Source organism: Candidatus Eisenbacteria bacterium (genome assembly GCA_020847735.1).
Taxonomy (GTDB): Bacteria; Eisenbacteria; RBG-16-71-46; order RBG-16-71-46; family RBG-16-71-46; genus CAIXRL01.
Genome location: JADLBL010000024.1, coordinates 1 through 56,738, shown reverse-complemented (window position 1 = coordinate 56,738; position 56,738 = coordinate 1). Strand labels below are relative to the sequence as shown.

At 70.2% G+C, this 56,738-nt stretch carries 52 protein-coding genes, 1 tRNA gene and 2 rRNA genes (1 of these 55 running past the window's edge); 17 read left to right on the top strand and 38 right to left on the bottom strand.

The annotated features are described in order from the left end of the window. From IT347_13430 to IT347_13395, 8 genes are all read right to left on the bottom strand, one after another. Window positions 1-321, bottom strand: partial view of an ABC transporter permease subunit gene (locus IT347_13430; protein MCC6350582.1) — the beginning only. The gene continues 525 nt to the left of window position 1, outside the view; the window shows 321 of its 846 coding nt (coding positions 1-321); it begins with the start codon at window positions 319-321; the stop codon falls past the left edge of the window. Beyond that, a complete protein-coding gene (locus IT347_13425; protein ID MCC6350581.1) occupies window positions 321-734 on the bottom strand; it encodes a hypothetical protein in 414 nt (137 codons plus the stop codon). Before IT347_13425 ends, IT347_13430 begins: the two co-directional genes overlap by 1 nt. Next, the gene (locus tag IT347_13420; protein MCC6350580.1) at window positions 731-1,654 is read right to left on the bottom strand and encodes an ABC transporter ATP-binding protein; all 924 of its coding nucleotides are present in this window, start codon (window positions 1,652-1,654) and stop codon (window positions 731-733) included. The genes IT347_13425 and IT347_13420 overlap by 4 nt, the downstream gene beginning before the upstream one ends. Next, window positions 1,642-3,030, bottom strand: coding sequence for a nitrous oxide reductase family maturation protein NosD (gene nosD, locus IT347_13415; GenBank protein MCC6350579.1), 1,389 nt, complete (start codon window positions 3,028-3,030; stop codon window positions 1,642-1,644). Before nosD ends, IT347_13420 begins: the two co-directional genes overlap by 13 nt. Next, the gene (locus tag IT347_13410; protein ID MCC6350578.1) at window positions 3,027-3,644 is read right to left on the bottom strand and encodes a hypothetical protein; all 618 of its coding nucleotides are present in this window, start codon (window positions 3,642-3,644) and stop codon (window positions 3,027-3,029) included. The genes nosD and IT347_13410 overlap by 4 nt, the downstream gene beginning before the upstream one ends. Window positions 3,645-3,709: 65 nt before the next feature. Next, complete coding sequence (gene nosZ, locus IT347_13405; protein MCC6350577.1) at window positions 3,710-5,614, bottom strand: Sec-dependent nitrous-oxide reductase; 1,905 nt, start codon at window positions 5,612-5,614, stop codon at window positions 3,710-3,712. A gap of 73 nt (window positions 5,615-5,687) precedes the next feature. Further along, window positions 5,688-6,158, bottom strand: a complete 471-nt coding sequence (locus tag IT347_13400; GenBank protein ID MCC6350576.1) for a cytochrome c — start codon at window positions 6,156-6,158, stop codon at window positions 5,688-5,690. A 13-nt stretch (window positions 6,159-6,171) separates the two neighbouring features. Further along, window positions 6,172-6,693, bottom strand: coding sequence for a hemerythrin domain-containing protein (locus IT347_13395; protein ID MCC6350575.1), 522 nt, complete (start codon window positions 6,691-6,693; stop codon window positions 6,172-6,174). Between the two features lie 309 nt (window positions 6,694-7,002). On the opposite strand from IT347_13395, the gene IT347_13390 reads away from it, so the two are divergent. Then, a complete protein-coding gene (locus IT347_13390) occupies window positions 7,003-7,713 on the top strand; it encodes a Crp/Fnr family transcriptional regulator (GenBank protein ID MCC6350574.1) in 711 nt (236 codons plus the stop codon). A gap of 52 nt (window positions 7,714-7,765) precedes the next feature. Here the strand turns inward: IT347_13390 and IT347_13385 are convergent, their stop codons facing one another. Both IT347_13385 and IT347_13380 read right to left on the bottom strand, forming a co-directional pair. Further along, complete coding sequence (locus IT347_13385) at window positions 7,766-9,040, bottom strand: adenylosuccinate synthase (GenBank protein MCC6350573.1); 1,275 nt, start codon at window positions 9,038-9,040, stop codon at window positions 7,766-7,768. A gap of 76 nt (window positions 9,041-9,116) precedes the next feature. Further along, entirely contained in the window at window positions 9,117-10,349 is a 1,233-nt protein-coding gene (locus IT347_13380; protein ID MCC6350572.1) for a glycosyltransferase family 2 protein, read from the bottom strand. Between the two features lie 163 nt (window positions 10,350-10,512). On the opposite strand from IT347_13380, the gene rfbF reads away from it, so the two are divergent. Genes rfbF through IT347_13365 form a run of 3 tightly spaced genes read left to right on the top strand, consistent with a single transcriptional unit; the run spans window position 10,513 to window position 13,239 of the window. Further along, a complete protein-coding gene (rfbF, locus tag IT347_13375) occupies window positions 10,513-11,283 on the top strand; it encodes a glucose-1-phosphate cytidylyltransferase (GenBank protein MCC6350571.1) in 771 nt (256 codons plus the stop codon). Continuing rightward, entirely contained in the window at window positions 11,280-12,275 is a 996-nt protein-coding gene (locus IT347_13370) for an NAD-dependent epimerase/dehydratase family protein (GenBank protein ID MCC6350570.1), read from the top strand. Before rfbF ends, IT347_13370 begins: the two co-directional genes overlap by 4 nt. Before the next feature lie 4 nt (window positions 12,276-12,279). After that, window positions 12,280-13,239, top strand: a complete 960-nt coding sequence (locus tag IT347_13365; GenBank protein ID MCC6350569.1) for an NAD-dependent epimerase/dehydratase family protein — start codon at window positions 12,280-12,282, stop codon at window positions 13,237-13,239. A gap of 25 nt (window positions 13,240-13,264) precedes the next feature. On the opposite strand, the gene IT347_13360 is transcribed toward IT347_13365, so the two are convergent. From IT347_13360 to IT347_13320, 9 genes are all read right to left on the bottom strand, one after another. Beyond that, window positions 13,265-14,185, bottom strand: a complete 921-nt coding sequence (locus IT347_13360; GenBank protein ID MCC6350568.1) for a hydroxyacid dehydrogenase — start codon at window positions 14,183-14,185, stop codon at window positions 13,265-13,267. Next, window positions 14,182-15,348: an alanine--glyoxylate aminotransferase family protein gene (locus IT347_13355; protein MCC6350567.1), complete on the bottom strand. Its 1,167-nt coding sequence runs from the start codon at window positions 15,346-15,348 to the stop codon at window positions 14,182-14,184. The genes IT347_13360 and IT347_13355 overlap by 4 nt, the downstream gene beginning before the upstream one ends. Before the next feature lie 20 nt (window positions 15,349-15,368). After that, window positions 15,369-17,681, bottom strand: coding sequence for an endopeptidase La (lon, locus tag IT347_13350; GenBank protein MCC6350566.1), 2,313 nt, complete (start codon window positions 17,679-17,681; stop codon window positions 15,369-15,371). A gap of 274 nt (window positions 17,682-17,955) precedes the next feature. Next, entirely contained in the window at window positions 17,956-19,215 is a 1,260-nt protein-coding gene (clpX, locus tag IT347_13345) for an ATP-dependent Clp protease ATP-binding subunit ClpX (GenBank protein ID MCC6350565.1), read from the bottom strand. Between the two features lie 70 nt (window positions 19,216-19,285). After that, window positions 19,286-19,870: an ATP-dependent Clp protease proteolytic subunit gene (locus tag IT347_13340; GenBank protein MCC6350564.1), complete on the bottom strand. Its 585-nt coding sequence runs from the start codon at window positions 19,868-19,870 to the stop codon at window positions 19,286-19,288. 74 nt (window positions 19,871-19,944) lie between these two features. After that, window positions 19,945-21,237, bottom strand: a complete 1,293-nt coding sequence (gene tig, locus IT347_13335; protein ID MCC6350563.1) for a trigger factor — start codon at window positions 21,235-21,237, stop codon at window positions 19,945-19,947. Window positions 21,238-21,297: 60 nt separating this feature from the next. Then, window positions 21,298-21,379 (bottom strand) — tRNA-Leu (locus IT347_13330). Between the two features lie 173 nt (window positions 21,380-21,552). Further along, entirely contained in the window at window positions 21,553-22,773 is a 1,221-nt protein-coding gene (locus IT347_13325) for a 2,3-bisphosphoglycerate-independent phosphoglycerate mutase (GenBank protein MCC6350562.1), read from the bottom strand. A 62-nt stretch (window positions 22,774-22,835) separates the two neighbouring features. Next, entirely contained in the window at window positions 22,836-23,573 is a 738-nt protein-coding gene (locus IT347_13320) for a hypothetical protein (protein ID MCC6350561.1), read from the bottom strand. 192 nt (window positions 23,574-23,765) lie between these two features. On the opposite strand from IT347_13320, the gene IT347_13315 reads away from it, so the two are divergent. The 3 genes from IT347_13315 to IT347_13305 are packed head-to-tail and all read left to right on the top strand — an operon-like array spanning window position 23,766 to window position 25,718. Continuing rightward, window positions 23,766-24,632: a 3-hydroxybutyryl-CoA dehydrogenase gene (locus IT347_13315; GenBank protein MCC6350560.1), complete on the top strand. Its 867-nt coding sequence runs from the start codon at window positions 23,766-23,768 to the stop codon at window positions 24,630-24,632. A 19-nt stretch (window positions 24,633-24,651) separates the two neighbouring features. Beyond that, on the top strand, window positions 24,652-25,161 hold the full coding sequence (locus IT347_13310; GenBank protein MCC6350559.1) for a hypothetical protein: 510 nt from the start codon (window positions 24,652-24,654) through the stop codon (window positions 25,159-25,161). Continuing rightward, a complete protein-coding gene (locus tag IT347_13305; GenBank protein ID MCC6350558.1) occupies window positions 25,158-25,718 on the top strand; it encodes a hypothetical protein in 561 nt (186 codons plus the stop codon). Before IT347_13310 ends, IT347_13305 begins: the two co-directional genes overlap by 4 nt. An 81-nt stretch (window positions 25,719-25,799) precedes the next feature. Here IT347_13305 and IT347_13300 read toward each other — a convergent pair whose 3' ends face one another. From IT347_13300 to IT347_13290, 3 genes are all read right to left on the bottom strand, one after another. Then, the gene (locus IT347_13300) at window positions 25,800-28,514 is read right to left on the bottom strand and encodes a hypothetical protein (GenBank protein MCC6350557.1); all 2,715 of its coding nucleotides are present in this window, start codon (window positions 28,512-28,514) and stop codon (window positions 25,800-25,802) included. Window positions 28,515-28,687: 173 nt separating this feature from the next. Then, window positions 28,688-29,182: a GNAT family N-acetyltransferase gene (locus tag IT347_13295; protein ID MCC6350556.1), complete on the bottom strand. Its 495-nt coding sequence runs from the start codon at window positions 29,180-29,182 to the stop codon at window positions 28,688-28,690. Beyond that, on the bottom strand, window positions 29,179-29,598 hold the full coding sequence (locus tag IT347_13290) for a YjbQ family protein (GenBank protein ID MCC6350555.1): 420 nt from the start codon (window positions 29,596-29,598) through the stop codon (window positions 29,179-29,181). Before IT347_13290 ends, IT347_13295 begins: the two co-directional genes overlap by 4 nt. Before the next feature lie 212 nt (window positions 29,599-29,810). Here IT347_13290 and IT347_13285 point away from each other — a divergent pair, with 212 nt between their 5' ends. From IT347_13285 to IT347_13260, 6 genes are all read left to right on the top strand, one after another. Further along, window positions 29,811-31,028: an acetyl-CoA C-acyltransferase gene (locus IT347_13285; GenBank protein MCC6350554.1), complete on the top strand. Its 1,218-nt coding sequence runs from the start codon at window positions 29,811-29,813 to the stop codon at window positions 31,026-31,028. A gap of 18 nt (window positions 31,029-31,046) precedes the next feature. Then, window positions 31,047-32,423 carry an MFS transporter gene (locus tag IT347_13280; GenBank protein ID MCC6350553.1) on the top strand — a complete coding sequence of 459 codons (1,377 nt, stop codon included), beginning with the start codon at window positions 31,047-31,049 and terminating at the stop codon, window positions 32,421-32,423. A gap of 137 nt (window positions 32,424-32,560) precedes the next feature. After that, a complete protein-coding gene (locus IT347_13275; protein MCC6350552.1) occupies window positions 32,561-33,802 on the top strand; it encodes a 2-isopropylmalate synthase in 1,242 nt (413 codons plus the stop codon). Continuing rightward, complete coding sequence (locus IT347_13270) at window positions 33,799-35,001, top strand: hypothetical protein (GenBank protein ID MCC6350551.1); 1,203 nt, start codon at window positions 33,799-33,801, stop codon at window positions 34,999-35,001. The genes IT347_13275 and IT347_13270 overlap by 4 nt, the downstream gene beginning before the upstream one ends. Window positions 35,002-35,035: 34 nt before the next feature. Further along, complete coding sequence (locus IT347_13265) at window positions 35,036-36,109, top strand: 3-isopropylmalate dehydrogenase (GenBank protein MCC6350550.1); 1,074 nt, start codon at window positions 35,036-35,038, stop codon at window positions 36,107-36,109. A gap of 343 nt (window positions 36,110-36,452) precedes the next feature. Then, window positions 36,453-36,782 carry a hypothetical protein gene (locus tag IT347_13260; protein MCC6350549.1) on the top strand — a complete coding sequence of 110 codons (330 nt, stop codon included), beginning with the start codon at window positions 36,453-36,455 and terminating at the stop codon, window positions 36,780-36,782. A 33-nt stretch (window positions 36,783-36,815) separates the two neighbouring features. Here IT347_13260 and IT347_13255 read toward each other — a convergent pair whose 3' ends face one another. Continuing rightward, the gene (locus tag IT347_13255; GenBank protein MCC6350548.1) at window positions 36,816-37,259 is read right to left on the bottom strand and encodes an MgtC/SapB family protein; all 444 of its coding nucleotides are present in this window, start codon (window positions 37,257-37,259) and stop codon (window positions 36,816-36,818) included. Between the two features lie 84 nt (window positions 37,260-37,343). Next, window positions 37,344-38,141 (bottom strand): enoyl-CoA hydratase/isomerase family protein, encoded by a 798-nt coding sequence (locus IT347_13250; GenBank protein ID MCC6350547.1) that lies wholly within the window; start codon window positions 38,139-38,141, stop codon window positions 37,344-37,346. 144 nt (window positions 38,142-38,285) lie between these two features. Here IT347_13250 and IT347_13245 point away from each other — a divergent pair, with 144 nt between their 5' ends. Both IT347_13245 and mtgA read left to right on the top strand, forming a co-directional pair. Continuing rightward, the gene (locus IT347_13245; protein MCC6350546.1) at window positions 38,286-39,602 is read left to right on the top strand and encodes a SpoIIE family protein phosphatase; all 1,317 of its coding nucleotides are present in this window, start codon (window positions 38,286-38,288) and stop codon (window positions 39,600-39,602) included. A gap of 26 nt (window positions 39,603-39,628) precedes the next feature. After that, on the top strand, window positions 39,629-40,462 hold the full coding sequence (mtgA, locus tag IT347_13240; GenBank protein ID MCC6350545.1) for a monofunctional biosynthetic peptidoglycan transglycosylase: 834 nt from the start codon (window positions 39,629-39,631) through the stop codon (window positions 40,460-40,462). Between the two features lie 9 nt (window positions 40,463-40,471). On the opposite strand, the gene IT347_13235 is transcribed toward mtgA, so the two are convergent. From IT347_13235 to IT347_13225, 3 genes are all read right to left on the bottom strand, one after another. Next, on the bottom strand, window positions 40,472-40,942 hold the full coding sequence (locus IT347_13235) for a GatB/YqeY domain-containing protein (protein ID MCC6350544.1): 471 nt from the start codon (window positions 40,940-40,942) through the stop codon (window positions 40,472-40,474). Between the two features lie 111 nt (window positions 40,943-41,053). Then, the gene (locus tag IT347_13230; GenBank protein MCC6350543.1) at window positions 41,054-41,737 is read right to left on the bottom strand and encodes a hypothetical protein; all 684 of its coding nucleotides are present in this window, start codon (window positions 41,735-41,737) and stop codon (window positions 41,054-41,056) included. Beyond that, complete coding sequence (locus IT347_13225; GenBank protein ID MCC6350542.1) at window positions 41,734-42,978, bottom strand: glycosyltransferase family 2 protein; 1,245 nt, start codon at window positions 42,976-42,978, stop codon at window positions 41,734-41,736. Before IT347_13225 ends, IT347_13230 begins: the two co-directional genes overlap by 4 nt. Before the next feature lie 26 nt (window positions 42,979-43,004). Here IT347_13225 and IT347_13220 point away from each other — a divergent pair, with 26 nt between their 5' ends. Beyond that, the gene (locus IT347_13220) at window positions 43,005-44,627 is read left to right on the top strand and encodes an acyl-CoA carboxylase subunit beta (GenBank protein MCC6350541.1); all 1,623 of its coding nucleotides are present in this window, start codon (window positions 43,005-43,007) and stop codon (window positions 44,625-44,627) included. 192 nt (window positions 44,628-44,819) lie between these two features. On the opposite strand, the gene queA is transcribed toward IT347_13220, so the two are convergent. From queA to fusA, 6 genes are all read right to left on the bottom strand, one after another. Beyond that, window positions 44,820-45,854: a tRNA preQ1(34) S-adenosylmethionine ribosyltransferase-isomerase QueA gene (gene queA / locus IT347_13215; GenBank protein MCC6350540.1), complete on the bottom strand. Its 1,035-nt coding sequence runs from the start codon at window positions 45,852-45,854 to the stop codon at window positions 44,820-44,822. Between the two features lie 14 nt (window positions 45,855-45,868). Next, window positions 45,869-46,951 (bottom strand): Holliday junction branch migration DNA helicase RuvB, encoded by a 1,083-nt coding sequence (gene ruvB / locus IT347_13210; GenBank protein MCC6350539.1) that lies wholly within the window; start codon window positions 46,949-46,951, stop codon window positions 45,869-45,871. Between the two features lie 17 nt (window positions 46,952-46,968). Continuing rightward, window positions 46,969-47,601 (bottom strand): Holliday junction branch migration protein RuvA, encoded by a 633-nt coding sequence (gene ruvA / locus IT347_13205; protein ID MCC6350538.1) that lies wholly within the window; start codon window positions 47,599-47,601, stop codon window positions 46,969-46,971. Next, window positions 47,598-48,134 carry a crossover junction endodeoxyribonuclease RuvC gene (ruvC, locus tag IT347_13200; protein MCC6350537.1) on the bottom strand — a complete coding sequence of 179 codons (537 nt, stop codon included), beginning with the start codon at window positions 48,132-48,134 and terminating at the stop codon, window positions 47,598-47,600. The genes ruvA and ruvC overlap by 4 nt, the downstream gene beginning before the upstream one ends. A 16-nt stretch (window positions 48,135-48,150) precedes the next feature. Further along, window positions 48,151-48,897 (bottom strand): YebC/PmpR family DNA-binding transcriptional regulator, encoded by a 747-nt coding sequence (locus tag IT347_13195; protein MCC6350536.1) that lies wholly within the window; start codon window positions 48,895-48,897, stop codon window positions 48,151-48,153. Window positions 48,898-48,963: 66 nt separating this feature from the next. Next, entirely contained in the window at window positions 48,964-51,063 is a 2,100-nt protein-coding gene (fusA, locus tag IT347_13190; GenBank protein ID MCC6350535.1) for an elongation factor G, read from the bottom strand. Window positions 51,064-51,403: 340 nt separating this feature from the next. Between fusA and IT347_13185 the strand changes: the two genes are divergently transcribed. Beyond that, complete coding sequence (locus tag IT347_13185; GenBank protein ID MCC6350534.1) at window positions 51,404-51,796, top strand: cytochrome c; 393 nt, start codon at window positions 51,404-51,406, stop codon at window positions 51,794-51,796. 69 nt (window positions 51,797-51,865) lie between these two features. Here IT347_13185 and sppA read toward each other — a convergent pair whose 3' ends face one another. From sppA to IT347_13160, 5 genes are all read right to left on the bottom strand, one after another. Beyond that, window positions 51,866-53,602, bottom strand: coding sequence for a signal peptide peptidase SppA (gene sppA, locus IT347_13180; protein MCC6350533.1), 1,737 nt, complete (start codon window positions 53,600-53,602; stop codon window positions 51,866-51,868). A gap of 25 nt (window positions 53,603-53,627) precedes the next feature. Continuing rightward, complete coding sequence (locus tag IT347_13175; GenBank protein MCC6350532.1) at window positions 53,628-55,016, bottom strand: hypothetical protein; 1,389 nt, start codon at window positions 55,014-55,016, stop codon at window positions 53,628-53,630. A gap of 31 nt (window positions 55,017-55,047) precedes the next feature. Further along, window positions 55,048-55,842, bottom strand: a complete 795-nt coding sequence (locus IT347_13170) for a hypothetical protein (protein ID MCC6350531.1) — start codon at window positions 55,840-55,842, stop codon at window positions 55,048-55,050. 323 nt (window positions 55,843-56,165) lie between these two features. Continuing rightward, a 5S ribosomal RNA gene (rrf, locus tag IT347_13165) occupies window positions 56,166-56,282 on the bottom strand. A 54-nt stretch (window positions 56,283-56,336) separates the two neighbouring features. Further along, window positions 56,337-56,738: ribosomal RNA gene (locus IT347_13160) — 23S ribosomal RNA — on the bottom strand; the annotation flags it as partial.

Sequence of the window (56,738 nt, the reverse complement as noted above, 5' to 3'; positions counted from 1 at the left end):
CAGCACTTCGGTGCGCGACACCGGCTGAGCCAGGAGCAGCGAGAGGGATTCGGCGCCACCGGTCACGCTCGTCACGCCGAGCATCAGGCCGACCAGCGGCACGACGAAGAGCACGAGGTTGAGCAGGGACAGGGTCACCCGCGCGAAGCCCGTGAAACCCACTTCGCCACTCTGCGCGAGGCCGAAGAACGACAGTCCGAGCACGAGCAGCGCGAACAGCGCGGCGAAGCCGAACAGCCACTTGCTCTCGAGAGCGCGCCGGTATTCCTCCCGCGCGACGACGAACGCGCGGAGGGCTCGAAACCGGGCGGGTGCGGGCATCAGCGGTGTCCCTCGGCGAGGTGGGAGCCGGCGACGTGCAGCTGCGCCGCCGGACGACCGTCGAGCATCCACGCGAAGTCCTCGCCGGGCAGGTCGAGCAGCAGCGTGTCGGTCCGCGCCTCCCCGGGCGCCAGCGACCGTGGGGCGAACGCGTGCTCGTAGCCCGAGAGCGCGAGATGCGCGGCGGCGACACCCCGGTTGATGACGGTGATCGCGAGCCGGTGCCCCAGCACGGCGCTGATGCGCGGCGGGTGTGCCTCGTCGCCGGCCACGACCAGCGTGTCGGCCTCGACGGGCGGCGGCGGCGGTGGCGATTCCGGCGCTGCGGCACGACGCGGCAGGCGGCCGGCGATCGTGAATGCGGCCGCCCCGGCGAACACGAGCAGCACCAGCGCGAGCCAGCGGCGCGTCACGCCCGGACCCCGTCGCGCTCGCGCACCGCGGCCAGAAAGACCTCTTCCAGCGTAGGGCGCTGCGTTTCGACCGAGTTCATCCCCACGCCCGCGGCACGCAGAGCCTCGAGCGCCTCGAGGAACCGGCCTTCACGCGCCTCGACCGCGATGGAGGCGCCGACGACGACGACCCGGTCGAGCCCGCGCGACTCGAGCACCGCGAGCGCTCGCGCGGGGGGGTCGTCGAGCCCGATCACCAGCCGCGTCGCTCCGACCTGCCGGGCGCGCAGGTCCGACATGCTTTCCAACGCGGCGGCGCGTCCTCCGACCAGGATGAGCACGCGGTCGGAGACCCTTTCGACCTCGTCGAGCAGGTGCGAGCACAGCAGAATCGTCCTGCCCTGCGCCTTCAGTTCGAGGACGAGCGAGCGGAACTCCCACGTCGCCTGAGGATCGAGGCTTGCGGTCGGCTCATCGAGCACGAGCAGCGACGGGTCGCCGAGCAGCGCCTGCGCGAGCGAAAGCCGCTGCGCGTAGCCACCCGAAAGCTCGGTCGCCCGGCGCCCGGCGTGCGAGCCGAGCCCCACGCGCTCGATCGCCGCCCCCACCGCATCCGCACCCAGTCCGCGCAGTTCGGCGAAGAAGGTCAGCACCTCGGACGCCGTCCGGCCGGGGGCGAACTCGACGCGCTGCGGCACCCAGCCGATCGACGCGCGCGCGCGCGGATCGTGGGGCGGGAGCCGGTCCGGTCCGATCTCGATGCTGCCCGAGTCCGGGCGCACGAGTCCGAGCAGGCACTTGAGCGTCGTCGTCTTGCCCGCACCGTTCGGTCCGATGAGCGCGAAGGTCTCGCCCTCCCGGATCTCGAACGACAGGCCGTCCACCGCCCGCACGGCGCCCCAGCGCTTGTGGAGTCCCTCGACCCGGATCATGCGCGCCACGCCCCGCTCGAAGCGAGTGCCGCCGCTCCAATGGCGGCAAGGGTCCCGAAGGCGATCATCCCGGCCCAGTTCCTATTTCCGCGTCGCGGCGCATCCTCGCCACCGGGCAGCGCCGGGGTCGAGTCGGGAGCCAGAGGCACGGGCCGCACTCGCGGGAATCGATCCACGGCCTCGCTCGGCCGCAGCGCCGGGAACACCTGCTCCGCGACGCCCAGCGCCGCGACCGCGGGGCTGTGCGCGAGCAGCGTGAGATCGGGCGACCGCTTCGACAGGAACGCGAACGCCCCGACCGGCGCGTACTCGGTGTCGCCCGCGCCGTCGTCGTCGAGGTCGTAGGCCGCGTGGGCACTCCACCAGTTGCCCATGCGGCCGTCGTCGAAGCGGTTGTCGGTGCGGCGCATGTCGAGCGCGACCGGGTAGTCGTTCTGCACGAAGTCGTTCGCGGTGAAGACGTTCTTCGCGCACGAGGCGAACATCAACACGCCCCAGCCGTTGTCCTGGACGAGGTTCCCGCGGAACTGGTTGCGGTTCGAGCCGTCGAGGAACACGCCGACGGTGTTCTCCGCGATCCGGTTCTCTTCGAAGCGGCCGTCGGAGCAGTCGCGAAGCAGGAGCCCGTACGTGCGGGGACCCTGATTGCGGACGAACGCGTTGCGCTCGATCACCAGGTGGTTCGAGAACATGAGCGCGCAGCCCGCGATGTTTCGAGTGAACCGGTTGCGCGCCAATCGGCCATTCTGACAGTACATCGAGTGAAAACCGTAGCGCCCGCTGTCGTAGAGCAGGTTGTCCTCGATCGTCGCGCCGTGCGCGAACGACAGGTAGAGGGCGTCCATGAAGCGGTCGACGCGACACTCGCGCACGACGGCCCGAGCGCAGTACCACAGATGCACACCGTTGCCTTCGCCGCGCCCGGCGCGCGGCCGGCAACGACCCGTGAGGTCCACCTGCTCGATCCGCAGGTCGTCGGCCCGTTCGCCGTAGACGCCGTAGAGCACGTCGGTGAGCACGAGTCGCGAGAGGCGGACGTGCGCGCCGAGCAGGACCCGCACGCCGGCGTCGACGTCCATGACCGAGCGCCCGCTGCCCCGGAGGACGAGATCCTCCACGACGGCGCCCGAGACGCCGACGGTGAGCACCGACCCCCTTCCTCCGCCGTCCACCACCGCGCCCGCCTCCCCCCGCAGCACGATCGCCTTCGCGACGACGAGCGGGCCCGAGTGCACGCCGCGCGCGAGCACGATGGTGTCGCCGGGCGCGGCGGCCGCGAGGGCGTCCGCGGCCCGGCCGGGCGGCACGAGGGTCTCGCGCGCTCCGGCCGCGGATGCCGCCGCGAGCAGGAGAAGCGCCGCCAGCCCTCCGGCGCGCAGGGTCATTGCCGCCTGCTGGAACGCCCCGCCGAGCGCGCGGCCCGGCGTTCGAACCAGACGGTCAGCGGCCCGAGCAGCCAGGCGATCCCGAGCAGCACGGTGCCGGGTCCGGGCATGCTGAGGACCTTGAAGTTCGCCATCCGGTTGTAGCCGATGAACGGCGGCGTGAACGCTTCGAGCTTGATCGCGGCACGCGGGTCGAGCTCGTGGCCGTACTTGTACAGCCAGGTGGCGTAGTCCTTGAACATCACGACCGCGAAGGCGGTGAACGCGAGCCAGCCGAGCACCGCGAGCCAGCGGCGGTTGAAGAGTCCGGCCAGCAGCGCCAGCACGCCGAAGCCCGTCAGTGCCTGCGGCAGGAAGCGGAACTCCCGGAAGTCCTCGTTGCGGAGCGCCTTCATGCCCACGTAGTGGTTCAGCGTGTTGATCTTGTCGACGTCACCGCGAATCTCGTTGGTGTAGATCCGCAGGGTCAGCCCTTCGCGGTACTGCGGAGCCCACATCCGCATCTCCCAGATATGCAGCACCGGAAAGAAGAAGACCGGCAGGAGCACGAGCGCCGCGAGGAAGATGTAGCGGCGCTCCGTGGGCCGGAACTTGCCGGTCAGGTACTCGTTCACGATTCGACTCCCAAGCATTCCCACGGCGGCCGGGGGACGGTCCCCCGGCCGCGCGCGGGTTTCGACTACTTCCGTCCCAGCTCGGCCGCGATCTGCGCGGTCTTCGCCGGGTCGGGCCGCTGCACGCTCGCGATGGAGGAGCCGCGCGGACGCACCTCGATGAGCCCCTGCATCTCCTGGTGGAGCGCGCTGCAGAAGTTCGAGCAGTAGAACGGGACGATCCCCGGCTTCTCGGCCTTCCAGTGCATGGTCTTCGTCTCGCCCGGCTCGACCTGCATGTTGCAGTTCGACCAGAGGATGCCGAAGCCGTGGGCGATGTCGTCGTCCTGCTCGAGGTTGGTGACGTGGAAGTACACGTCGTCGCCCTCGTTCGCCACGACGATGTCGGGGGTGAAGTGCGTGCGCACCGCGAGCATGTACACGTCCACGCGATTGCCCTTGCGCTCGATGCGCGCGTCCTCGGCGCGCTTGATGGCGTCCGGATGACTGTTCTTCTCGAGCGGATAGATGGTGAAGGGCTTGAGCTTCTCGGCCCGGATCATCTGCGCGTAGTGCGGCTCGAGATAGGTCGGGAAGTCGTAGAGCAACTCCATCTTCGGCCCGCGCAGGTCAATGAGCTGGGCCGCCTCGGGATGCGTCGGGCCGACGCTCAGATAGCGGTCCTTCGACAGCTTGTCGAGCGCCACGACGTACTCGCCGGTGGGGTTGCGCGTGTCGCCTTCGGAGGCCATCAGATGGCCGATCGAGTAGTACACGTCGATTTTGTCCGTCACGTCCCACGGCGGACCGACCTTCCACTTCGCGATCTGCGAATCGAGGAACAGCGACGTGTACGCGTTGCCCTTGTCGTCGAACTGCGTGTGCAGCGGACCGAGCCCGACCGGAACCTTCGCCTCGAGGCAGTCGTCGAACTCGAGGACGGGCACGCCCATGCGCTCGCCGTCGAACTCCTTCTTCTCGATCGCCTTCATCATCTTCGCGAAGCTGTAGACGCTGACCTCCGCCTGCAGCTTGCCCGAGCAGCAGACGTACTCGCCGGTCGGATTCACGTCCACGCCGTGCGGACTCTTGGGCACCGGCACCAGGTAGACGATGCCCGGCACCTTCGCCGGGTCGAGCACGGGCGCGCCGTTGATCGTCGTCGCCTTGCCCTCGTCCACGGCCTTCTGCGCCGCGCGCCAGTCCACGGCGGCGAAGAAGTCCATCTCGTTCTGCGAAGCCTTGATCTCGAGCGAGTCGTACGCCATCTCGCTGTTGTAGCAGGTGAAGAAGGCCCAGCCGTGGCTCGGCCCCTTGCCGGCGTCCGCGAGATCCCAGTCGAACGGCGGCATGAGGATCTCGAAGCCCATGGACATCGTGCCGTCCTTCGGATCCACCTTGATCCCGGCGATGATGCCCCGGAAGTCCTTGCCGTAGTCCTGCACTCGGGCCGGGCGGTTCGGCACCGGAACCGAGAAGCGCGATGCCGCGAACACGTACTCGGTGTTCGGGGTCGGGAACGGACAGGCGTGGGCGGCCGAGAGGTTGGGGATCGGACCGTAGATCTGCTTCGTCTTGAAGTCGCCGAGGTCGATCCGGGCGATCCGGGCGCTGACCATGTCGTTGATGAACAGCCAGCGGCCGTCGTAGTTGCCGTCGGTTTCCGACAGCCCGGGGTGATGCGCGTCGCCCCATGTCCGCCCGCCGAGCATCGCCTTCGACTCCTCGTCGTATCCGTAGCCCACCGCGGGCTCGGGAGTGAAGACGGGAATGGTCGTGATGTGCCGGCACGACGGCATTCCATAGACGTAGACGTTGCCGTGATGCCCGCCGGAGAGGAATGCGTAGTACGCGTCGTGCTCACCGGGCTTCACGTAGGTCCTGCGGGCGGCGTCGCCGGAGGCGCCGCCCCCGCGGTTCGCCGCCATGCAACCCGCGGTCGCCGCGAGAATGCTCGCGACCGCCAGCGCCAGCTTCCAACGTTGCTTCATGGCCTCCCCCCTTGTCGGGATCCGGCAGGAGCCGGGGCCCGGACGGGCCCAGGCCTTCCCTGTCGGCCGGGAACTACTTGCCGTCCTTGTCGCGCTTCTTCAGGTACTCGACCACCTGCTTCGCTTCCGTTTCGGTCAGCCCCTGCTTGGGCATCTGCAGCGCGAATTGCGCGAACAGCGCGCGCGCGATGGGGTCCGTCTTGACCATCACGTCGGGGTGCAGAATCTGATTCTCCATCCAGGTGGCGGTGCGCTGCTTCGTCACGTCCTTGAGATCCGGCCCGGTCAGCTTCCTGCCCCATGCGTGGCAGGCCGTGCAGCCCTTGGTCGAGAAGAGCTTCTCTCCGGCGGCGGCCGCGGCGGCGTCCACCGGCGAGTCGGCCGCCCGCGGGCCGTCGTCGTAGAGCGACTTCGCGAGCAGCTTGCCCGCGGCGGGCGCCGGGCTGGCCGAGGCGGAGGAGGAACCCTGGTCCTCGGCCTTGCCGCCGCAGCCGGCGAGCACGACGAGGGCGGAAACAAGCAGGCAGGTTGCGTACCGGTTCATGAATGGAATCCTTTCAGTGTCCCTGCGGGGCACGTGAGTCCGGAGGTTCACGCATGAGCGTGTCGAGGCCGACCGTCAACGCCGCGATCTCCGCGCGCGAGAGCACGCGGGCGGCCACGTCGAAGACGACCGACTCCTCCCGGTGGATGTGGAGTCGGAGCAGGTCGGAGAGATCCCGGACGAGCACCTCGACCTGTTCGTCGCGGGCGCGTTCCCGGGGTCGGGAAAGTTGTTCGGCGAGCGCGGACAGCATCGCCCGCAACTCCGCGTGATCGGCCAGCAGCGGATCGATCGTGCTCGCCGCCCCCGGAAAGGCCGCGCGCAGCGCGGGGTAGAGCACCGAGTCCTCGGCCGCCATGTGCGTGGCGAACTGCCGCTCGAGGTGCGCGACCAGTTCGTTCAGCAGCCCGTCGTCGAGCGGGACCCGGCCCGAGCGGAACTCCGTCTCGAGCCGCGCGAGGCGCCCCAGCACGCGATCATGGTCTCGACGAAAGACCGCGAACGGGTCGTCGGAGCAGCGATCGTCCGGTCTCATGCGGACAACATCGCCCGTCCGCGCCACTGCGCGTATGACGCCCGTCATGCCGGCCGTGGATTCTCCGGTTCGGCGGCTCCGGGACGGGCCTGCACCGCGGCGGGCGGTTGCGCCGCCGGACGGGCGTGGGCGATGCTGCGCGAGCGAGAGCCCGGACCGGGTCCCGGGGGCCGAAGTCCGCTCCACGGCTCCACCTGGCGGACCGATCCGGGAGCCACAGTCCGGTCGTCACCCGAAACCACCCACTCCTGCACGCCAGGCACCGGCCGCGGGCCCGCCCTCCCGCTCAGCCGCTTCCGGAGAATCTCCTTGTCCGACCCGCGCATGGAGCGCATTCAAGCGGCCGTTCGCTCGCAGCCGATGTTTCGCGGCCTGCCGTCGGAGGACCAGCAGCGGATCGAGACGATGGCGACCCTGCGCGACCTGCACAAGGGCGACGTGCTGTGGACCGCGGGAGATCCGGCCGAGACCCTGACGCTGATCGTGAGCGGCCGCGTCAAGGTCGTGCGCCACGGAACCGGCGGAGACGTCATCCTCGAGATCTTCGGCCGCGGTGAGTCCGTCGGGGCGGTCGCGGTCTACAACCGCATGCCCTACCCGGCATCGGCGATCGTCATGGAGCCGACGGCGATCCTGTGCGTGCCCGCCGCGCACTGGTTCGATCTGCTCGAGCGTCACCCCGACCTGTCGCGCCGCCTGATCCTCCATCTCACCCGTCTCAACATGATGCTGGCGCGAAAGGTCGAGGAAATGCGCGGGCAGCGCGTCGAGGTGCGCATCGCGCAACTCTTCCTCGGGCTTGCCGAGCGTTCCGGCAGGGCGACCGCGGCGGGCACCGAGATCCCGGTGCCGCTCTCGCGCCAGGAGGTGGCCGAACTGGTCGGCACCACCGTCGAGTCGGCGATCCGCACGCTTTCGCGCTGGAACCGCGAGGGAGTGCTCGTCACCGGCGAGCGGCGGTTCCTGGTGCCGTCCCTGGAGCGACTCCGCTCGATCGCCGAAGGCCGCGGCGAGGAGTAACCCGCCCCGGCCGGCGCCGCGGCACGCAGCCGGGCGGGCCGAACGCGCCTGCTCAGCCGCGGGAGACTTCGGCCTCGCGGGCGGCGCCGACGGAGACGCTCGAGATCGGCACGCCGACCTCCGCCTCGATCGCTTCGAGGTAGGCGCGAGCCGCGGCCGGCAGGTCGGCCCAGCGACGGGCCGATTCGGTGCTGCGCTTCCAGCCCGCGAAACGCTTCCAGACCGGCCGGCAGCCGGCCAGCGTGCGCGCCGAGGCCGGATACTCCGCGAGTTCGCGCCCCTCGCACTCGTAGGCCGTGGCGACGAGGATCTCGTCGAAGTGGTCGAGAACGTCGAGCTTGGTCACGACGAGCGAGGTGAGGCCGTTGATCCGCGCCGCGTAGCGCAGCGCCGGCAGGTCGAGCCAGCCGCATCGGCGGGGCCTGCCGGTCGTGGCGCCGTACTCCTCGCCCGCCTCCCGCAGGCGGGCGGCTTCCTCCGCGGGCATCTCGCTCGGGAACGGACCCAGTCCGACGCGCGTCGCGTAGGCCTTGCTCACGCCCACGACCTCGTCCACCGCGGTCGGCCCGAGCCCGACGCCGAGCGGGGCGCCGGCGGCGCTCGCGGACGACGAGGTCACGTACGGGTAGGTGCCGTGGTCCACGTCGAGCAGCGTGCCCTGCGCTCCCTCGAGCAGTACGCGCCGGCCGGCGCGAAGCGCCGCGTGCAGCTCGGCCGGGACGTCGCAGACCAGCGGCTCCAGCCACGCGGCGACCTCCCGAAGGCCGTCGTGCAGCGCCGCGCCGCTCATCGCGGAAAGTTCGGTCGCGGCCTCCGGGAACTCACGGCGAAGCCGCGCGAGGTTGCCGTCCACCCGGCCGACGAACGTCGCGCGGTCGTACAGGTCGGCGACCCGCAGGCCGGTCCGCCCCGCCTTGTCGCGATAGGCGAAGCCGATACCGCGGCCGGTGGTCCCGATCGCTCCCGGCCCCTGCTCGGCCACCGCTTCGGCGGCGCGATGGTAGGGCAGGATGAGGTGCGCCGAGCCCGAGACGCCGAGCTGCGCGCGCGCCGGAATACCGAGCGACTCGAGCCGGGTCACTTCCTCGAACAGCCGGTCCGGGTCGATCACGACGCCGTTGCCGATCAGGCAGCGCCGGCCCGGGTTGAGGATGCCCGAGGGGACCAGGTGCAGCACCAGCGTCTCGCCGTGATGGATGACGCTGTGCCCCGCGTTGGGGCCGCCCTGGTAGCGGGCCACGATGTCCGCGCGGGCGCTCAGCGCATCGACGATCTTGCCCTTGCCTTCGTCGCCCCACTGGGCGCCCACCACCACCGTGCACGGCATCGAGACCCTCCCGGAGTCCGGAGCGACGCGGCAAGGTAGCGGAGCGTGGGTGGGGTGTCCAACGCGGGACGCGCGCTCAGCGCTCCTCGACGCCGGGCACGACGACCGGATTGCCCCGAAGCTCGAGCACGCTCGAGAGGAAACCGGCCGCGATCAGCTGGACGCCGACGACCAGAGCGGTCGCGCTCGGCACGATGACGCGCATCATGACGGCGATGTCGAGATCGCCGAAGGCACGCCGGGCCCAGACGTAGGCCGAAACCGCGACCCCCGCGAGTCCCAATACGACCAGCACTCCCCCGAGCAGGACCGCCCGTTCCAGCGACTTCGCCTTCAGGAAGCGCTCGAATCGCTCGCTCGACGGCAGCACGCCCTGCGCGGTCGCGTGCTGGTTCGCGAGCAGGAACGACAGCACGGTCTGGCTGCCGATGGTGATCAACGCTCCGGCCAGGATCAGCGAGTGGACGTCCAGGCGGACACCGAGAACGCGCACCGGGTGCCAGACGATCAGGCTCATGAGCAGTCCGCCGAGGATGAGCAACGCCAGTCCGGGGTAGAGGAACAGCCAGCGGGGACTGTACAGCAGCATGAAACGCAGCTGCCGCCAGCCGTCATGAAACGTGCGCAGGTGCGGGCGGCGGCTGCGTCCGTCCGGGCGAAGGATCGTCGGGACCTCCGTGATGCGCAGTCCCTCGAGGCTGGCTTTCGCGACCATTTCGATCGCGAACTCCATGCCCATCGAACTGAGGCCCAGCCCCAGGACCGCGTCCCGTCGGCAGCCGCGGATGCCGCAGTTGACGTCGCCGATGGGCGCGGCGAAGAACGTGCGTCCGAGCAGCGTCATCATCGGATTGCCGGGAAAACGATGAAGCGGCGGCATGGCTCCCGGACGGATGCCGCCACGGAAGCGGTTGCCCATCACCAGGTCGAAACCCTCGCGAAGCTTCGCGACGAACGCCGGCAGGCTCGACACGTCGTAGCTCCCGTCGGAGTCCGCGAGCACGACGAACCGGCCGCGCGCGGCCATGAGCCCGGCGGTCAGCCCGGTGCCGTAACCACGCCGCGGCACGTCCGGAAACCAGTCCACCACGTGGATCACGCGCGCCCCCGCGGCCCTCGCCAGTTCCGGCGAGCCATCCGTGCTGCCGTTGTCGGCGACCAGCACCTCTCCTTCGAGGCCGTGCTCGGCGAACTGCCGCGTCACTTCGCCGATACAGGCCGCCACCGTCTCCGCCTCGTTCAGGCATGGAAATAGGAACGTGAGTTCGAGGTCGGAGGGCTGAATGGGGGGGGCGGAGGCCGTGCGCATGCCGCACCATGATGGCCGGTGCTTCGCGGGAGCGTCAAGAGTTGCAGATTGCACGATCGCCCCGCCCGGCCACGGCGCGCCGGGTCGAGCGCGGCGACAGGACCATTCCCCACGCTTGCGCGATGAGGGTAGAATCTTCGGCGGTCCCTGACCCGGAGCGTCCATGAAGACGGTGATTCTCGCGGGCGGCCTCGGCACCCGTTTCGCGGAAGAAACGGACATCCTGCCCAAGCCGATGATCGAGATCGGCGGCCGCCCGATCCTGTGGCACATCATGAAGATCTACGCCCACTTCGGGCACAGCGAGTTCGTCGTCGCGCTCGGCTACCGCGGCGACGTGATCAAGCGCTGGTTCCTCGATCACGCGCGCCTCGAGAGCGATTTCCGGATCGACCTGTCCCGCGGACAGGTCACCGAGTACTCGGCGACCCGCGACGACTTCACCGTCCACCTGATGGACACGGGCCCCGAGACGATGACCGGAGGTCGTTTGCTGCGGCTCGCGCCGCTGCTGCGCGACGGCACGTTCATGATGACCTATGGGGACGGCGTCTCGGGCCTCGACATCCGCCGCCTGCTCGAGTTTCACCGGCGGCACGGCAAGCTCGCCACGCTCACAGCGGTGCGGCCGCCGGCCCGTTTCGGGCGGCTCGAGTTCGAGGGTGACGCGATCGCCCGCTTCGACGAGAAGCCACAGATCGGCGAAGGCTGGATCAACGGCGGGTTCTTCGTGCTCGAGCCCGGCGTGTTCGATTACCTCGAGGGCGACGACACGGTCTGGGAGCGCGCCCCGCTGGAGCGGCTCGCGGCCGATGGCCAGCTGATGGCCTACCGCTGCGAGGAGTTCTGGCAGTGCATGGACACGCTGCGCGACAAGCGCACGCTCAACCAGTTGTGGGCCGAGGGGAATGCGCCATGGGCCGTGTGGAAATGAGCGGCGTCCCGGGGGATTCGACCGCGTGGAAGGACCGCACGGTCCTCGTCACGGGCGCGACCGGACTCATCGGCTCGTGGCTCGTGAAGGACCTGCTGGCGCAGGGAGCGCGTGTCGTCGTGTTCGTGCTGGATGCGGACCCGCATTCCGAACTGCTGCGCAGCGGCGACCTCTCGCGCTGTCACGTCGTGAACGGGGATCTCGCGGATTTCGCGGCGCTCGAGCGCGGGGTCAACCTGCACGACGCGGACACGGTGTTTCACCTCGGCGCGCAGACGCTCGTGGAGGTCGCGCATCGCTGGCCGCTGGCGACGTTCGAGTCGAACCTCCGCGGGACGTACAACCTGCTGGAGGTCTGCCGGCTGCATTCGGGGCTGGTGCGCCGCGTCGTCGTCGCCTCGAGCGACAAGGCGTACGGCGCGCGGCCCGACCTGCCCTACCGGGAGGACATGCCGCTGGCGGGCCATCACCCCTACGAGGTCTCGAAGACCTGCACCGACCTGCTCGCGCAGACCTACGCCCAAACGTACGGGCTGCCCGTCACCATCGCCCGGTTCGGAAACGTCTACGGCGGAGGCGACCTCAATTGGAGTCGCATCGTTCCCGAAACGGTCCGCGCGCTGCTGGAAGGCCGGCGACCGGTGCTGCGCAGCGACGGCACCTTCATCCGTGACTACGTCTACGTGAAGGACGTGGCGCGCGCCTACCTGCGCATGGCCGAATGCATGGACCGGCCGGACGTGCGCGGCGAGGCGTTCAACTTCAGCGGCGAGAAGCCGACTTCGGTGCTGGAACTGGTCGCCACCCTCCGCCGGCTCATGGGCCGCGAGGATCTCGAGCCCGAGATCCGTAACACGGCCCGGGGCGAGATCAAGGACCAGCACCTCTCGGCCGCCAAGGCGCGCGAGCGCCTCGGCTGGACCCCTGCGTGGACGCTCGAGGCGGGCCTGCTCGAGACCATCCGCTGGTACAGGGATTTTCTCGGGAAGTGAGCGGATGAGCGGCGACGCCGCGCTCGGCGGCCGGGAGATCCTCGTCACCGGCGGGGCTGGCTTCGTCGGCTCGCACCTGGTGCGCCGCCTGGTGCGCGACGGCGCCCGCGTCACCGTGCTGACCCAGCCGGGAGCGCCGATCGCAGCGCTCGCCGAAGTGGCCGGCCGGGTCACGCTGGTGGAGGGCGATCTCGTCGAGTCGGCCTCGCTCGAGCAGGCGATCGGGCTCCTCGCGCCCGAAGTCGTCTTCCACCTCGCGGCATGGACGGGCGGGCGAAGCCGTCCGGACGACCCCGGGGCCTGGCGACTCAGCCTGCGCGTCAACCTGGAAGGCACGCTCAACCTGCTCGTGTCGCTGGCGGCGGGCCGCACCCGGCCGAAGCGCATCGTGCGAACCGGCGGCATGGAGGAGTACGGCGCGGGACCGGCTCCGTTCCGGGAGGAGCAGCGGGAGCACGCGGTCTCCCCCTACTCCGCCAGCCAGGTCGCGGCGACCCAGGTCGCGCATGCGCTCGCGGCCCAGTGGAACCTGCCGCTGGTCACGCTGCGTCCGGCCCTCGTGTACGGCCCCGGGCAGGACGAGAGCTTCTTTCTGCCCTCGCTCGTGCGCGCGTGCGTCGAGGGTCGGGACTTCGCGATGACCTCGGGCGAGCAGGCCGTGGATTTCGTGTTCGTGGACGACGTCGTCGAAGCGCTGATCGCGAGCGCCACGCGTGACGGCGTCGAGGGGGAAATCCTCAACGCGGGCTCGGGACGCGAGATCACGCTCCGCGACCTCGCCGAACGCGTGCGGGCCCTGTCGGGCTCGCGCGCCCGGCTGCTCTTCGGCGCGAGGCCCGAGCGGGCGGGCGAGGCCTCCCACCGGTGGATGGACTCACGCCGCGCCGCGCGGCTGCTGGAATGGTCCGCGCGCACGAAACTCGACGAGGGCCTGCGCCGCCTCATCGCGGCCGCGCGAGCCTGAGCGCGCCGCCCGCGCGGGCGCCGGGCTACCTCCCGCCCGCCAGCGCCTCGATCACGATCTGCGCGGCGTCCGTGCCGGCGCGCCGCTGGGCTTCGGCCGTGGAGGCCCCCAGGTGCGGCAGCGGCAGGAAGTTCGGCAGCGCCAGCAGCGGGTGCTCGGCGGGCGGGGGCTCGGTGGCGAACACGTCGGAGGCGGCCGCGCGGATCGTGCCCGCGACGAGCGCCGCGTGCAGGTCGGGTTCGTTCACGACCCCGCCGCGCGCGCAGTTGACGAGCACCGCGTCCTTCTTCATGAGCGCGAACTCGCGCGCCCCGATCGAGTCGCGCGTGCCCTCCATGAGCGGCACGTGCAGCGTCACGATGTCGGCGGATCGGAAGACCTCGTCGCGCTGAAGCTCGCGCACCCAGCCGAAGCCTTCGGACGTGGTTCCGTGCTTGGGATCGTGCGAGACGACCGTGAGGTCGAAGGCGCGCGCGCGCGTCGCGACTTCGCGGCCGATCCGGCCGAAGCCGAGAATGCCGAGCGTGCGTCCCGACAGCTCGCGGCCCTGGTACTTCGACTTTTCCCACACGCCGCGCCGCAGGTCGCCCGCCGCCGGCACGAGATGACGCTCAAGCGCGAGCAGCAGGCCGAACACCAGCTCGGCCACCGAGACGGAGTTGGCGTTCGGCGTGTTGAAGACCCGCACCCCGCACGCCTCCGCCGCGGCGCGGTCCACGTTGTCGAGGCCGGAGCCCGCACGCACCACCACGCGCAGGCCCGGGCTGGCGCGCAGGACGTCGCCCGTCACCTTGGTCGCGCCGCGCACGATCAGGCCGCTGACGCCCGCGAGCGCGGCGACGAGGGCCTCGCCCTTCAGGGCGCTGGCCTCGGCCACCTCGTGGCCGGCGGCGCGGAGCATGGCGATCGCGGCCGGGTCCACCCGGTCGCAGGCCAGGACCTTCACGCGTTCTCCCAGCCGCGTCGTGCCGCCTCGATGGCGCCACCGGCCCTGTGGCCCGCCGCGTTCACGCACTCCTCGAGGGCGCCCAGCACCACGTAGATGTCGGAGAGGTCGTAGGCGCCCATGTGACCGATGCGGAGCATCTTGCCCTTCATGTGATCCTGCCCGCCGGCGACGGTGATGCCGTGAACCTCGCGCAGCCTCTTGACGATCCCGGAGGCGTCCACGCCCGCCGGCGGCTCGATCGCGGTCACGCCGTGCGCCGGGCTCTTCGAGAAGAGCGTGCAGCCGAGCGCGCGCGCTCCGGCCTGCGTCGCCGCCGCCAGTCGCGCGTGGCGCCGGTGCACGGCGTCGAGCCCCTCCTCCTTCATCATCGTGATCGCCTCGCCGACGGCGAAGGTCAGGCTCACCGCGGGCGTGAACGGCGTCTCGCCGGCGGGCAGGTTCTTGCGCGCCTTGCGCAGATCCCAGTAGAAGCGCGGCAGGCGTTCGCCCTCGATCGCGTCGAGCGCCCATGGGGCGAGGCTCACGGTCGCGATGCCGGGGGGCGACATCAGGCCCTTCTGCGACCCCGTCACGATCACGTCCACACCCCAGGCGTCCTGCGGCAGCGGGTGCACGCCGACGCCGGTGATCGCGTCCACGACCAGTCGCCGGCCGCGTGCGCGCGTGACCTTCGCGAGCGCCTCCACGTCGTTGAGCGTCGCGGTCGAGGTCTCGCTCTGCGTGCCGAACACCGTCGTGATCGCCGCGTCGGCGTCGAGGCGCCGGGCGACCTCGGCCGGGTCCACGGCGTGTCCCCAGGGCACCTCCACCACGTCGCAGCCGACGCCGTAGGCCTTGCACAGGTTCGCCCAGCGCTCGCCGAACTTGCCGCCGACGATGACCAGCGCGCGGTCCTTCGGGCCGAGCAGGTTGACGACGCACGCCTCCATCGCCCCGGTGCCCGAGGCCGCCAGCATCAGCACCTCGCCCGCGGTCTGGTGCAGCCACTTCAGATCCTCGCTGACCTTCTTGAAGGTCGCGCGGAAGGCGTCCGTGCGATGGTGCGGCGGCACCTGCGAGAGGGCGCGCAGGATGCGCGCGGGAATCTCGACCGGGCCGGGCGTGAACAGGCGCGCGCGCGTATGGGTCCGGGTCGTCGCGGCGGTGGGCGTGGCGGTCATGGAGCGTCGGTCCTCTCGTCTCAGTGGGCGTAGTTCGCGGCCGGGTCGGCGTCCGCGGGGGGAGCGTCAGCGGAGGGCGTCGTGCGCTCGAGCGCGTGCTCGAGCACCTGGTCCATCGTCTCGACGAACACGAACGACAGGTCGGCGCGCACTTCCTCGGGGATCTCGGAGAAGTCCTTCTCGTTCGCCTTCGGCACCAGCACGGTCCTGATTCCGGCGCGCCGCGCGGCGACGACCTTCTCGTTGAGTCCGCCGATCGGCAGGACGGTGCCGCGCAGCGTGATTTCTCCGGTCATCGCGACGTCGGCCCGGGTCGGAGCGCCGGTCAGGGCCGAGATGAGCGCCGTGGCGATCGTGATGCCCGCCGACGGACCGTCCTTCGGCATCGCTCCCTCGGGCACGTGCACGTGCACGTCGATGTCCTTGTGGAACCAGCGGTCGAGGCCAAGCTGCGCCGCGCGCGCGCGCGCGTAGCTCATCGCCGCCTGCCCGGATTCGCGCATGACGTCGCCGAGCTTGCCGGTCAGCAGCAGGTCGCCCTTGCCGGGCAGGATGCTGGCCTCGATCGTCAGCAGGTCCCCGCCGGTCTCGGTCCAGGCGAGGCCGTTCGCGACGCCGACACGAGACGCCCGCTCCACCGAGGTGTCCACCCAGCGGCGCGGTCCGAGCAGCTTCGCGAGCTGATCCGCGCCGATCCGCACGCGCTTCTTCAGCCCGCCCTCGGCCTTCTTCTTGGCGACCTTGCGGCACAGCGACGAAATCTCGCGCTCCAGGTTCCGCACGCCCGCCTCGCGCGTGTAGCCGCTCACCAGCTCGGCCAGCGCCCCGTCCTCGATCTCGAGATCGCTCTCGACGAGGCCCGCCGCGGCGCGCTGCTTGGGCACGAGGAAGCGCCGGGCGATCTCGACCTTCTCGGTCTCGAGATAGCCGGGCAGGCGAATGACCTCCATGCGGTCCACGAGCGCGGGCGGAATCGAGTAGAGCGAGTTGGCGGTGCAGATGAACATGACCTGCGAGAGGTCGAAGTCCACTTCGAGGTAGTGATCCTGGAACGTGTGGTTCTGCTCCGGGTCGAGCACCTCGAGCAGCGCCGCCGCCGGATCGCCGCGCCAGTCCGCGCCGAGCTTGTCGATCTCGTCGAGCAGGAAGACGGGATTGCGGGTCTCCGCCCGGCGCAGGCTCTGCAGGATCCGGCCGGGCATGGAGCCGATGTACGTGCGCCGATGGCCGCGAATCTCGGCCTCGTCACGCACACCGCCGAGCGCCACGCGCACGAAGCGCCGGCCGAGAGCGCGCGCGATGGACTTGCCGAGCGAAGTCTTGCCCACGCCCGGTGGGCCCACGAAGCACAGGATCGGCGCCTTGTTCTGCCGGGTGAGCTTGAGCACCGACAGGTACTCGACGATCCGTTCCTTGACCTTCTTGAGTCCGAAGTGGTCCTGGTCCAGCACCTGCTCCGCGTTCGCGATGTCGAGGTTGTCCTTCGTCGCGCGCCGCCACGGCAGGCCGACGAGCCAGTCGATGTAGCCGCGCACGACGGTGGCCTCGGGCGACATGAAGCTCATGCGCGTCAGGCGTTCGAGCTCCTTGACGGCGCGCGCCCGCACCTCGCGCGGCATCTTCGCCTTGCGAATGGCCTCGCCCAGCTCGTCCATCTCGCTCGCGAACTCGTTCTGGTGCCCGAGCTCCTTGCGGATCGCCTTGAGCTGCTCGTTGAGATAGAACTCCTTCTGGTTCTTGTGCACCTGCGAACGCACCTGTCCCTCGAGCTTGCGCTCGAGGCGCACGATTTCGAGCTCGCTGGCCAGCGTTTCCGACAGCATGCGCAGGCGGGCCACGGTGCCGCCGGCCTCGAGCAGCTGCTGCTTGGCGGGGACCTTGACGAGCAGGTGCGAGGCGATCGTCAGCGCGAGCTGGACCGGATCCACCAGCGCGGCCGTCGTCGTCAGCACCTCGTCGGGAATGCGGCGATTGAGGTGCACGTAGTCCTGGAAGAGCTGGAGCGCGTTGCGCTGCAGCGCCTCGACCTCGGGCCCCGGCGGCACGGCGTCGTCGAGCAGCGCGATGTCCACCGTGTAGAAGTCGTTCGCCCACAGGAACTGCCCGATCTGCGCGCGCGCAAGGCCCTCGACCAGCACGCGCATGCTCCCGTCGGGAAGCCTGAAGAGCTGCAGGATGCGCACCACCGTGCCCACGCGATGGAGCTCGTCCTGCTGCGGGTCGGCGACCTCGCTGCGGCGCTGGGCGGTCACGAACAGGATCCGGTCGCGCGCCGCCGCCTTCTCGATCGCGTTGATCGAAGGCAGCCGCCCGACCAGCAGCGGGATGGTCATGAACGGGAACACGACCACGTCCCGCAGCGGCAGCAGCGGCAGGTGCGAGGAGAACGTCAGCTTCTCGTCGCCGCGGTCCACGGTCAGGGTGGTGGCGCGCTCGCTGGGCGCGGAGGAGGTCCGGCCGCGCTTCTTCGCGCCGGCGGCGCGCCTCGTCGGCGGCTTCGGTTTCGCCTGTCTGGCCAAGTGAGGCTCCCTCGAATGAACTCGGGCCGGTCGCGAAGGCGGCCGGCCCGACCTGTCGTCACGCGTGCGGGGTCGTGCCCCGCGGCGGTCAGGCTTCCTTGCGACGCTTCTCGCGCTCGCCCCGGAACGTCAGGAGCGGCGGCGCGTGGTTCTGGATGCATTCCTTCGAGATCGTGCAGCCGATGACGTCGGACCGCGAAGGAATGTCGTACATCACCTCCAGCATCGCCTCTTCGATGACCGCGCGCAAGCCGCGGGCGCCGGTCCCGCGCTGGATCGCGAGCGCCGAGATGGCGCGCAGAGCGTCCTCGGTGAAGTCGAGCTTGACGCCCTCCATCTCGAGGAACTTCGTGTACTGCTTGGTGATCGCGTTCTTGGGCTCGGTGAGGATGCGCACGAGCGCGTCCTCGTCGAGCGATTCGAGCGTGCCGAGCACCGGAAGCCGCCCCACCAGCTCGGGAATCAGCCCGTAGCGAAGCAGGTCCTCGGGTTCGACGAGCGACATCAGCTCGCCGGCGTTGCGCTGCTTGCGGCTCTTGATGTCGGCGCCGAAGCCCAGCACCTTCTGGCCGACGCGCCGCTCGACGACCTTGTCGAGACCCTCGAACGCGCCGCCGCAGATGAACAGGATGTCCTTGGTGTTGACCTCGATGTACTTCTGCTGGGGGTGCTTGCGTCCGCCCTGCGGCGGGACGTTGGCGACCGTTCCCTCGAGGATCTTGAGCAGCGCCTGCTGGACGCCCTCGCCCGACACGTCGCGGGTGATGCTCGGGTTCTCGCTCTTGCGCGAGATCTTGTCGATCTCGTCGATGTAGACGATGCCGTGCTCGGCGTTGACGAGGTTGAAGTCCGCCGACTGCAGCAGCCGGACGAGGATGTTCTCGACGTCCTCGCCGACGTAGCCGGCCTCGGTCAGGCTGGTGGCGTCCACGATCGCGAACGGCACCTTGAGCACCTTCGCGAGCGTGCGGGCGAGCAGGGTCTTGCCCGTGCCCGTCGGGCCGATGAGCAGGATGTTGGACTTCTCCAGCTCGACTTCGCTCGCTCCGACCGGCGAATAGATGCGCTTGTAGTGGTTGTAGACGGCCACCGCGAGCGTCTTTTTCGCCCGGTGCTGTCCGACGACGTACTCGTCGAGGATGCGCTTGATTTCCGACGGCTTGGGCAGCTGGCCGGTGGCCGACGGCTGATCGCGCTCGATCTCGCCCTCGAGGATGTCGTTGCACAGTTTCACGCATTCGCTGCAGATGTAGACCGACGGGCCCGACACCAGGCGCGCGACTTCGTCCTGGCCGCGGCCGCAGAAGGAGCAGCGGATGGGATGAGGCGTGGCGATGCGCTTCTTCATGTGTTCCGTCCCCGAGCCTGCCCTGGGATTCGCGCGGCGGCCGCCCGGCGGCGGTCGCCCGTGAGCCGGTCTACTTGCGCTTCTCGATGATCTCGTCGATGAGGCCGTACGCCTTCGCTTCGTCGGCGCTCATCCAGTTGTTCCGGTCGCAGTCCTTGACCAGCTTGTCGAACGGCTGCCCCGTGTGCTTGGCCATGATGTTGTAGAGCTGGTCGCGCATCTTGGCCATTTCCTTCGAGTACAGCTCGATGTCGGTGAACTGTCCCTGCGTGCCGCCGAGCGGCTGGTGGATCATGACCCGGGAGTTCGGCAGCGCGTACCGCTTGCCGCTGGCGCCGGCGCACAGCAGCACCGTCGCCATGCTCGCCGCGACGCCCAGGCACAGCGTCGAGACCTGCGGCTTCACGAACTGCATGGTGTCGTAGATCGCCATGCCCGCCGAAATCATGCCGCCGGGGCTCTGGATGTAAAGGTTGATCTCGCGATCGGGATCCTCGGCTTCGAGGAAGATCAATTGCGCGACGACCAGGTTGGCGATGTGGTCGTCGATCGGCGTCCCGATGAAGATGATGCGGTCCTTCAGCAGCCGCGAAAAGATGTCGTAGGAACGCTCACCCCGGCCGGTTTGCTCGACGACGATCGGTACGAGACCCATCCCCTTGGACCTTTCCCTTTCCCTGCACTGGTCTGTCGGGCCGCCTCGGCGGACCCGCCTTCGTCACTTCGACTTCAGCTCGCCGCGGCCGGCGCCGGAGCCGCCAGGGGCTCGTCGCGCAACTGCGCCGCTTCGATCAACCGATCCATCGCCTTTCGCTCGACCAGCGTCTCGCCCAGCGACCGGCGCCGCTCCGCCGACTGGTACCTCGCCCGGATCCGCGACGCCTGTCGCGGATCCGCCGTGCACATCCTCTCGATGTCCGCCGCGATCTCCTCGTCGGAGACCGTGAGCGACTCCTGCCTCGCGATGCCCGCCAGCAGCAGTTCGCGGCGCAGGGACCGTTCCACGCCGGGACGGTAGTGCTCCTCGAGCTGCTTCGACAGCTCCTCGCCGACCTCGCGTCCCCCGGTCTGCTCGTGCACCAGCTGGTGGAGCATGTAATCCACCAGACGCGGCGAAAGTTCGAACGGGTTCAGCCGGATCAGTTCCTCGCTGGCCTGGCTTTCGAGCTCCCGCCGGACCCGGCCGGCGTCCTCCGCCTCGAGGTTCTGGCGCACCCGGTCCCGCAGTTCGGCCATGGAGCCCATCTTGAAAAGCTCTCGCGCGAAGTTATCGTCCGGTTCGCGCAGCTTCTTCTCCTGGATTTTGCGGATGGAGAGCACGTAACGCATGGTCTTGCCGGCCAGTTCCGCCTGCCGGTAGTCGGCCGGGTACTGGACGGTCAGCGTGCGCTCCTGGCCCGCCTGGGCGCCCGCCAGGCCGTTCTCGAGGTCGGGAAGCAGTTCGGGGGCGCCGAGCTGGATCCGGGTGTTCTTGGCCCGGGTGTTCGCGAGCCGGCGGTCCCTGGCGTCGAGCCGCTGGGAGTCGAGAAGGACGACGTCGCCCTTGCCGGCGGGCCGGTCCACGTCCACGAAGACCGCGGACTGCTCGCGCAGATCCTCGACCATCGCGTCCACCGCGGCATCGTCGACGACCCGCGTGCGCCGCACGAGCGGCAGCGCCTTCCAGCGTCCCACTTCGACCTGCGGCGTCACGTCCACGACCGCCTCGAAGGTCAGGGGCTGTCCCGGCGTGAAGCGCACGTTCGTCACCTTCGGCGGAAGGATGGGCGAAAGGCTGGCTTCGCTCATCGCGCGGCCGGTCGCCTCGGGCAGCACGTGCTCGAGGAACTCCTGCTCGATGTAGGAGGCGAAATCGCTGCGCACGCGCTCGAGCGGCACCTTGCCCTTGCGGAAGCCCGGCATGGAAACGCGCTTCTGGAGCGTGCGGGCGACCTCGCCAAGCCGGGATTCGACCTCCTCGACCGGGATCTCGACGGTGATCGTGTGCTGCCAGCTGCCGCTTTCGCGAACGGTGTGAGTCATCGGTTTCTGCGACCTCGGATGTTGTCCCTGGACGGGTAGGCCGGGGCCTCCCGGTGCGAGTGCGAGAGGGGGGATTCGAACCCCCACGAGTTTCCCCACCGGAACCTAAATCCGGCGCGTCTGCCAGTTCCGCCACTCTCGCAAGGCGATGGCGGCGCTCCCCGGCGAGGACCGGTGAATGCCGGGGGGCGACGGGTGGCTGTGGACGCCTGAACCCCCGGCGCGGAGTCGCGCGGCAGCATAGCACACCGTGCCCGCCGCGCCGCCGCCCGGCAAGGCCGCCGCGGGCGCGTTGCAGAACGGCACGTCGCGCGCTCAGGCGCCGTACTTGTCCAACCGCGCGGCGTTCGCCAGCAGGACCGCCATGAGGTCCCTGCTCGTGAGGTTCGAGAAGCTTCCGCCGCGGCAGTTCTTCTCGTGAAAGCGCGGGAAGCCGTCGGCGAAGCACCAGCGGGCGTGGATCAGGGCCGGCACCGGATGCCAGGAGTGGCCCTTCACGCTCACCGGCGTCGAGTGGTCGCCGGTCACGCACAGCACGTCGGGCGACAGCTCCAGCAACGACGGCAGCGCCGCGTCGGTCGCCTCGATCACGGCCCGCTTCGCGTCGAAGTCGCCGTCCTCCCCCGCCATGTCGGTGCCTTTGACGTGCACGAAGAAGAAGTCGTAGTTCGACCACTGGTGCTTCGCCACCGCGAACGCCTCGCCCGCGGTCTCGTCCACGGGGACGAACAGATCCATGCCGGCGAGCTGCGCGACGCCTCGGTACATCGGGTAGGCGGCGATCGCCGCCGCCCGCAGATGGAAACGCTCCCGATAGCCCGGCAGGTGGGGTCGGGCCGACGCGCCTCGCGCGAGCACGGCATTGGCGGGCGACTCGCCCTTCAGCACTTCCGCGGCGCGCGCCACGAACGCGTTCACGACGCGGACCGTCTTGTCGTTCGGCGCTCCCGGCGCCAGCACATGGGCGGGCGGGATCGGGTGTCCCTCCTTGTGCGGGTCCGCGTCGCTGACCTCGCCGCCGAGCCCGGGCCCGCGCAGCACGGCGACGAAGCGGTGCCCCTTGCCCGATTGCAGGATCACCTCGACGTCGTCGAAGCGCGCCGCGTGCTTCCTGAGCTTCGCGACCAGCTCCGCGCACTGCTCGCTCGTGATGCGGCCGGCCCTGCGGTCGGTGACGATGCCGTCGCCGTCCACGGTGCAGAAGTTCGCGCGCGCGGCGACGTCGCCGGGTTCGAGCGGCACGCCGGCGCCGAGCGCCTCGAGCACGCCGCGGCCGACCTGCGTTTCGATCGGGTCGTAGCCGAACAGCCCCAGGTGTCCCGGGCCGCTGCCGGGCGTGACGCCCGGCTGGACCGGCAGCAGGCGGCCCAGCGCCGCCTGCGGGGCGAGCACGTCGAGGTTCGGCGTTCGTGCGGCTTCGAGCGGCGTCTGCATCTCGTGCGAAGGGTTCGGCAGGTCGCCGAGCCCGTCGAGCACGAGCAGCACGATCTTCGTCGTGTTCGGCACGACCAGCGATTCGAGGACGGACGGCTTCACGGCATCTCTCTCCTTGCGGCGTTCGAGCGGTGTGGCGAACGAGGCGGGCGCCGTCGCGGTCGTCAGTGGCCGGGCACGATTCCCAGGGCCGTCCACCACTTCCAGATTTCGGGTACGAAGCGGCCCGCCTTCACGGCCGGGTCCGCGGCGAGAAGCTTCGCGGTGCGGCTGGAATCGGTCGCGAACACCAGCAGTCCGCGCGCGTCCCCGAGGCCCGCGATGGAGCCGGCGAGCACGAGCGCGCCCTCGCGACGCAGCTTCGCGGTGTTGCGCGCGTGCGCGCCGAGCACCTTCTTCACCTTCGGCGTCCAGTTCGACGTGTACGCCGGTCCGCGCCGCAGCAGCACCAGCGAGAACGACACCATCGAGTCGGGCCTGCCCGGTTCGCGCGCGCGCGCCGTCCGGTACTCGTCCCCGATGCCGGGGTCGGCGAACCAGCGGTAAACGTCGCAGCGCAGGCGGCGCTCCTGGACGGCCGGGTCGCCCGCGAGCAGAGCCGGGATCTCGGCGAGCGAATCCACCCGCCACACCCAGATTCCGCGCAAGTCCGGGTTGCCGGAGCACGGGCCCGCCGCGAGCAGTCGCCCGGCCTCGAACATGCGCTGGTTGTTGCGCAGGTGCTCGGCCTGCACCGAGTCGCCGTGCGCCGAGCGTTCGGGCGACCAGGCGGAGCCCTTCCAGATGAGGCCGAGGGCATAGCGCTCGGGTGGCGGGCTCGTCCCTTCGGCGGCGGCGGCCGCACGGGCCGTGCCCGACAGCAGCAGCGCGGCAAGCAGGGCGGCGGTCACGGGATTCTTCATGCGACGGCTCTCCGGTTGGCCTCGGGGCGGAGCAGGCCCGCACGTTAGCACGCGACGTGCGCGCGCCGAATCCGCCGCCTTCCCTCCCGGGCGCGCGACGTCCCGCCCGGCTGGCGGGGCGCGAATCGTCCGGTCTATGGTGCCCGCGACCGGGCGCGTGCCGCCCGAACTCACACGCGGAGGTTCGATCCCATGGCGATCCGGAAGGTCGGCGTGATCGGCTGCGGCCTGATGGGCAGCGGCATCGCGCAGGTCAGCGCGCAGGCGGGCTTCCCGACCCTGGTGCGCGAGGTGTCGGCGAACGCGCTGGAAAAGGGGCTCGGCTCGATCCGCCGCTTCCTCCAGGCCGGGGTCGACAAGGGCAAGCTCGCGGCCCCCGAAATGGAGAAGACGCTCGCGAACCTCACGGGCACGACCGAGTTGTCCGCGCTCGCCGGCTGCGATCTGGTGATCGAGGCGGCGACCGAGAACCTGGCGCTGAAGCGCGAGCTGTTCTCGTCCCTGGACTCGCTGTGCGCGCCGCAGGCGATCCTCGCCTCGAACACCTCCAGCCTCTCGATCACCGAGATGGCGGCGTTCACGAAGCGCCCGGCGCGGGTGGTGGGTCTGCATTTCTTCAACCCGGTCCCGCTCATGAAGCTGGTCGAGGTCGTGAGGACGGTGAACACCGACGCCGAGGCGCTCGCGGACGCGAACGCGTGGGTCGCGGCCATCGGCAAAACGGCGGTGAACTGCGGCGACTCGACCGGGTTCGTCGTCAACCGCCTGCTCATTCCCTACATGCTCGACGCCGTGCGCGTCTTCGAGCAGGGCCTCGCGAGCCGCGACGACATCGACAACGCCATGAGGCTCGGCTGCGGCTACCCGATGGGGCCGCTGCTGCTGGGTGACTACGTCGGACTCGACACGACCTACTACATCTCCGAGATCATGTTCGACGAGTTCAAGGAGCCGCGCTTCGCGGCGCCACCGCTGCTCAAGCGCATGGTCCTGGCCGGCAGGCACGGGCGCAAGACCGGGCGCGGCTTCTACGACTGGAGCACGAACCCGCCGAGCTGAGGCCGGCGCGGGCCCCGACGTGACCGATCCCGACCGCGCCGCGCGCGGGCCGCGCCTGGCGGCCTTCTTCCTCGCCGCAGAGCCGCGCCTCTGGGGCGACCTCGCCGAATCCGGCACCGTGCCCGTAGGCCTGGAGGCACAGGCGCGCGCCGAGTGGGAGTGCCTGGCGCTCGACGCCTGCCTGCGGGGGCTCGTCGCCGCCGGCGATTTCCGCGACCGCACCGCCGCGGACGTGGACGAGTTCCACACCGCGCTGCTCGAAGCGTGGTCCGAAGCGGGCGACGGCGCGGCGCTGGCGGAGCGGCGCGATCGGCTGCGCGCGCGCTATGAGGAGTACGGCGCGATCGCGCGCAACCTCGAGTCGGCCGGGGCCGCGCGGGTTTCGTCCTCGCTCGGCGGCGCCGCGGCCGCGCACGCCTGCGCACCGGCGCCGGCGCCGCCGGCGCTCGCGGCGGTCTTCGGGGCGATGCACGAATCGCTCGCCGAGGGCGCCGCCGCCTGGCTGCGCGAGCCGGACGCCCGACCGTGATCGCCCACCCCCCGCTCGAGCCGCTGCTCGCGGCGCTCGCGAGACTCGAGCGTGGCGGCATCCCGCACGCGCTCGGCGCGAGCGGACTGTGCGCGGCGCTCGGACTCGTGGACCGGGTCAACGACTGGGACGTGACCTGCGACGCCGACCTCGCGATGCTCGAGGCGCTGTTCGCCGGCGAGCCGTCGCGATCGTTCGGCAACAGCGGCTGCCACGCCGACCACAAGCTCTGCCTGAACGACGGCGGGATCGAGCTGATCGCTCGCTTCGCCTTCTTCGTGGGGGGCGGCGTCGTGCGCATCCCGACCCGGGTCACGCGCCGCTGGAACGGCGTGCCGGTCGGAAGCCCCGAGGCGTGGGCCGTCGCCTACGCGCTGATGGGCGCGTACGACGACGAGGCGCACCGCGAACGGCGGCGCGCACGGGCGGACCTGCTGTTCGGCTGGCTGGAGGAGCACGGTGCCGAAGCCACGGTCGTGCGCGATCTGCTCGCACAGCCGCTGCCGCCGGCGCTGGCGGCGCGGCTCGGCGCGCTGTCGATCGCACGGCCGGCGTAGCCGCCGTGCGGCCGGCGGGAACGCGACGGACGGGCGCTGCGTCCCCGCGCGTTCCGCGCCGCCGCCGCGCGCGGCCGAGCCTCAGCGAACCGACGCCAGCTTCGCGACGCACCGCTCGCCGCCCCGGACCAGCTCGGCGAAGTAGAGCCCCGGCGGCGCGGGGGCGGCGAGGCGCCACTCGTGCGTGCCCGCCGGCAGGTTGGCGTTGGCGATTACGCGCCCCGCGGCGTCGAACACGCGCAGGCGCGAGGGCCCGCCCGGCGCGAGCGCGAGCGTCAGCGCGAGGTCCGGGCCGGCGGGATTGCGACGCGGCACGAGCGCCAGCCCGGGCGGCGCCGGCCCGCTCACCCACACCGGCGCCGTCCGCGTCTCGTTCGCGCCGGGTGCGAGGACGAGACGGAATGCCGCTCGCCCGCCGCCCGGGAGCGGCGGGCCCTCGAACGAGATTTCGTCGGCCGCGGACCACCGCCCTTCCCCCGCGTCGCCCCACTCGGCGCCGTCCGCCGAGCGCTGGATGAGCGCGCGTCCGCCCCCCGCGTCGGTCACGCGCCAGACGATGCGCACGCCGCGAGCGTCGGACTCCGCCGAGAGCAACGACGCCAGCGCGGGCGTTGGCAGCATGGGCGGCATCACCAGCGACCAGGCATCCGCGAAGTACGTGAAGTCGTCGTCGTATCCGCCGACGACCAGCAGGCTCTGGCCCCCGGGATCGAAGCAGGTCGAGAACTGCCAGCGCCGCTGCGGGTGCGGTCCCGCGATCGGCTGTTCGCTCCACGCGTGCCCGGGATAGAGCGAGACCCACCGGGCGCGATCCAGGAAGGACAGGTACCTGAACCAGGGCGGGGAATCGAGCAGGAGGAAGCGGCGCCCGGTGGGATCGAATCCGGCGAACTGGTAGGCCACGGTGTCCGCGTAGTGCGGTTCTGAAAAGACCTCGAAGCTCTCGTCGGAGGCGATCGCGTCGTCACCGATCACCAGGTGGAACGCGAGATTGCGCGCCAGGCACCAGGCGTCCCCACGCAGCGAGTCCGGAAACGCGACGCCGTACGAGAACGCGGGTCCCGTCGCGTTCACGAGCGGTCGCCAGGTCGGGCTCGGCTCCAGTCTCAGCTCCCACGCATCGTGGAGGAACTGACTGCCGTCGTCTCCTCCCATCAGGATGAAGCGGTCCCTCGGCTCGTCACGGAACAGCATCGCGTAGCGACGCGGGGCCGGAGTCTGGCCCGCGAACTCGACACGCTGCCAGGTGCCGCCGGCTGCGAGCGGAAGCCTCCAGAGATCCGCGACGATGCGGCCCGTCCCGTCGAGGGCCTGACCCCCGAACGAGAGCAGCTCGTGCCGCATCGGGTCGAGAATCGCGATGGCGCCCAGCGCCGACGCCGGCTCGACCGTGGAGCCGGTGCCGAGGGGCTCCCAGCCGCCGGAACCGTCCAGCGATCGCGACATCGCGTACGACGTGTAGCCGACGCCGAAGCCCGGTGCGCCACCGAGGACGACGAGGCTGCGGGTGTGCAAGTCCACCAGCGTCGCCGGCCAGCAACGGGAGCCCATACCGAGCGGGGCCTCCGCACGCCAGTGGCCCGCCACCGGGTATCGCGTCTCGGGTGTCGCAACAAGTCCGGAGTCCACCGTGACCGACTCCATCAAGGGAAGCGTCGCGTGGTATCGGTAACCACCGTTCCGGTAGAGCCGCCGGGCGACCGGGTCGAACGCGAAGGCCGGACCGTATCGCCACGACTCCTCCGGGTAGGACCGGTCGTCGAGTTTGAGCGCACTGCCCCCGGCAAGAGGCACGGCCCAGGTGATCCCGTGGTTGTTCATTCCGATCAGGCGGTCCTCCCGGGCATCGAGGACGAGCCGAATCGGCAGGTAGTGTGGCTCCGGAAACCCGATCGGTTCGAGAAGCTCCGCGGTCGCGGGGTCGAGTGACCAGAGTATCCCCTGGCTGGTGATGAGAACGAGGTAGAAGCGATCTCGTGCCGCGTCGAAGACCATGGAGCCGCCCCCGGCTTCCATGCCCGCGGTGCACGGCAGGGGTGCGCTCGACCAGTTGCCGGGATCCGCGAGCGGAATCCGCACGAACCTCGCCATGTCGTCCCACGCGCTCGTGATCGCCAGCACGTTCCGATTGGTGTCGAGCGCGAGACCCAGGGCGTGGTCCGAGTAGTTCCGTTCCGTCGGATGTCGCCAGATGGTCCGCCAGCCCCCGACACCCGCGAGATCGAGGGCATCGACCCGAAGCTCCCCCGAGGCGGTCCCGCCGACGATCAGCCGGTCCCGCAGCGAGTCGTAGACGGCGTTCGTGACGGCCGCGCCCACGCTCATGGGCCATGGCACGCGGGCGATCTCCCGCCAGTCGCGGGACGCGAGGTCGAAGCTCCAGATCGAGCCTTGAGGGTCGAGGCCTTGCGATCCCGAGATCCCGTCCACGTGGTTTCCGCCCGCGAGCAGGAAGCGGTGTCGCCGGGAATCCAACACCAGTGCGTGGTAGGCGCGAACGGGGGGGCCGAGCTCGTGCCACCCGGCGAAGTCGCCATCCGTGATGGCGTGCGGGGCGGCCGCCGGCCGCTCGAGCAGCGTGGGCAACATGCCGCGTCGCGAGGCATCCGGGCCGCGCGCGAACTCCTCGGCCGAGCGCGGCTGCCAGCCGAGCACGACTTCGGGCGGGGCGGTGACGTACCAGAAGTTCTGGGCGCGCGCCGGCGTGGGGAGCGGCAGGAGGCCGGCGGTGAACAGAGCGAGGTGCAGCGTGACACGCGATGCCCGAAGGCGAAGGCGCTGACTCCGGGAGTGCATGAACGCGGTTGCACGCAAGCGACGGGCCAGCGGCCTTCATTCCCGGAAACGGCTCGCACGACCGCGAATGGCGCGGCGAGACGCCGGGCCGGCGCGGTCCGCCGCGTTCCGCGTGAGGCTCGCTCCCGGAAGAAGTGTCGCCCCTGCCGACACCCCGGCCCGCGAGATCCGAGCTAGGTGTGCTCTCCGGCGAGCCGCTTCAGCCCTTCTTCAGGAAGCGAGTACGTGAACACGTCGGTCGCCGAGCGGCGCGCACCGAGGCGTTCGTAGAACCCGATCGCCGGATCGTTCCAGTCGAGCACGTGCCAGTCAATGCGGGCATGCCCGCGCTCGATCGCGTGGCGGACGAGCGCGACGAGCAGGGCCCGGCCGGTGCCGCGGCCGCGCTCGGCTTCCTCGACGTAGAGGTCCTCGAGCCACAGCATCGTGCGGGTGCGGAACGACGACATGACCGGGAAGAACAGCGCGTAGCCGACGAGCCGGCCGTCGCGCTCGGCGACCAGCGCTTCGCCGGCCGGGCGGGGCCCGAAGAGTAGCTCGCCCAGTTGTTCCTGCGTGCCGGTCACGTACTCGGTCCAGCGCTCGAACTCGGCGAGCCCCAGGAGAAGTTCCCACAGGCGGGGCAGGTCCCCGCGCGCGGCGAAGCGGACGCGGACGGAGTCCGTCATTCCCCGATCACCTTGACCAGCACGCGCTTCCTGCGGCGGCCGTCGAACTCGCCGTAGAAGATACGCTCCCAGGGCCCGAAGTCGAGCTGGCCGTTCGTGATCGCGACCACGACCTCGCGGCCCATCACCTGGCGCTTGAGATGCGCGTCGGCGTTGTCCTCGCCGGTGTCGTTGTGGCGGTACTGCGAGGTCGGCGCGTGCGGGGCGAGCTTCTCCAGCCACGCGTCGTAGTCGTGATGGAGGCCCGGCTCGTCGTCGTTGATGAACACGCTCGCCGAGATGTGCATGGCGTTGACGAGCACCAGACCCTCCTGCACGCCCGACTCGCGAACGCAGCGCTCGACTTCCGGGGTGATGTTGAGGAAGGCACGGCGCTGCGGCACGTTCATCCACAGGTATTCGGTGCGGGACTTCATGGCGCGGCGACGGTAGCACGGCGGCGCGCCGGCGCGCCCGGGGCGGAAGCCTCCGCCGGGTCCGCGACGGGCCGTGCGAGGCGCCCCGGCCGCGCGCCGCCGCGGGACCTGTTCGCCCCTCGAAGCCTCTGCTACCTTGCGCCGCACCCAAAACGCACGGCCTGGGCGCGCACGCGCGCCCCAGCGCGTCCCTCGCCGAGGAGGAGCCCCGCATGTCGCTACCCGATGTCGTGATCGTCGCCGGCGCGCGCACGCCGATGGCCGAATGGATCGGCGGCAAGCGTGGCGACGGGCTTCCCGGCGGAGCGCTCGCCTCGGTCTCGGCCCTCGAGCTGGGTGCGGTGGCCTCGCGTGCGGCGATCGAGCGGGCGGGGGTTCCCGCGGAAGTCTTCGACCACTGCGTGATGGGGAACGCGCTCCAGACCTCGGGCGACGCGCTCTACGGCGCCCGGCACGTCGCGCTCAAGGCGGGCCTGCGAACCGAGTGTCCGGCGCTGACCGTGAACCGGCTGTGCGGCTCGGGACTGCAGAGCGTGGCGAGCGCGGCGCAGATGCTGCAGCTGTCCGAGGCGAGCTGGGTGCTCGCGGGCGGCATGGAGAACATGAGCCAGGCCCCGCACGTGCTGCGCGGCGCGCGCTCCGGCTTTCGCTTCGGCACCTCCCCTCCGCTCGAGGACCTGCTGTTCGTGGCGCTCAAGGATTCGCGCTGCGACCTGTTCATGGCGCAGACGAGCGACAACCTCGCGCGCAGGTACGGCATCACCCGCGAGGCCCAGGACGCCTTCGCCCTGCGCTCGCACCGGCTGGCGAACGCCGCGAACACCAATGGCCGGTTCGCCGAGGAGGTCGTGCCGGTCGAGGCGAAGGCGGGCAGGAAGACGGTGATCGTGGACAGGGACGACCACCTGTTTCCCGGCACCAGCGCCGAGAAGCTGGCGGCGCTGCCGGCCGCGTTCGGGCCCGACTCGTTCGTCACCGCGGGCAACGCGAGCGGCGTCGTGGACGGCGCCGCCGCCGTGGTCGTGACGACCGCGGCCGGCGCGGCGACCGCGGGCGTTAAGCCGCTCGCGTTCGTGCGCGCGTGGGCCGCGGTCGGCGTGGATCCCGCCTACATGGGCATCGGTCCGGCTCCGGCGATTCGCGCGACGCTCGCGCGCGCGGGGATGTCCCTGGACTCGATCGGCCTGTTCGAGATCAACGAGGCGTTCGCCGGCCAGTTCCTGGCGGTCGAGAAGGAACTGGGGCTCGATCGCGAGAAGGTGAACGTGAACGGCGGCGCCATCGGGCTCGGCCACCCGCTCGGCGCGACGGGAACCCGGTTGATCCACACCCTCGCCCTCGAGCTGAGGCGGCGCGACACGCGCTTCGGCGTGGCCGCGGCCTGCATCGGCGGCGGGCAGGGCATGGCCGTTCTGATCGAGAAGGCGTAGCCCCACCCTGGAGCCCTCATGTCCGCCACCACCGACACGGCCACGAGCGCGCCCGCGAACGCGTCGTGGAAGTTCCCGCGAGCGTTCTGGTTCGCGAACGCCTCCGAGCTCTGCGAACGCGCCGCCTACTACGGCACGTTCATCGCGCTGCGCACCTACTTGCTGCGCGTCGTTCATCTCGACGACGTGCAGGCGGGGTTCGTGGCCGGCCTGTTCGGCGCGCTCATCTACCTGTTTCCGTTCTTCACCGGCGCGCTGGCCGACCGCCTGGGATTCCGCAATTCGTTGATGCTGGCGTTCGGCCTGCTGACCGTCGGCTACGCCTCGCTCGGACGGTTCCACGACTTCGGGCAGGTGATGGCCGCGCTGCTGCTGGTCGTGATCGGCGGCGCGTTCGTCAAGCCGGTCATCACCGGAACGGCCTCCAAGTCGTCCAATCCCGCGAACCGGGCGCGCGCGTTCTCGATCTTCTACATGATGGTCAACATCGGCTCCTTCACGGGCAAGACCATCGTCGCGCCGATCCGGATCGAGATGGGCGTCGGCAACGTGCCCTACTTCTCCGCCGTGGCCGCGCTGGTGGGCCTGCTGATCATCGCCTTCACGTTCTTCCCGAAGGAAAACGGGGCCGATCGCCCGCGCAGCATCACCGAGACGCTGCGCGGCATGGTGACGGTGATGGGCAACGCGCGCTTCACCGCGCTCATCCTGATCACCGCCGGCTTCTGGGCGATCCAGGGCCAGCTGTACGCCTCCATGCCGGACTACGTGATCCGCATGGCCGGCGAAACCTACAAGCCCGAGTGGTACGCGAACGTGAACCCGCTGGTGGTGGTGCTGTGCGTGGTCTGGGTCACGCAGCTCGTGCGCTCGTGGGCTCCCGAGGCCTCGATCACCGTGGCGATGGTGCTGATCCCGCTGTCGTCACTCGCCATGGCCATGTCGCACCTGTTCGCCGGCCACGTGAACGTCTTCGGGGCGAGCGTTCACCCGATCACCCTCATGATGGTCGTCGGCATCGCGATCCAGGGCTTCGCCGAGTGCTTCCTCAGCCCCAAGTACCTCGAGTTCGCCTCGAAGCAGGCTCCGCCCGGGCGCGAGGGGCTCTACCTCGGTTACGCGCACATGAACACGTTCTTCGCCTGGCTGTTCGGCTTCATCTTCGCCGGCTACCTGCTCAAGGCGTTCTGTCCCGACCCCTCGACGCTCGCGCCGGCCGTGCAGGCGCAGCACACGGCCTGGCTCGCGGGACAGGCGGCGATGCCCGAGGCGTACGCGCACGCCTACTGGCTGTGGTACGCGTTCGCCGGCGTCGGCGTGGTCTCGCTGGTGGCGATGATCGTGTTCATGCTCGTGACCCGGGCGGCCGACGCGCGCAGGCCGAAGGCGACGTAGCGGAGCCGCGGGGCGGAGCGGCGACGGGGCCCCGCGCGCATCCGGCTTGACTAGCACCGGACTTGCCCGGCGCGGCCCCGGCACGGTTTACTCAACGGCGCTTCGCTGCCGAACCTTCCCTCACGCGGGAGCCTCCGATGGACGAACGCGAGCTCATCTACGACTGGAACGAGCACGGTGAGCACTGGGCCGCTCCCCCGGGCGGCGTCCAGTTCGACGACGAGACCCTGCGCGACGGCCTGCAATCGCCCTCGGTGCGGACGCCGACCATCGGGCAGAAGATCGAACTGCTCCACCTGATGGAACGGCTGGGCATTCATACCGCCGACATCGGGCTTCCGGGCGCGGGCCCGCACGTCGTGCGCGACGTGGCGCTGCTCGCGCAGGAGATCGTCTCCTCGAAGCTGCGCATCCGGGCGAACTGCGCGGCGCGCACGATGGTGCGCGACATCCAGCCGGTCGTGGACGTTTCCCAGAAGGTCGGATTGCCGATCGAGGTGTGCACGTTCATCGGCTCCTCCCCGATTCGCCAGTACGCCGAGAACTGGACCGACGAGATGATGCTGCAGCACACCCGCGAGGCGGTCACGTTCGCGGTCCAGCACGGCCTCGAAGTGATGTACGTGACCGAGGACACGATCCGTGCGCATCCGGGCACCCTGCGGTCGCTGCTGTTGACGGCCATCGAGTGCGGGGCGAAGCGGCTGTGCCTGTGCGACACGGTGGGCCACGCCACCCCGTCGGGCGTGCGCAACCTGCTCGGCTACGTCACCGGCCTGGTGCGCGAGAGCGGCGTCGACGTCGGCATCGACTGGCACGGCCACAACGACCGCGGCCTGTCGGTCATCAACACGATCGCGGCGATCCGCGCGGGCGCGACCCGCGTGCACGGCTGCGCGATCGGCATCGGCGAGCGCGTCGGCAACACGCCGATGGACCAGTTGCTCGTGAACCTGCGGCTGCTCGGCTGGATTGACAACGACCTCACCGCGCTCATGGAGTACGGCGAGAAGGCGTCGCGCTACACGGGGGTGCCGCTGCCGGTGAACTACCCGATGGTCGGCGCCGACGCGTTTCGCACCGGCACCGGCGTTCACGCCGCGGCGGTGATCAAGGCGTACCGCAAGGGGCAGGACTGGCTCGCCGATCGCGTCTACTCCGGCGTGCCCGCCGGCATCGTCGGCCGGCGACAGGAGATCGAGGTCGGGCCCATGAGCGGAGAGAGCAACGTCGTCTACTGGCTCGAGTCCCGCCGGATCGAGCCCCGCCCGGAGCGGGTCCAGGCCGTCTTCCAGCGCGCCAAGAGCGTGGACCGCGTCCTCACGGACGACGAAATCCACGCGGTGCTCGCGGCGCTGGCCGAGTCGCACGCGCGGTGAATCGCGCGGCGCTCTCATCCGCGCTGGGACTCGCCACGCTGCTGGCCGGCGCCACGACCGTTCGCTGCGGCGCCGCGACCAGCCCAGGGACGGCGGTGCGACAGCCGGCCACCCGCTCCCACCCGGCCGGGCGTGCCGCCGCGCCGGGCGCGAAGCGGGAGCCCGGGCAGGTGACGCCGGCCTCGGTCGCCTCGGAGGCGAGGACGCACGAGGACGCGGGTGCCTACGGGCTCGCGCTCGAGCAGCTCCGCCGGCTACGACCCATGGTGGCCCTCGACGGCGATCTCGAGCTCGCGACGGCGCTCGACGAGGCGCGTTCGAACCTGCTCGACAGCGCCTGGGTGCGCCTCAACTCCCCCCTGCTGACGGCGGCGCTGGCGGATACCGGAGTGCCCGAGCGCTGGCGCGACTATCCGTTCCAGCGCGAGCCGTTCTGGCTGAACGGCCGCTTCGACGGCTGGTACTGGTACGTCGCGCGCGCGCGCGCCGAAACGGCGCTGCGCCTGCGTCGCTGGGACGAGGCGGTCGCGGCCGCGCGCATCGCCGTGCACGCCCGCCCGCTCTCGGGCAAGGAGCACCTGCTGCTCGCGCTGTCGCTGGCGCACGCGGGCGACCTGCGCGGCGCGGCCGAGGAGGCGGCGCGAGCGCACGCGCTCGATCCGCTGCTGCCCGAGTCGCGGTATCTCTCCGGGCTGCTGGCGTGGCGCGCCGGACATCGCGCGCTGGCGCGGGCGGCGTTTCAGGCGGCGCGCGAGGGCGACTCGACCTTCCGCGCACCCGCGCTGGCGCTCTCGCGCCTGCTCGTGCCGGGCCTGGCGCCCGACTCGCTGCCGACGCGCTTCCTGACCGGGCTGCGGCGGGCCGGCGAGCTGACCTCCAGGGTGCGGCCCAAGCTCGAGGAGTACGTGCAGTTCGACCAGCTCGCGACTCTGTTCGGCCGGCCGGTTCGCGCGGTGCCGGATTCCCTCAAGGCGGCGATGGGATTGACCCGCCCGCTGCGCCTCTACGTGACGGTGCTGGTGGACCAGACCGGGCGCGTGGTGATGGACGACCTGCCCTGGCTGCCGCCGGGACACTTCCCGGAACCGATGCTCGCCGCCGTGCTCGGCGATGCCGCGCGCTGGCACTTTCGCCCGGCGCTCAAGCTCGGCAAGCCCCGCATCTCCTACGCGACCGTCGAGTACGAGCTGACCCCCTGAGCGCGGTCCGCCGCGCGACGAGAGAGGATCCAACGTGTCCCGCAACCATCGGATCGCCGTCATCCCGGGCGACGGCATCGGGCCCGAAGTCGTGCGCGAGGGCCTGCGCGTGCTCGAACACGTCGCCGCGCTCGAAGGCTTCTCCGTTTCGCTGACCCGCTACCCCTTCGGCGCCGAGCACTACCTGAAGACGCAGGAAGTGCTGCCGGAGCCGGCGTTCGAGGAGATCCGGGGCATGCACGCGGTGCTGCTCGGGGCGATCGGCGATCCGCGCATGGCGCCGGGCTTTCTCGAGTTCGGCATCGTCGCCCGCCTGCGCTTCGGGCTCGACCTGTACGCCAACCTGCGCCCGGTGAAACTCCACGACGAGTACCTCTGCCCGCTCAAGGGCAAGGGGCCCGAGCAGCTCGACTTCGTGGTCGTGCGCGAGAACACCGAGGACGCCTACGCGGGCATGTGGGGCCAGTTCAAGAAGGGCACGCCGGACGAGGTGGCGACGCAGGAGATCCTGTTCACGCGCAAGGGCGTCGAGCGCGTCCTTCGCTACGCGTTCGAACTCTGCCGCGCTCGGAACCGGCGGCGCAAGCTCACGCTGCTCACCAAGGCGAACGCGATCCGGGCGATGGAGCTGTGGACGCGAACCTTCGCCGAGGTCGGCGCCGAGTACCCCGACATCCAGCGCGAGCACCAGTACATTGACGCCGCGTGCATGTTCGTCGTGACCGCGCCGGAGCAGTACGACACGGTCGTCACCAGCAACATGTTCGGCGACATCTTCACCGACCTCGGCGCGGCGCTGGTCGGCGGACTGGGCATCGCCGCGAGCGGGAACCTCCACCCGGGGCGCGTCAGCCTGTTCGAGAGCATCCATGGCTCGGCCCCGCAGTTCGCCGGCCAGAACCGCGCCAACCCGCTGGCCACCATCATGGCCGTCTCGATGATGCTCGAGTATCTCGGGGAGCGCGCCGCGGCCGCCCGCGTCGAGGGCGCGGTCGTGAAGCTGCTGCGCTCGCGCGCCCTTCCGAACCTGGGTATGGACTCCGGCTTCGGCACCGACCGCGTCGGGGAACTGGTGCTCGCCGAACTGAAGGCCGCGCCCACCGCCTGAGGTTTCGCCGGGCAGGCGGCCGCGGCGCGCTCCCAACGCGCCCTCCGGGCTCGAAGCACCCGGGATCGTACGGCTGAAAACGGTACCAATCACCTCTCGGGAGATGGGACCGGACGTGGCCCGGGGATGCGCGTTCCAACTATCTGGAACGGCCGCAAACTTTACTTGGGTTCTTTTCCTTCCGCGTGCATATTGCGTCCAGGCAGGCGATCGAGCTCGACATCCGCAGGGCTGCATTACGGCCGTTCGATCGTGAGCCACGCCCGGGTCCCCCCCGCTATGCCGGGCACGCAGGTCGTCCATTTCCGTCGTGTGGCACGCGCCGCGCGTTCAAGGTTCATCCATGGCCCGCCCCATTGCCCGCGCGCTCGGTCATCCCATTCCGTTTCGTGCCGCCGGAGCCTCCTCCCCGAGGCAGGCGGTCCGAACCGCCGCGGCCGTCGTGAACCTGCGCTTCGCGCTGCCTCGCGCCGCGCTGACCGACGTGCACGTGGTGGACGAGCGCGACCGGCGCGTGCGAACGCTGGCGTGCGGCGAGCTGACGGCGGGCGAACACGCGATCGTCTGGGACGGCCTCGACGAGTCGGGCGCGCGCTGCCCGGCTGGCCGATACATCCTGCGGCTCGAGACCGCCGGCAGCCTGCTGACTTCGCGCGTCGTCTCGCTCGCGTAGGCGCCGGGCGCGGTCCCGCCGCGACCGAACGTGTTACTCGTTGGGTTCGACGGCCGGCGACAGGAAGCGCTCGGCCCAGCGATAGCCTTCGAGCACCAGCAGCGCCAGGACGGTTCCGGTGACCGCCAGCCCGTAGGCCTTCACGCCCACCGCGGTGCCGATGGCCGCCACCATCCAGATGCTCGCGGCGGTCGTCAGCCCGGCCACGTAGCCCTCCTGGCGCAGGATGCTGCCCGCACCGAGGAATCCGACGCCCGTGACGACGCCGTGAACGATGCGCGAGGCGTCGAGGCTCTGCCCCCCATACGCATGATAGGCGTAGGAGGTCAGCAGGCAGAACATCGTCGAGCCCAGGCAGACGAGCACGTGCGTGCGCAGTCCCGCCGGCTTGCGGCCCATCTGCCGCTCCAGCCCGACCAGCGTGCCCAGGACGAGCGACAGGGACATCGGCAGGAGGTCCTGGAAGTACTCGCTCATGACGCCTCCTTGCGTGACGCGCGGGACCACCGCGCGAGGCCTGGCCGCGGGGAGCCGGGGTCGTTCACCCGCGGACCGCCCACATTACCTGCGTTCGAACTTCGCGGGCCGCTTCTCGAGGAAGGCCCGCATGCCTTCGTGCATGTCGTCGGTCGCGGCCAGCATTCCGAAGCGCGAACTCTCGAAGCGCAGACCCTGTTCGAGCGGCAGGCTCATGCCGCGCACCACGCTCTCGATGGCGTTCTCGACGGCGACGGGGCCGTTCTTGAGGATGGTCTCGGCCAGCGCGACGGCCTCTTCCAGGAGCTGTCCCTGCGGCACGACCCGGTTCACGAGCCCGATGCGCTCGGCCTCCTCCGCCTTCACGTTCCGGCCCGAGAGAATCAGTTCGAGCGCCCGGCCCTGGCCGACGAGCCGTGGAAGCCTCTGCGAGCCGCCGTAGCCCGGGATGATTCCCAGCTTGACCTCCGGCAGTCCGAGAACGGCGTTGTCCGAGGCGAGGCGGATGTGGCAACCGAGGGCGATCTCGCAGCCCCCGCCGAGCGCGAAGCCGTTGACGGCGGCGATGACGGGCTTGGGGCTGCGTTCGAGCAGGTCCACGACGCCCTGCCCGAAGCGCGAGAGATCCTCCGCCCCGGCCGGCCCCAGCGGGGCCAGCTCGGCGATGTCGGCGCCGGCGATGAACGCCTTCGGCCCCGCTCCGGTCACGACGAGCGCGCCCTGCGTCGGATCGGCGATGAACGCGCGCACCGCCCCGGCGATCTCCCCGAGGGTCGTGCGGTCGATGGCGTTGAGCTTCTCGGGTCGGTTCACCGTCAGGACCGTCACCGCCCCGCGGCGCTCGATCAGGAGGTTCCCGTAGGCGAGCGTGCTTGTGCTCATCTTCCTCTCCCTGTGAAGGCGGGCGATTCCGTAAAGCGCGCGCGAGTATAGGGGCGCCCGGGAAAGCCCGGCAAATCCGGCGTGGTCCGCGTCACCGGCAGGCGATACACTGCCTCGTCCTTCACTGTTCACGGGAGCATACGCATGGCAGATCCGACCACCCCATCCGCTTCGTTCGACCTCGGCCGGCTCCAGGCGGAGATCGACTTCATCTCGGAGTTGAGCTCGGTCGTCGCGGGCTCGTCCGAACTCCAACCCATCCTCGACTGGATGGCCCCGAAGACCGCGGGCCTGCTGGGCGCCGACGAGTGCAGCATCCGCCTGATGAGCGCCGACCGCTCCACGACCCAGACCGTGGTCAACATGGTGCGGGGCGGGCACGAAGCGGGCACTTCCTCGTGGCCGCCTCCGCTCAAGAACGCCGTGATGGGATTCCTGACGATCTGTCCGGGCGAGCTCTCCACGACCGACATCCTCTCCGATCCGCGGTTTCCGGCGCTGCGCAACGTCGCCTCGCCGGTGCGGGCCCTGCTCGCGGTGCCGCTTCGGGTGGACGGCGCCGTCACCGGAATGCTCGCGGTCAGCCAGCGCGAGCCCGGACACGTCTGGGACGCCGCCGACGCCAAGCTGCTCTCGATCGTCGCCAGTCACTCCGCCGGGGTGCTCGAAAAAGCCCGTCTGCGCGCCGAGGCGGAGGAGAAGCGCCGCCTGCAGCTGGAGAAGGAGAAGATCGAGAAGGAGCTGCTGCTCGCGCGCGAGATCCAGATGCGGCTGGTTCCCGAGCAACTCCTCGAGTGCGGGCCGTGGCGCGCCGACGGAAGGCTCGTCCCGGCGCGCCAGGTCGGGGGCGACTACTACGATTACTTCCCCATCGAGGGCGGCCGCTTCGCGGTCGCGCTCGCCGACGTCTCCGGCAAGGGCGTCCCGGCGGCGCTGCTGGTGAGCACCGTGCAGGGCACGCTGCGCGCGTTCTGCGACGGGCGGCGCCCGCCGCGCGAGGTGATTCGCGAGCTGAACCGGGCCGTCGTGCGTCACGCGGGCTCGGGGCGCTTCGTCACCCTCTTCTACGCCGAGCTCGATCCGCGAACGTGGGAGCTGCGTTACGTGAACGCCGGCCACAACTACCCGCTCCTGCGCCGCGCCGGCGGCGAGATCGAGCGGCTGGAGACGGGCGGCGTGCCGCTCGGCCTGTTCGAGGACGCGCAGTACGAGGAGAGCGTGATCCCGTTCGGGGACCGCGACGGCCTGCTTCTGTTCAGTGACGGCATCACCGAGGCGATGGACGTCCTGCAGGCCGAATACGGCGACGACCGCCTCGCGGCGCTGTGGGAAACGCATCCACTCGACGGCCCCGGCGAGTTCACCGCGCGCCTGATCTCGGACGTCGCGTTGTTCCGCGGCGCGGCCGCGCAGAGCGACGACATCACCGTCGTCGTGGTCGGCCGGCGCCCGGAAGTCTGACCATTCCGCGCCGTCGCGGAGCCGGGTTGCGGGGCTGGCTCGCCCGGCTGGGACTCGCCGCCCTCGCGGTGATGCTCGGCCTGTTCGCGTGGGCCTGGGTGCGTACGCAGGCGATCGACGTTGGGACGCTGGCCCGCCACGACCCGGGGCGCACGGCGCTGATGCGCCAGCGCGAACGCGAGGCCGCGGCGGCCGGCCGCCGCGCCCGCGAAGACCGCATCTGGGTGCCGTACTCGCGGATCTCGCCGCACCTTCGCCGCGCGGTGCTCATCGCCGAGGACGATGCGTTCTTCTCGCACGGCGGCCTCGACTGGAACGAGATCCGGGAGAGCGCGAAGCACGACCTGCGGACCGGGCGGCTCGCCCGCGGCGGCAGCACGATCACGCAGCAGCTCGCGAAGAACCTGTGGCTCGGAACCGCGCGCACGCCCATGCGCAAACTCGAGGAGGTCCTGCTGGCCATTCGCCTCGAACGCGCGCTCACCAAGCGGCGGATCTTCGAGCTCTACCTGAACGTCATCGAGTGGGGTGACGGCGTCTACGGGTGCGAGGCGGCGGCGCGGCACTGGTTCGGAACGAGCGCCGCCGCGCTCGACGCGCGGCAGTCCGTCCGGCTCGCGGCGGTCATCATCAACCCGCGCCGCTATTCGCCGACCGAGCCTCCCCGGCGCATCGAGCGCCGCGTCCGCATGATCGCCTCACGCATGCGGCGTCGCGGCGAGCTGTCGGAGTCCGACTGGCGCGCCGTTCTGGGCCTTGAGCCGCCCGCGACCGGGGTTCCCCGGGCGCCGGCCGAAGAGCCGGTCCCCGGTCCGCCGGAACGTGGCGCGGCGCCGGCGCCGCCCGACAGCCTGCCCTGAGCGCGGCGTTCAGCCGCCCAGCGCCTGCTTCACCAGACGCGAGACCGCACTGCCCTCGGCGCGGCCCTTCACCTGGGCCATGACGGCCCCGATGACCTTGCCCATGTCCTTCGGGCCCGCCGCGCCCGTGGACGCGACGGCCTTCCCGACGATCTCGGCGAGCGCGTCCTCGGAAAGCGCCGCCGGCAGGTAGCGCTGCGTGACCGCGATCTCGCGCTCTTCGGCGGCGTTCAGGTCGGCGCGGCCGTGACGGGCGTTGATCTCGATCGTCTCCCGCCGCTTCTTGACGTAGCGCTGGAGGATCTCGATCTCCTCCTCGGCGCTCAGCGTCGCCTCCCTGGGCTTCGCCGTCTTCGCCTCCATCAGAGCCGCCTTGAGCATGCGCAGCGTGCTCAGGGTCTCCGCGTCCCTGTCCTTCATCGCCCTCACCAGGTCGGTCTGCAGGCGCGCCTGGATCGTGGCGTCGTCGTTCGCGCTCATCCGGCTCCTCCGGGTTGTGCCCCGCGCACCGGGGCGGCGCGAACTCTAGTGGACTTTCGACGATTCGGCATCCGGGGCAGCGAGAACCCCCTCCGGACCTGCTCACCCGGGTCACCGCTTCGCGGAGAGCGGCACCTCGATTCCCGCCGTGTAGATCGTGTTGTCGCGCGTCGTGAAGTCGAAGCGGCTGTTGCGCTCGACGCCGAGCCGCACGAAGCGGAACTTCGCGTCGGCGGCCCAGCCGATCGTCTTTCGGCTGGCCGGCGCGACGGTGAGCTGGAACCAGTCGTTTGCCTCGTTCGCGAAACGCGCGCGCACCGGCACGACCCAGAGTCCCTCCTCGCGCGGATCGCGGATCACGGTCAGCCCGGCGAAGGAGTACGAGTGCCAGTACACGTCGGCCCCGACCTCGCCGACGACCAGCGTCTCGTCGTCGGTGACGATCGGACTCACGGCCGCGCGGGCGACCCAGCGCTGGCCGATCACCTGCCCGGTCTCGAGGAAGAAGCGTTCGGCGTGCCGTTCGTGCCGCCACGCCACGTCGTACGACGAGCGGCGGCGGTCCCGGAACGTCAGACCGAGTTCGGGTCGGAACTGGTCCTCGCCTCGCTCGAAGTCCCAGTACTCGAGCTGGACGTGGAAGGGGCCGGGCGCCACGTAGGCGATGACGTCACGCATGGCCTCACCGTCGGAGAAATCCCAGTAGCGCACCTGCGCCCCGGCCACCGGCGCGGCCGCGACGGGCGCGGCGGTGAGCGCGGCCAGGAGCATCGCGAGGCAGATCGGTCGTCTCATGCCGGTATCCGGTCCTGCGGCCCGCGCCGCGGCTTCATGGTCTGCTTGACGTAGCGCAGCCACGCCCAGGTGAAGAGGGCCGCGGTGCGCAGGATCGTGTTCACGGCGCCGTAGACGGGATAGAAGAGCAGGACGCCGAGCGGAGCGCGGCGATTCGAGCCGGGCTCGCGAATCACCATCCACGGGAACATCTCGAACGCCAGGTAGAGCAGGTAGAGGACCAGGGCCCACCAGCGCAACCCCGGTGTCACCGCGAGCACGAAGATGGACCAGGTCTTGAGCGGATCGGTGATCACGGTGAACAGGTTGTAGGCCATCTCGTAGCGCAGCCGCCAGCTGACGTTTCGCTTCGCGGCCAGCTTGATCATGTTGAAGACCTGGTGGTAGGTCCCGGGGTACCAGCCGAACAGGCGCTGTCGCGCCCACTCGCGCCAGCCGAAGGGCGTGACCGTCCACACCGGTTCGCTCGCGAAGGCGATGTGCCGGTCGTTGAGCAGGTGCAGGATCGTCCGCTGCAGGTCCTCGCCCTGGAACACGCAGGTGTGCTCGTGGTGCAGGGCCTGCAGATCGTCACGCCGGAACAATCCAATCGCGCCCGAGACGCAGCTCACGGACTGCGTGACGTCGTGGAAGCGCTTGCCGATCTCCATGCTCTTCGCGTACTCGTAGCGCTGCACGGCGCCGAGGAAGGTGTTCCCGCGCGCGCCGTCGCGATTGCGCCGGTCCGGCAGCACCTGGAAGGCGACGGCGTCGCTGCCGCCGACGGTGAGCAGCGAAGTCGGGATTCGCGAGGTGCCCAGCCGCGTGTCGTCGTCCAGCAGCAGCACGAGCGGCGTCCCGACCCGGTGGATCGCGAAGTTGATCGCCGAGGCCTTGCCCTTCGATTTCTCGAACCGGTGCACCGTGCAGCCGAGCCCGCGGGCCACCTCCGAGGTTCCATCGGTGCTGCCATCGTCCACGACGTGGACCCGCTCGGCCGGGATGAGCTTCACCAGCTCGCCGATCGTCTCCGGCAGCACCGCGGCACCGTTCCGGCAGGCGATGACCGCGCTCACCAGCGAAGTGTCCTGCTCGAAGCTCCGCGGCTCGGAACGACCGAGCAGCTCGATCACGAGCTTGACGAAGTCCACGAGCGTGCAGAACAGCACCACGAACAGCAGGTGTCCCGGCCAGCCGCCGGAGGTCGCAGCGCCGTCGAGCGGCGAGACGAAGCCCGGAACCAGAAGCGACCAGAAGTTCATCGGCCGTGCCTCCCGGAGCGGCGCGCATGCTTGACCGTGCCCGAAGCGCTCCCTACGCTGCCGCGCGATCCGACGTCCGTCCCACGCAGGAGGCACGCTTGAACCGCGAGCAACGACTGGCCGAGCTTCAACGTCGGCGCGAGCAGGCGCTGGCCGGCGGCGGCGCCGAGCGCGTCGCGAAGATCCACGCCAAGGGTCGACTCACCGCCCGCGAGCGCCTCGAGCTGCTGCTGGACCCGGGCTCGTTCACGGAGGTGGGAACGTTCGTCACGCACCGCTGCGCCGACTTCGGCATGGCCGACAGGCGAATCACCGGTGACGGCGTCGTGGCCGGATTCGGCCACGTGGACGGCCGTCTCGTCTACGTGTTCGCCCAGGACTTCACCGTGTTCGGCGGAACGATGAGCGAAGCCAACGCGAAGAAGATCTGCGCCATCATGGATCTCGCGATGGACAACGGCGCGCCGGTCGTCGGGCTGAACGATTCCGGCGGTGCGCGCATCCAGGAAGGCGTGCTCTCGCTGGGCGCCTACGCGGACATCTTCCTGCGCAACACGCTCGCCTCGGGCGTCGTGCCGCAGATCTCGGTCGTCATGGGCCCGTGCGCCGGCGGCGCCGTCTACTCCCCGGCCATCACGGACTTCACGATCATGGTGCAGGGCACGAGCCACATGTTCGTGACCGGCCCGGAGGTCATCAAGGCCGTCACCGCCGAGGACGTGACCTTCGAAGACCTCGGCGGCGCCATGACGCACAACACCAAGAGCGGAGTCGCCCATTTCGCGGCGGCCGACGACGCCGACGCCATTCGACATGTACGGCGGCTGCTTTCGTTCCTGCCCGGAAACAACGCCGAAGACGCCCCGCGCCGCAACGCCACGGACCCCGTGGACCGGCGGGCGCCGGAACTCGCGACGTTGGTGCCCGAGTCGCCCGACCGGCCCTACGACATGAAGGAACTGGTCCGCCACGTCGTGGACGACGGGGAGTTCTTCGAGGTGCACGAGCACTTCGCGGGCAACATCATCGTGGGTTTCGCGCGCCTGAACGGGCGTCCGGTGGGCATCGTCGGCAACCAGCCGAGCGTCCTGGCCGGAGTGCTCGACATCGACTCGTCGGTCAAGGGCGCGCGCTTCGTCCGATTCTGCGACGCGTTCAACATTCCCCTCGTGACGTTCGAGGACGTGCCCGGCTTCCTGCCCGGCACGCGGCAGGAATGGGGCGGCATCATCCGCCACGGCGCCAAGCTGCTGTACGCCTACTGCGAAGCGACCGTCCCGAAGCTGACGGTGGTCGTTCGCAAGGCCTATGGCGGCGCCTACGACGTCATGTCGAGCAAGCACATCCGCGGCGACTACAACGTCGCCTGGCCGAGCGCGGAGATGGCGGTCATGGGCGCCGACGGCGCGGTCAACATCCTTTACCGCGACGAGATCGCGAAGGCCGCGGACCCCGCCGCCGAACGGCGACGGCGGATCGCCGAATACAACGACAAGTTCGCCTCCCCGTACATCGCCGCCGCGCTGGGCTTCCTGGACGACGTGATCGAGCCCCAGGAGACGCGACCGAAACTGATCGCGGCTCTCGAGATGCTGCGGAACAAGCGCCAGAGCTCGCCTTCGAAGAAGCACGGCAATCCCCCGCTGTAGGCCATCGCGGCGTCGTCGCATCGAGCGGGTGACCCGGACCGGGGCGGGACCGGGACCAAAGGGCGGGTGAATACGGCGAAAATCGTAACCATGCGTTCATGCCCCGTTCAAAGGGTCATTCCGCCGTCGCGAGGGGCAAACCACCCTGCGGTGCGCCGGGGAATTCGCCGCGGGAGCGCGGATTGACCCGGCTCAGACGACCAGCATGGCGTCCCCGTAGGAGTAGAAGCGATAGCGCTCGCGGACCGCGTGCGCGTAGGCCGCCCGCAGGAGATCCCCGCCCGCGAACGCCGCCACCAGCAACAGCAGCGTGGTTCGCGGCAGGTGGAAGTTCGTCATGAGCGCGTCGGCCGCCTGAAACGCGTAGGGCGGATGAATGAACTTGCGCGTCCAGCCCGAGCCCGCGCCGAGCGTTCCACCGCACGCGTCGCAGGCGCTCTCGAGCGCGCGAACGCTCGTCGTTCCCACGACGACGATCCGGCCTCCCGCGGCGCGCGCGGAGTTCAGCGTCGCCGCCGCCTCCGCGGACACCTCGTACCACTCCTCGTCCATGCGATGGCTCGCCGGATCGGCCGCGGTCACCGGCCGGAACGTGCCCGGCCCGACGTGCAGCAGAAGCTTCGCGCGCGCCACGCCCAGCGCTCCGAGATCCGCGAGCAGCCCGGGCGTGAAATGAAGCCCCGCGGTCGGCGATGCGACCGCGCCATCCACACGCGCGTAGACCGTCTGGTAGCGTTCGCGATCCTCAGCCGCCGCGGCGCGGCGAATGTAGGGCGGCAGCGGAATCTCGCCGTGCACCCGCAACACGGCGTCGAGGTCGCCGCGCTGCACCCGCAGGACCCGCTCTCCCGCCTCACCTTCGGCGACCACCGCGAGTTCGAGGGCGCCGCCGGCCGCCGTGAGCACCAGGCCCACCGCGGCGTGCTTCGCGGGCCGCGCCAGCACACGCCAGCACTCCCCCTCCCCGGCTTCGGGGCGGACGAACAGCAGCTCGACGCGGCCGCCGGTGGGGCGGTGCGCGAACAGCCTGGCCGGCCGCACCCGCGTCTCGTTCAGCGCCAGCGCATCGCCCGCGCGCAACCACCGGGGCAGGTCGGCGACGGTCTGGTCGTGCAGCGCGCCCCCGGCGCGCTCGACGACCAGCAGGCGGGCCGCCTCGCGCCGCTGCGCCGGGTGCTGCGCGATCAACGCCTCGGGAAGGTCGTAGTCGAGGTCTTCGAGCCGCACGGTAACGCCGGCGCTCAGGCGAGTGGCAGTTCCGGCTGGTCGGTCCGCGACTCGCCGTCGCGCAGCCGCGCCGGCAGCGGCACCGACAGGTGCTCGTAAGCCAGACGCGTCGCCTCCCGGCCACGCGCGGTGCGCCGCACGAATCCCTCCTGCACGAGAAACGGCTCATAGACGTCCTCGAGCGTTCCGGCGTCCTCCCCGAGCACGACCGCGAGCGACTGCAGTCCGACCGGACCGCCGTCGTACCGCTGGATGAGCGCTTCGAGCATGCGCCGGTCCATCTCGTCGAGGCCGCGCTCATCCACCTCCAGCAGGCGAAGCGCCTCGCGGGTGACGCCGAGTTCCACCCGGCCGTCGGACTTGATGAGCGCGAAGTCCCGAACCCGGCGGAGCAGCCGATTGGCGACGCGCGGGGTGCCGCGCGAGCGCCGGGCGATCTCGCGGGCCGCGTCGTCGTCCACCACCGTTTCGAGAATGCCCGCGGATCGGCGGACGATGTGCCGCAGGTCCTCGACCGCGTAGAAGTCCATGCGCAGCGTGACCCCGAAGCGGGCCCGCATCGGCGCCGAGAGCAGGCCGGATCGCGTCGTGGCCCCGACGAGCGTGAACGGCTCGAGATTGAGCTTGAGCGAACGGGCGCTCGGTCCGCGGTCGATCAGCACGTCGAGCGTGAAGTCCTCGAGCGCGCTGTAGAGGTACTCCTCGACGATCGGGCTGAGGCGATGGATCTCGTCCACGAAAAGGATCCCGCGCGGTCCGAGGTTGGTGAGAAGGCCGGCGAGGTCGCCGGCCTTCTCGATCACCGGCCCCGACGTGTGCGTGATCTCGACCCCCAGCTCGTGCGCCAGGATGCTGGCCAGCGTCGTCTTGCCGAGCCCGGGCGGCCCGTGGAACAGCACGTGGTCGAGCGCTTCGCCGCGGCGCCGGGCCGCCTCGAGGAAGATGGCGAGCGGCTCACGGATCTGCGGCTGGCCCACGAACTCCGACAGCGCCGAGGGCCGCAGGCGTTTTTCCTCGCGTGCGTCCTCGGGGAGCGGCGCGGGGTCGGCGAGCCGGCCGGGTCGCTCACCGGTGATCCTGCGGGGCTTGTCGCTCATGGCGGTATCCGGATCCTTCAGCGCGAGACGACCGCCGGCTTCGCCAGCCGAAGCAGGGCGCGCTTCACGATGTCTTCGAGGGAAAGGTCGGGCTGTTCGCCCCCGGCCTTGCGAACGGCGTCCTGCGCCTGCGTCGCAGAATAGCCGAGCGTCACCAGCGCCGCGACGGCGTCGTCGAAGCGCTCGGAACGCGGCAGGACTCCCGCCTCCCGTCCGCGAGCGCCGGCCGTGGCGGAACCGGCCGGCAGGAAGTCGAGCTTGTCCCGCAGTTCGACCACGAGCCGCTCGGCCGTCTTGCGGCCGATGCCCGGCACCGCGACGATCGCGCCGATCTGCTCCTCCCGGATCGCACGCACGAGCGCCGCCGGGGCGAGTCCCGAGAGCGCGGCGAGCGCGAGCCTCGGGCCCACGCCGCTCACCCCGATGAGCAGATCGAAGAGCCTCAGCTCGTCCGCGTTCGCGAAGCCGAAGAGCAGCAGGGCATCCTCGCGCACGATCTGGCGCGTGCGCAGGCGCGCTTCAGTGCCGGCCGGCGGGAGCGCCGCGAGCGTGTGCGAGGAGACCTGAACGAGGTAACCCACCCCTCCGGCCTCGAGGACGCACCAGCCCTCGCCCCGCTCCAGCAACTGGCCGCGCAGCGAGGCGATCACCGGGCCGCCCTCGCCAGCAGCGCTTCCCAGGCGCGTGCCGGCCTTGCCCCCGTCCCGCGCGCGGCGAAGCGCGAGCGGTTGAGGTGGCAAAGCGCGCCCGCGAGAGCGTCGGCGGCGTCCGCCTGCGGCGACGATTCCAGGCCGAGGATGCGCCGAACCATCGCCGCCACCTGTTCCTTGGCGGCGCCGCCGCGACCGGTGACCGCGAGCTTCACCTCGCGCGGCGTGTACTCGGCCAGCTCGATGCCCCGCTCGACCGCCGCCACCATGAGTGCGCCGCGGACGTGGCCGAGCACGAGCGTGGAACGCACGTTCTGGTGGTAGAAGGCCTCTTCGAGGACGACGGCATCCGGCGAGAACCGCTCGAGGATCGCCCCGGCCTCTCGAGCCAGGAAGTGAAGCCTCCGCGGCAGGTCGAGGCCCGCCCCGGGCGAGAGGGTTCCGCACTCGACGCAGCGAAACGCGTTGCCGGACCTTTCCACGAGGCCCCAGCCGGTCCGTCGGCTTCCGGGGTCCAGTCCCAGGACACGCATGGCGCGCATGCTGGGGCTATTGCGTGAGCTTCGCAAGGACTTCGTCGGGAAGGAGGAAGTTCGCGTAGACCTTCTGGACGTCGTCATTCTCCTCGAGTTGCTCGATGAGCCTGAGCACGCTGCCGGCCCCCTGCTCGGTCAGCGTCACGTGGATCGAGGCGAGCCGGGTCACCTCCGCGCTGGACATCGCGACCGAGCGGGCGGCCAGCGCCTCGCGCACCGACTCGAACGCCGACGGCGGCGTCAGGACCTCGAACGTGGCTCCTTCGGCGACGACGTCCTCCGCGCCCGCCTCCAGGGCCAACTCCAGCAGAGCGTCCTCGGCGATCGCTGCCCGGTCCACGACGATCACGCCTCGCGTCCGAAACAGGTACGACACGGCTCCGGCGGCGGCGAGGCTGCCGCCGAAGCGCGTGAAAAGGTGGCGAATGTCGTTCGCGGCACGATTGCGATTGTCGGTCGCGCACTCGACGAGGATCGCAACCCCGTGAGGTCCGTATCCTTCGAAGTGCATCTCCTCGATCGTCGCGCCGTCGAGTTCGCCCGTACCCTTTCGGACCGCCCGCTCGATGTTGGCCGCCGGCATGTTCACCGCCTTGGCGGCCTGGATCGCCGTCCGCAGGCGCGGATTCCCGTCAGGGTCGCCGCCGGCCCGGGCGGCAAGGGTGATCTCCTTGATGATCCGGGTGAAGGCCTTGCCGCGGGCGGCGTCGGTCGCGGCCTTCTTGCGCTTGATCGTCGACCATTTGGAGTGGCCCGACATGCGTCCCGGGCGCCCGGCCGGAAGAGTCCGCGAACCCGCCGGCGGCGGGCCCGCGGGCCGTCCCCGCTAGGCGTTCGCGCCCGCCTCCTTCTCGGCCCGCGCCGCGGCGATGACCTTCTCGGCGATTTCGCGCGGCACTTCCTCGTAGTGCGACAGCTTGGCGTGGTGCATGCCTCTGCCCTGCGTGATCGAGCGCAGGTGCGAGGCGTACTTGTAGAGCTCGGCGGCGGGAACCTTGGCCTTGATGACCTGGTAGTGGCCGCTCGCTTCGGTGCCGAGAATCTTGCCCCGGCGCGAGGACATGTCCCCCATCACGTCGCCGAGGAACTCCTCCGGCACGCGCACTTCGAGGTCGCTGAACGGCTCGAGCAGCACGGGAGAGGCCTTGAGCACGACCTGGTGGAAGCAGGTCTCGGCCGCGATCTTGAACGCCATTTCCGAGGAGTCCACGTCGTGGTACTTGCCGAAGAACACCGCGACCCGCACGTCCACGACCGGGTAGCCGGCGAGCGGCCCCTTCTCCATGCCGGCGACGACGCCCTTCTCGACGGCGGGAATGTATTGCCCGGGAATCACCCCGCCCTTGATCTCGTCCACGAACAGGAACTTCCCGCCACGCGGAAGCGGCTCGACCTTGAGGTGCACCTCGCCGAACTGGCCGCGGCCGCCGGACTGTTTCTTGTGGCGGTATTCGTCCTGCGCCTTGCCGCGGATCGTCTCGCGGTACGGAACGTGCGGCTTGCTGAGCAGCACGTCCACGCCGAAGCGCTTCTTGAGGCGCTCGACGAGGATCTCGAGGTGCAGGTCGCCCATGCCGAAGACGAGGTGTTCCCGGGTGCTCTCCTCGTATCCGCGCGCGAGCGTCGGATCCTCCTCGTGCAGGCGCGCGATGCCCTGCGCCATCTTCTCCTCGTCCCCCTTGTTCTTCGAGCGGATGCACTCGGCCGTGACGGGATCGGGAAAGTCCGGGGCCGCCAGCTTCACCGGTCGCGCCTTGTCGGCCAGCGTGTCCCCGGTGTGCGTTTCGCGCAGCTTGACCGCCGCGACGATGTCGCCGGCGGCGGCGCCCTTGCAGTCCGACCTTTCCTTTCCGGTCAGGTGGTAGAGCGTGCCCATCTTCTCGGAGCGTGCGCGCGAAGTGTTGAGGAGTTCCTTGCCCGGCTCGAGGTGCCCGGCCCAGAGACGAATGAGCGACAACTCGCCGAGGTGTGCTTCGGCCAGCGTCTTGAACACGGTGGCCGCAACCGGAGCCGTGGCCTCGGGCCGGATCTCAACCACGGCCCCGTCGCCGCCGCTCGGGCCCTTCTGGGGATGGACGTCGAGTGGCGAGGGGAGGACGTCCGCGACCTCGTCGAGCACTTCCTTGACTCCGAGGTTGTGGTACGCCGAGCAGCAGAACACCGGGGCCAGATCGCACATCACGACCCGTTCGCAGAGTCCCTTGCGGATCTCCTCGACCGACAGCTCGCCGCTCGAGAGGAACTTCTCCATGAGACTCTCATCGCCGGTCGCGGCCTCCTCCATGAGCGTCGCGCGCGCCGCGGCGGCGCGTTCCGCGAGCTCGGCCGGAATCGGGATCTCCTGGCTCTTCTCCTCCACCCCTCGCCCGGTGAACTGCCACGCCCGGTTCTCGATCAGGTCCACGATGCCGGAGAACTGCTCCGCCTCGCCGATCGGGATCTGCACCGCCACCGCGTTCAGGCCGAGACGATCGTGACAGCTGCGGACCGCCGCCGCGAAGTCGGCGTGCTCCTTGTCCATCATGTTCACGACGACCAGGATCGGGCTCTTCTCCTGCTTGAGCACCTCCCAGACGACCTCGGTGCCGACCTCGACTCCAGCGCTGGCGCGGATCACGAGGATCGCGGCGTCCGCCACCCTCAGGGCGCTGTAGACGTCCCCAACGAAGTCCGGATACCCCGGCGTGTCGAGCAGGTTGACCTTGTGTCCCGCCCACTCGAACTGGGCGAGTCCCAGGTCGATGGTGATCTGCCGCGAGATCTCGTCGGGGGCGTGGTCGAGCAGCGTGGTGCCGTCGGAGATCCGCCCCAGCCGGGTCGTCGCCTTCGCGTTGAAGAGCATCGCCTCCGCCAGCGACGTCTTGCCGACTCCGTGGTGTGCGACCAGGGCGACGTTCCGGATCTGTGCAGTGGGGAACTCTTTCACCCGACACCTCCCGTGCGCAGCTCGAAGTGACCCGAGGACGGCGTGCCCGCGTTTGACACCGGCGAGCATCAATCGCGTAACTGCAAGCAAAGGCGGAAACTAGCATCGCTGTTCGAAGCGGGTCAAGAACTCAGGGACGGACCTTCCGGACGCGCGGGTTCCAGCGGTCGCAACATTGACCCGCCGAGAACATCGGCGGGCCCGGGCGGATTGAATCCCTCCGCCCACGACACTACTGTGGGACGCACATGGTCTGTCGTGGGCCTGCGGGCCCACTCTGGATCTTCCCGGTTGTGGGCCCTCGGGCCCACGCACCATTGGACCCGAAAGGAGCCGTCGAATGTCGTTTCTGAAGCCCCAGCGTGCCCTGAGCCTCGGGATCGCTGCGCTCGCTGCCTTTGCCTTCATGTTCGCGCTCACCGCCCAGGCCGGCCCCAGCAAGGGCAACGCCGCCGCGGGCAAGGTGATCTACACCTCCAAGTGCGTCGTCTGCCACAAGGCCGACGGGACGGGGGGCGTCAAGCTGACCGGCAAGCCGACCCCGAACTGGAAGCTGCCCAGCACCTGGGCCGACCCCGCGCGCGCCAAGGGTGGTGACGACTACCTGCGCGACTGCATCACCAACGGCAAGCTCAAGGAAGGCATGGTTGCGTGGGGCAAGTCGGGCCAGCTCAAGCCCGCTCAGATCGAGGACCTCATCGCCTACATCCACACGCTCGCGAAGAAGAAGTAGCGTCCTTCGGCCACCAGACGTACGAGACGAGGCGCGGCCCGACGGGCCGCGCCTCGCTGCTTTCGCCCGTCAGCGGATATCGAGCGTGTAGGGCAGCATCGCGAGCGTCGCGCCGGCCGGGAACCGGGCCGCCACGAGCCACGCGGCGAAGACGGGTGAGAGCGCGGAGGCCTCCGACTCGTCGTCTTCGACTCCGAGCAGGCCCTCCAGGAATGTCCGCACGAACGAGTGCTTCGGTCGCGGATAGAGCTCGAGGCGAACGGTCGCGTCCTCGGACAGCCCGGCGCGCGACCTTGCCACGGCCACCGCCGTGTTCAGGCCCCCCAGTGTGTCCACCAGGCCGAAGCGTTGGGCCGACAGGCCGGCCCAGACGCGGCCGCGGCCGAGCGAGTCCGCGCGTTCCTCGCTCATGCCCCTGCCCTCCGCCACTCGCGCGAGAAACACGCGGTAGAAGTCGTCGAGCTGGGCCTGGTAGCGATCCCGCTCCTGCGGGGTGAAGTCCCGGAACGGCGAGAGCATCTCCGCATTTCGCCCGCGCGAGACCGTTTCGATGTTCAGCCCGAGCTTCTGGTAGAGACCCAGCAGGTTGAGCTTGCCACCGAAGACGCCGATCGAGCCGGTGAGCGTCGTCGGTTCCGCCACGATGCGGTCGGCGCCGCAGGCGATGTAGTAGCCTCCCGACGCGGCGAGGTTCGACATGCTGACGATCACCGGCTTCTGGGCGCGGGCACGGCGCACCTCCTGCCAGATGTCGTCCGAGGCCTGGCCCGAGCCGCCCGGACTGTCCACGCGCAGCACGATGGCCTTGACCGCGCGGCGGTTCCGCGCCTCGCGAAGCGCGGAAACCATCGTTTCGGAGCCGCATTGCTCGCCACTCCACGGATTCGAGCTCGAACGACCGGGTACGATGGCGCCGCTCGCCACGATCAGGGCGATCTCCGGTTCGCCGAGGGACGTCGCGTCCTTCGTTCCGCGCACGTAACGGCTGAGTGAGGTCGTACCGAGGCTTCGCCCATCGGCCTGCCCGGCGAGCGCGTCGAGGCTGGGTTCATCGAGCAGCGTATCGAGCAGGCCGGCGTGCAGCGCGGCCCGTGCGGTGAAGGGGCCTTCGTCGATCAAGCGGCGCACGGAATCCGGGGCCAGGTCCCGCGCCGAGGCGAGCGAGTCCACGAGCAGGCCGTACTCCTCGTCGAGCAGCGATTCCAGCGCCGCGCGCGCCGGCGCGCTGAAACCCGTGCGGGTATAGGTCTCGACCGCGGACTTGTACTCACCCACGCTGGCGAAGTTCGGGGTGATGCCCAGCTTGTCGTAGGTCCCGCGGAGAAACATCGCCGACAGCGTCAAACCATCGAGTTGGAGGATCGCCGTTTCCGGCATCGAGACCAGGTCGGCCCCTGTGGCGAGCAGGTACGACTGCTCGTCGCCCCCGGCAAGGCTCACGTAGACCGGCTTGCCGGCGTCCCGGAACAGGGCGAGCGCGTCCCTGAACTCGGCGATGCGGGCCCAGCCCCAGCTCACGCCCCCGACATGAAGAACCAGGGCGTCGATCGCGTCGTCGTCGGCCGCGCGCGAGATCCCGGCGCATATTTCGCGCAGGCTGGGCTGGTCTCGACGAAGCGACGCAAGGGAGAACGGCAGATACGGGGCGGGAGCCTCGTCGATCTCGGCGGGCACGTCGTAGACCAGCATTCGGTGCTCGGTCGGGCCTCGTACGGGGCTGCGGAATCGGTTGACGACCGCCAGGGCGACGGCCCCAAGCACCACAACCAGGATGATCCACCCCAGAACCCTGCGTCGGGACCCCATGCAACCCTCCGTGGTGACGTGCGTTTCAGAACAGTCTACGGACGTCGAGCGAGAAGTAAAGGCTCCGGGCATCCTGATCCGGATCGTCGTGGCGCTCGTCGCGCAGCGTGGCCAGGGCGCGCACTCGCATCCGGGCCGGCAGTTTCTGGTCCAGGAAGGCGCTCAGCTCCACGAAGGTGAAGTCGGAATGAAGCGGGGTTGCCGGCAGCAGGAGGTCCGTCATCGCGGCGACGGTCCCGGCATAGCGCCTGCGCCCGAAAGCCGGGGCCACGTTCCACCAGGAGGCGGCGGTGAAGCGCTCGAGCTCCAGCGTCCAGCCGAGTTCGTCGTAGGACTCCGCATCGTTCCACGGCGCCGAGAGCCACTCGGCCCGCGGTCCCATTCCAACCCGCCAGGCCGTACCCAGCGTGCGCCCCAGGAGCAATCGTGCGTCCCAGACGTCGTAGTCGAAGTCGAGCAGGCTGTCCGGGACGTCGAAGCGGAGGGATTCGAGGCTGACCTCCGGGCGGATTTCCCAGGACAGCGCGGGCGCGAAGGTTCCCGACAGGGTCGTCTCGCCCCTCAGGAATCGGTCCCGGCTGCTGGTCACGTCCCGGAGGGCCACGCGACGGTCCGCCTCGGCCGCCAGGACGAGCGAGCTCGCGATCCCGAAGTTCCGTCGCCAGGTGACGGCCAACCGATGCTCGAACTGGTCGCGGGAGGTGGAGTCGCGGAACACGCGCCCCACCGCACCGTACTCCACGTCCCACTCCGAACCCAGGAGCGGCGTGCGCGCCCATCCGGCGGATACACGCGCCGAGGTGCCCGAAAGTACGAACGGGTCGCTGCCCGCGAGCGCACGCACGACTTCGGAGCCGGCCGCGAGGCGCAGCGCCGAAGACTCGTCGAACGACAGGAGCCTCGCGCGACCCGTGAGCGCTGCCCTCCATTCCCGGCGCCGCATTCCAAACCCGTCGTCGCGGCTGTACTCGGCGCGTGGTTCGAGGGCAAGCCGCAGCCGATCGCGAGGCTGCACACGAACCGTGGCCGTTGCGGCAAGGCGGGTCGCCTCGTCGCCCGTGGACAACTCCGGCACGAAGCGAAGCTGCCAGCGACCGCTCCCTGCAGACCGCAGGAGTTCGGCCATGGCGACCACCGCGACGCGTGACTCCGGAGAATCGTGGAGCCTGCGCCCGAGAAACGTCGTGTCGTCGATCGCCGATTCGTAGAACTGCTCATTCGAAACTTCGGCCGCCGTCCCAACCTCGCCGCGGACCGAGAGACTGTCCGCGCCACGGGCGGAACCCGTCGCGAGCAGCAGCGCCGCGGCCAGAACAGCAACGGTGATCTGCGGCGACGAGGCCGTGCCCCCCGCGTGGCCTGCCCCGTGGTGGGCAGCGCGAGCCTCGCACGATGGCGCGCCGGAGCGGATCATCAGGGAGGGCGTTGCGGCGGCCGGGTTCGCGTCAGCGACGACCGCGCCCCGGCGGAGACGATCCGGACCGGGCGGCACGCCGCGCCGTGATCCGGGCCACATGGGTCAGGCGGAGCGCCGCCTCGAAATGCCGGGCGCGATTCTCCGAATGCGCTTCGGCCTGCAGCGACTGGGCGCGGTCGAACGCGCTGCGAACCCCCGGGTCCGGATCGTCCCCAAGGCGATCGCGAAGCCTGGCGAGCAGATCGTCGGTGCGTTGCAGCGCGCGAGATGCGTTGTCCGCGAGCGACTCGACGACGTTGCACAGCCTCATCGCCTTCTGAATGCGTTCACGTGCGCTGGTCGTGAGCTGGAGACCGGCAAGGTAACGGCTCTCGCCGATCGCCGCCTCGGCGCGAGCCTGCATTTCCTGCGCGACTCGAAGCAGCGCCTTCGCCCGCGGATCGGAACAGTCCGCGAGGCGGTCGCGGGCGCGGTCCAGCAGTTCACCGGTGCGCTCCACCTGGACTTCCACCCGCTCCGGATCCGGCAGTCCGCGAACGATCGCGATCGCCCGATCCGCATGCGAGCGCGACTCGAGCGTCGCGCGTTCCGCAAGGCCGTACTGGGCCGCACCGAATGCCGTGCGCGCGCGATCCTGTTGCTGTCGGGCGGTCGCGAGTTCGCTCTTCGCCTGTGCGGGCGCAGAATCGAGAACGACCCGCTCCGCCTGTTCGATGCGCCGATCGGTCGTCTCGAGCGCGGCCTGGACGCGATCAGGCCACTGGCCCTGCGCGCCGGCGCGAACCGGCGAGACGGCCATGACCAGCGCGACCAGAACACTCAACCCATGTTGTCTCGAGACGACCATCGAGTCCTCCGGCCTCCCGTGGAGGCCAACTCCAGCGGGATCTTGCCGGTGTCAGGAAGCAGGCGCCATGCCCGGAATCAGGCGCTCAGGCCGCCGACGGAGAGCATTGCCGCCCATCAGTTTGCGCCCTCGCGACAAAATCCGGCACATCGCGAGGCCCGAACGGTTGACCAGCGAAGTACGCCTGCGCCCGGGTGGTGACCGGCTTCGGACACCGCGGGCGGCGTCACCGCCCCAGGCCCGGGCCGAAAAAAAGTGAAGCCCCACCCCGCTACGGGGTGAGGCTTCACGAAGGAAAAAAGGGGCGGCGACCTACTCTCCCACCGGGTCTCCCCGGCAGTACCATCGGCGCGGGAGGGCTTAACTTCTCTGTTCGGAATGGGAAGAGGTGTTTCCCCTCCGCCATAGCCACCCCAATACGGATGACAATCGAACGAGACGCTGGAACACCATGAAGCGCCTAAGAAAAACCGGCCAAGCCTCTCGGCTGATTAGTACGGATCGGCTGAAACCCTCACGGGCCTTACACCTTCCGCCTATCGACGTTGTAATCTCCAACGAGCCTTCAGGTGGCATAAGCCACGGGATCCCTAATCTTGGGGTGTGTTTCGCGCTTAGAGGCTTTCAGCGCTTATCACATCCGAACATAGCTACCCGGCAGTGCCCTTGGCAGAACAGCCGGCACACTAGAGGTTCGTTCGCTCCGGTCCTCTCGTACTAGGAGCAACTCCCCGCAAGGATCCTTCGCCCACGATGGATAGGGACCGAACTGTCTCACGACGTTCTGAACCCAGCTCACGTACCGCTTTAATGGGCGAACAGCCCAACCCTTGGGACCTTCTCCAGCCCCAGGATGCGATGAGCCGACATCG

Coding starts and splice junctions, on each gene's coding strand:
- IT347_13320 (MCC6350561.1), bottom strand. CDS start 23,573: ATGAAGAATCCCGTGACCGCCGCCCTGCTTGCCGCGCTGCTGCTGTCG.
- tig (MCC6350563.1), bottom strand. CDS start 21,237: ATGACTCACACCGTTCGCGAAAGCGGCAGCTGGCAGCACACGATCACC.
- sppA (MCC6350533.1), bottom strand. CDS start 53,602: ATGGGGTCCCGACGCAGGGTTCTGGGGTGGATCATCCTGGTTGTGGTG.
- IT347_13175 (MCC6350532.1), bottom strand. CDS start 55,016: ATGATCCGCTCCGGCGCGCCATCGTGCGAGGCTCGCGCTGCCCACCAC.
- IT347_13255 (MCC6350548.1), bottom strand. CDS start 37,259: ATGAGCGAGTACTTCCAGGACCTCCTGCCGATGTCCCTGTCGCTCGTC.
- IT347_13260 (MCC6350549.1), top strand. CDS start 36,453: ATGGCCCGCCCCATTGCCCGCGCGCTCGGTCATCCCATTCCGTTTCGT.
- IT347_13185 (MCC6350534.1), top strand. CDS start 51,404: ATGTCGTTTCTGAAGCCCCAGCGTGCCCTGAGCCTCGGGATCGCTGCG.
- IT347_13385 (MCC6350573.1), bottom strand. CDS start 9,040: ATGCCGTGCACGGTGGTGGTGGGCGCCCAGTGGGGCGACGAAGGCAAG.
- IT347_13230 (MCC6350543.1), bottom strand. CDS start 41,737: ATGAGACGACCGATCTGCCTCGCGATGCTCCTGGCCGCGCTCACCGCC.
- IT347_13250 (MCC6350547.1), bottom strand. CDS start 38,141: ATGAGCACAAGCACGCTCGCCTACGGGAACCTCCTGATCGAGCGCCGC.
- rfbF (MCC6350571.1), top strand. CDS start 10,513: ATGAAGACGGTGATTCTCGCGGGCGGCCTCGGCACCCGTTTCGCGGAA.
- ruvB (MCC6350539.1), bottom strand. CDS start 46,951: ATGAGCGACAAGCCCCGCAGGATCACCGGTGAGCGACCCGGCCGGCTC.
- IT347_13275 (MCC6350552.1), top strand. CDS start 32,561: ATGGACGAACGCGAGCTCATCTACGACTGGAACGAGCACGGTGAGCAC.
- IT347_13195 (MCC6350536.1), bottom strand. CDS start 48,897: ATGTCGGGCCACTCCAAATGGTCGACGATCAAGCGCAAGAAGGCCGCG.
- IT347_13280 (MCC6350553.1), top strand. CDS start 31,047: ATGTCCGCCACCACCGACACGGCCACGAGCGCGCCCGCGAACGCGTCG.
- ruvC (MCC6350537.1), bottom strand. CDS start 48,134: ATGCGTGTCCTGGGACTGGACCCCGGAAGCCGACGGACCGGCTGGGGC.
- nosZ (MCC6350577.1), bottom strand. CDS start 5,614: ATGAAGCAACGTTGGAAGCTGGCGCTGGCGGTCGCGAGCATTCTCGCG.
- IT347_13380 (MCC6350572.1), bottom strand. CDS start 10,349: ATGCGCACGGCCTCCGCCCCCCCCATTCAGCCCTCCGACCTCGAACTC.
- IT347_13400 (MCC6350576.1), bottom strand. CDS start 6,158: ATGAACCGGTACGCAACCTGCCTGCTTGTTTCCGCCCTCGTCGTGCTC.
- IT347_13225 (MCC6350542.1), bottom strand. CDS start 42,978: ATGAACTTCTGGTCGCTTCTGGTTCCGGGCTTCGTCTCGCCGCTCGAC.
- clpX (MCC6350565.1), bottom strand. CDS start 19,215: ATGAAGAAGCGCATCGCCACGCCTCATCCCATCCGCTGCTCCTTCTGC.
- IT347_13355 (MCC6350567.1), bottom strand. CDS start 15,348: ATGACCGCCACGCCCACCGCCGCGACGACCCGGACCCATACGCGCGCG.
- IT347_13285 (MCC6350554.1), top strand. CDS start 29,811: ATGTCGCTACCCGATGTCGTGATCGTCGCCGGCGCGCGCACGCCGATG.
- IT347_13340 (MCC6350564.1), bottom strand. CDS start 19,870: ATGGGTCTCGTACCGATCGTCGTCGAGCAAACCGGCCGGGGTGAGCGT.
- IT347_13235 (MCC6350544.1), bottom strand. CDS start 40,942: ATGAGCGCGAACGACGACGCCACGATCCAGGCGCGCCTGCAGACCGAC.
- IT347_13315 (MCC6350560.1), top strand. CDS start 23,766: ATGGCGATCCGGAAGGTCGGCGTGATCGGCTGCGGCCTGATGGGCAGC.
- IT347_13370 (MCC6350570.1), top strand. CDS start 11,280: ATGAGCGGCGTCCCGGGGGATTCGACCGCGTGGAAGGACCGCACGGTC.
- IT347_13245 (MCC6350546.1), top strand. CDS start 38,286: ATGGCAGATCCGACCACCCCATCCGCTTCGTTCGACCTCGGCCGGCTC.
- IT347_13295 (MCC6350556.1), bottom strand. CDS start 29,182: ATGACGGACTCCGTCCGCGTCCGCTTCGCCGCGCGCGGGGACCTGCCC.
- IT347_13220 (MCC6350541.1), top strand. CDS start 43,005: ATGCTTGACCGTGCCCGAAGCGCTCCCTACGCTGCCGCGCGATCCGAC.
- IT347_13290 (MCC6350555.1), bottom strand. CDS start 29,598: ATGAAGTCCCGCACCGAATACCTGTGGATGAACGTGCCGCAGCGCCGT.
- lon (MCC6350566.1), bottom strand. CDS start 17,681: ATGACCATCCCGCTGCTGGTCGGGCGGCTGCCTTCGATCAACGCGATC.
- IT347_13300 (MCC6350557.1), bottom strand. CDS start 28,514: ATGCACTCCCGGAGTCAGCGCCTTCGCCTTCGGGCATCGCGTGTCACG.
- IT347_13395 (MCC6350575.1), bottom strand. CDS start 6,693: ATGAGACCGGACGATCGCTGCTCCGACGACCCGTTCGCGGTCTTTCGT.
- nosD (MCC6350579.1), bottom strand. CDS start 3,030: ATGACCCTGCGCGCCGGAGGGCTGGCGGCGCTTCTCCTGCTCGCGGCG.
- IT347_13365 (MCC6350569.1), top strand. CDS start 12,280: ATGAGCGGCGACGCCGCGCTCGGCGGCCGGGAGATCCTCGTCACCGGC.